We start from the raw sequence: 56467 nt of genomic DNA, 5'->3' as shown, positions 1-56467 counted from the left end.
CATCAGGGGCGCAACGGGCACAGCCCCGCGCGGCGTCCACGGACGACGTTGGAACCCTGCCCCGCCCGATTTGCGTTTCGGCCCGAACAGTTCATAACGCATTTCTTTGATCGCTTGGCCGTAGTGATGGCGCAGCGACGGGTCTTGGATCACTTTGATCTTTTCGCGCAGGATTTTATCCAGCGCAGCGCGGCGTTCGGGGCTGTCGAACACTTTGCCTTCGGTTTCGCGCTGCCACAGCAGTTTGACCATCGGCATCGCCTTGTCCAACACGTCCTGCACAGCCTGCGCACCTTTGGCGCGGATCAAATCGTCAGGGTCTTGGCCTTCGGGCATGATGGCAAAGCGGACGGATTTCGGCGCCTCTAGCAACGGCAGGGCCAGATCGATCACCCGCATGGCCGCGCGGATACCAGCGGTATCACCGTCCAGCGCAATGATCGGTTCGTCCGAAATACGCCACAACAGGTGCAGCTGATTGTCCGTGATCGCGGTGCCCAGCGGCGCAACGGTCGCGCCGAACCCCGCCTCGGACATGGCGATGACGTCCATGTAGCCTTCGGCCACGATCAGAGGCTGACCTTTACCTGCAGCTTCGCGGGCGGCTTTGTGGTTGTATAGATTGCGGCCCTTATCAAACAGCGCAGTTTCGGGGCTGTTCAGATATTTGGCGTTGTCATTGGGGTCCATCGCGCGGCCACCGAACGCTATCGCGCGGCCACGGGCATCGCGGATCGGGAACATGATCCGATGGCGGAACACATCATAGGGGCGTTTGCCTTTGTCCGACGGTTTGGCCAGACCCGCACCGATGATCAGTTTGTCATCAATGCCCTTCGCCTTCAGCGCGTCGTATAGGTTCTGCCATCCCGCAGGTGCGAACCCGATTTCCCAGCGATTTTGCGCATCTTCGGACAGGCCCCGTTTCGCCAGATAGGCGCGTGCATCCGCCGCCAGCCCCGTGCGCAATTGCAGGCGGTAGAATTTCACCGCCTCTTCCATGACTTCGGACAATTGGGCGCGGTGGTCGGTTTTTTCCTGCGCACGCGGATCGCGTTTGGGCATAGGCATACCAGCCTCGCCCGCTAGGATTTCGACCGCTTCCATGAAACTGACGTTTTCGGTTTCGCGCACGAATGAAATGGCATCCCCTTTGGCGTGACAGCCAAAGCAGTAGTAATACCCTTTGCGATCATCGACGTGGAATGATGCGCTTTTTTCCTGATGGAACGGGCACGGCGCCCACATGTCGCCTTTGCCCTGATTGGATTTGCGGGTGTCCCACATGACCTTGCGCCCGACAACCTGCGACAATGACAGGCGGGTACGTAGTTCATCTAAAAATCCAGGGGGCAGACTCATGGCGGTAATATCGGCTTTCGCAGGGTCCGAGTCTAGGCCGCCGCGAACGGCCTAGATGAAAAAGCTGTGGATTAACCTTTCGCGCCGCCGAACAATCCGGTCAAAGCGCGGCGCACAATGCCTGTGACGCTGGGTTTGGTTTGGGTTTTGAACGGCAATGGGCGGCACACCTCAAGCGCGGCAACGCCGACGCGGGCGGTTAGCGCGCCGTTGATCACGCCTTCGCCGAAACGTCGGGACACTTTAGACAATGCGCTGCCGCCCGCGACCGACCCGATCAGATCGTCGCCCACGGCCACGGCCCCCGTCGCCACCAAATGCGCCAGAACGCTGCGCACCAAACGCCAACTGCCCAGCGTGCCCGACCGACCGCCGTAGATTTCAGCGATGCGTCGGATCATCCGCAGGTTAGACGCAAGCGCCGTAAACAAATCAGCCAAGGCCAGCGGCACGATCGCCGTGACGGTGGCGACCTGACGGCTTGCCGCCTCGATTTCTTTTTGGGCGCGTACGTCCAGCGGGGCCAGCAGGGTCGTTTCGGCCAGCCCCAGTAGCCCATCAGCGTCAAACACGTCCTTTTCCTCTTCCTTCAGGCGGCTGCGCCCCCATTCCAGATCATCGCGGCGCGCGTATAGTGATTGCAGCTGATCCACGACCTTGCGCGCGGATTTAAGATCATTATTCGCGGTCGCCTCTTGCGCCATTTTGTGGATGTGATCGACCTTGCGCATCCGCCCGAACGCCGCCAATTCGCGCAGCGCAACGATGGCCAAAACAAACACCATCGCGGCAAACAGCGCCGTGATGATCCCGCCCAAAATCGGCGAACGATCGATCAACGCGTTCACGTAATCCCATGCGGCCAGCGACACGACAAAGCCGACCGTCGCCGTCAGGATCGACCAGAACCATTTCGCAATGCGCGATGGTTTGCGCTGTGACAATGCCGCCAGCTGCTGCATCGCAACGGGTTGGTCAATCGGTTGATCCTCGATCATCGGGGCATCAGACGGGTTCGGAGCGGGCTGATCCAGATCGATCAGAACGGGGCCTTTGGTCATAGGCGATCCCCCAATAAAAACTGCGCGGCGCGGTCAATGCGGATATGCGGCGGCCCATCCCCTGCCCTGCGGGTCAGCGGCGCGGGGGCGAAATTCATCACCGAATAATCCTGATCCAACCATTTTTCCGCGCCATCACGCGCGGGCGATAACAACACCGCAGGGTCATCAGGCAGCGCCCCAGGATAAAACGCCGCTTGCCGCCCATCGATCAACGTTCCGCGGACGACATCCAGCGATGCGCCGTCATGGGCAACTGTATCTTCGGTCGTGGTGCGCAAGGCGGCGATGGACATCGCATCCGTCTGCGCACCCGCAAAATCCGCGCGGTCAATCGCGTCGCGGACCAAAGCGCGGGTGATATTCGTCAGTTTCGGGTGCTGGTGGTGATGCAGGTGATCAGCCTTGGTCGCGGCGAACAGGATTTTGTCCACGCGCCGCCCGCCCAGCAGGCGGGTCAGCCACGCATTCCGCCCCGGACGAAACGCTGCCAGAATATCGGCCATAGCGGTGCGCAAATCTTCGACCGCTTTGGGGCCGTGATGGATCGCGCCCAGCACGTCGATCAAAACGATCTGGCGGTCGATTTTAGCAAAATGGTTCTGGAAAAACGGCTTTACGACCTGACGTTTGTAGGCTTCGAACCGGCGTTCGAATTCCCGCGCCAATGATCCGCGCGGTTTGTCACCCGCTGGCAAAGGCGCAAAGGTCAATACAGGCGATCCCTTTAGATCACCGGGCAGCAAAAATCGCCCCGGAGACAGGTCAGAATACCCCGCATCCCGCGCAGCGTTCAGATAGTCAGTAAAAACGCCCGCCAATTGCCCCGCGCTGGGTTCATCTAGCGCAGCAGCCCCATCGGCGCCATTCAACGCCGCCAATGCATCTACCGCTTGTTCGCGCCCTTGCATCCGCGCCAGCGTTTCATCCGCCCACTGACGATAGGATTTATCCAACAGCCCCAAATCCAGTAGCCATTCACCGGGATAGTCGACGATATCAATATGCACCGTGCGCGGCCCTGTAAGGCCCGCGATCATCCCTGTCGGCTGCACCCGCAACGACAGGCGCAGTTCGGACACGTTCCGCGTGCCTTCGGGCCAAACGGGCTTTGGGGATGTCAGTTTGGACAGGTGATCTTCGAACGGAAAACGGGGGATCGTGTCGTCAGGCTGCGGCTGCAAATACGCCGTGCGGATCGCGCCGTTTGCGGCTGGCAAAAACTGCGGCATGCGCCCGCGATCCATCAAATTGGCCACCAAAGACGTAATGAACACCGTCTTGCCCGCACGGCTTAGCCCCGTGACGCCCAACCGAATAACAGGGTCCGAAAACGGCGATGTGACAGTATCGGCCACGGTTTCGACACTGCGGACCAAACCATCCGCCAAATCAGAAAGACGCAAATCAATCTCCTAAATCTTCGTCCTTTAAATAGGTGTTAGGCGGGCGCATGTGTAGACCACGGATTGATTTTCGCCCCGCACCGTCATATCGGAACGCCATGCCACGCTATGCACTTCAGGTCGAATACCACGGAGCCCCCTTTGCCGGATGGCAAAGACAGGCCGATCAACCCTCCGTTCAGGGCGCGATTGAATCCGCTTTGGCGAAACTGGAACCGCGCGATCACACCATCGCAGCGGCTGGGCGCACGGATGCGGGCGTGCATGCAACGCATCAGGTGGCCCACTGCGACATGGAACGCGACTGGGACCCTTTCCGCCTGTCCGAGGCATTGAACTATCACCTGAAACCGCAACCCGTCGCGATTGTTCAGGCCGCAAAGGTTGCCGACGATTGGCATGCACGGTTTTCGGCACACGAACGGCGGTATCTGTTCCGTCTGGTGACCCGCCGCGCGCCGCTGGCGCATGATGCCGGGCTGGTGTGGCAGGTCAAACACCGTCTGGACGGCGCCGCGATGCAGGCAGGGGCTGACCGCCTGCTAGGCCTACACGATTTCACGACGTTCCGTTCGTCGATCTGTCAGGCCGAAAGCCCCGTGAAAACGCTGGACGAATTGCGCGTGGTGGAAATCGAACGCCCTAACGGGCAGGAATTCCATTTCCACGTTCGCGCGCGATCGTTCCTGCACAATCAGGTGCGGTCTTTTGTGGGCACGTTGGAACGGGTTGGCGCTGGCGCTTGGACGCCCGACGATGTGACAGCGGCGCTGGATGCCTGCGACCGATCGGCCTGCGGCCCCGTTTGCCCACCCGAAGGCCTCTATCTGGCTGGCGTCGGTTACAAAGACGCGCCGTTCGACTGACCCACGATCCCGTCGATCACCACATCGGCAATCGCGCCCGCCTCTTTGACCGACAGGTCACGGCCAGACAACAACCGCTGCAAAGCCAGTCCCGACAGGATGTCACATAAAACGTCGATATCCGCGCCACCGCTGATTTCGCCGCGCGAAACCGCCGCGTCGACCATCGCTGCCAGTGCCGCGCGGCGCTCTGCGATGTAATCACCAAACGCTGTTCGGGATTTTTGATCGACCTGCGCTTCGGCGATCACGGCGCGAAAAATATCGCCCGCGTCATCGCTGTGCCAATGATCGATCAAGTTCACCAGAAAACCGGCAATATCTTCGCGCAGGGACCCTGCGTTCGGGACCTCGACCTCGGGCGCGGTGGACTGGTGCAGATCCAGCAGTAACCCTGCCTTGCCTTTCCACCATTTATAGATGGTAGGTTTGCCCGCGCGGGCCTGCCGCGCGACGGCTTCGATGGAAAATTTAGCAATTCCGCCATTTGCCATGATATCGCGTGCGGCCTGCAGAACCGCGGTGCGGGTTTCAGGGTTGCGCTGCGATCCGATTGATTTGCGACGGGCTGTTTTCATCATCTGGATCAGATACCTTTTTGCGATCCCCAAAGGCAAGCTGTCCGATCACGAACCTGAAACAACCCGCGCAAAATATCGCCGAATAAACCATAGACGGACTTGAACCTTTGGATGTTCGGGCCACAGTCTGAAACAATCATTTTGAATACGGTATACATCATATACACCCCGAACAAAGCGTCCGACAAACGGGCTGCATCAAAGGCGGAAAAGACGTGAATTTTAAACTACCCTTGGCAACCGGCGCAGCTTTGATCGGCCTTGCCGTGCCAGCCATGGCGCAAAATTTGTCCATCAAAGTCGATGGCGCAGATATCAAAGACGTGCTGCGTAGCGCGTCACTGGTTGCAACAATCATCGACAACGAAGAAGACGCAAGCACCCAAGACATCATCGCCGCCGCGCGTGCCGATTACCGCCGTATCCTGACGGGACTTTATTCCGAAGGTTATTACGCTGGCACGGTTTCAATCCTGATCGACGGGCAAGAGGCGTCGAACGTCGCGCCTTTGGACGCCCCCGACACGATTGAAAAAGTCCGCTTTAACATCACGACAGGCCCCGCGTTTCGATTTGGAACCACTGAGATTGCGCCCACCACGGATGGAACCGAATTACCGACCACCTTTGCATCTGGTGAACGTGCCCGATCAGGCGCGATTGGTGATGCGGCATCTGCGGCCATTTCCGGCTGGCGTGATGCTGGCCACCCGGTTGCGGCCGTCAGCGCGCAACAGATTACCGCCCGCCATTCAGATCGGATCATCAATGCCACCATTGGCATCGATCCCGGACCCAACGCTGTCTTCGGACCTCTTACCGTCAGCGGGAACGATGCTGTGCGCGAACGGGCGATCCGCCGCATTATCGGCTACCCCGAAGGCGCTGAATATGCGCCGCAAACATTGGATCAGGTCGCCGAACGCCTGCGCCGAACGGGGGCTTTTTCTTCGGTCGCGATGGTCGAAGGGGACACCGTAATTGACGGGCAATTGCCTGTCGAAATCGAAGTCGCCGAAGCCGCGCCGCGCCGTGTCGGTTTTGGCCTAGACCTATCCACCGTGGACGGGCTGACCGTGTCGGGCTTTTGGATGCACCGCAATTTTCTGGGCGGCGCACAGCGTTTCCGCGTCGAAGGCGAAGTATCTGGCATCGCGGGCGAAACGGGCGGCATTGACTATTCAACTGGTGTGTCGCTGTCTGTGCCCCGTCCCTTTGCTATTGATACAGAATTGACCGCATCCTTGGCCCTAAGCCACGAAGACGAACCCAATTATCTGATCGACCAATTTTCAGGCGATGTGACCGTTACCCGTTTGTTGGAAAATGACACCGATTACAGCGTGGGCATCGGTTTCGTGACCGCCCGATCCGAAGACGCATCCGGCATCCGTCACTACAATATGCTGACCTTTCCAATGACAGGGACAATCGACCGCCGCGACGACACGCTGAACCCGAAATCGGGGCAATTTTCGACGCTGGAACTGACCCCATTTTTGGGGAACGGAGATGTCGGGTCAGGTGGACGCGCCTATTTTGACGGACGCATCTACCGATCGGTTGGCGAACAACAAAACGTCACCTTTGCCCTGCGCGGGCAATTGGGGTCCGTATTGGGCGTAAACGCAGACAATGCTCCACCCGATTATCTGTTTTATTCAGGGGGCGGCGATAGCGTCCGCGGCGAAGGATATAAATCGCTGGGCGTCACGCAAAACGGGGTAACCACCGGCGGGCTTAGCTTTGCGGCGGTGTCACTGGAAACCCGCGTCGATATTACGGACACAATTGGCGTTGTCGGTTTTTATGATGCTGGATTTGTTGGCGAAACCGAAATCCCGTTCGAAGACGGCGACTGGCAATCGGGCGCGGGCGTTGGCCTGCGGTATTACACAGGGATCGGCCCTATTCGTCTGGACCTTGCAACGGCTGCATCGGGCGATAATGCAGGCAAATCCGTTTCTGTTTATGTTGGTATTGGGCAGGCTTTCTAATGCGTTATGTTCCTATTATTCTGGTCTGCCTTTTGCCGACCATCGCCCCCGCCCAAGACGAAGAAACAGATCGCGGCCTGATCGCATCCTTTTTGCAGGACAACCTATCAGGCGCGGGTCGTCAGATTTCCATCTATGGGTTTTCCGGCGCTCTTAGCAGCAAGGCCGAGATTGAACGCCTGACCATTGCCGACGATCAGGGGATCTGGCTCACTGCCGAAGGGTTGGTTCTGGATTGGGACCGATCAGCCCTATTGACGGGACGCATTGAAATTGCGGACCTAACGGCGGATGCGATCACCGTGGATCGCGCCCCTGTATCAGAAACCGAACCGACCGATGTCTCTGCCACGGCCAGCGACGCGCCGTTCGCCCTGCCCGACCTGCCCGTATCCGTAAACGTCGACCGCCTGTTGATCGACACCCTAACCCTAGGCGCGCCAATTTTGGGCGAAGCGGTATCGCTGAACGTCGAAGGCAACGCAGCCCTAGCCAACGGCGAAGGATCAGCCGCGCTGACCGCGTCGCGCGTCGATGGAGCAGTTGGTGTTATGGTATTCGAAGGCGGGTTTTCCAACGAAACCCGCAACTTGGCCCTAAACCTGACCCTGTCCGAAGGCGCAGAAGGCATCGCCGCACGTCTGCTGGATTTGCCTGATCTGCCATCGGTCGATTTGTCGATCACGGGCGATGCGCCCATCACTGACTTTGCCGCCAATATCGCGTTGGACACCAACGGTGAACGCCGCCTGACCGGCGATGTCACCCTGATCACAACAACCGACGAAACCGCTGCATCCACGCGCAGCTTTGATGTTGATCTGAACGGCGACGTGACCGCGCTGTTCTTGCCAGAATACCGCGATTTCTTTGGTCCAGAGGTATCGTTGCGTGCCGCTGGACAGACTGACGATGGTGGGTTTGACCTATCGACATTGACGCTGAACACACAATCCATGCAACTGGTCGGCTCGGCTGAAATTGGTGCATCGGGATTGCCTGATCAGTTTGCGCTGGTGGGGCAATTGGGGCGTGACGACGATCTGCCCCTGCTACTGCCGATCAGCGGCGACAAAACCTATCTGTCGTCAGCATCGATCAACATTGGGTTCGATGCAGAACAGGGCGACGAATGGACCGCCGACATTATCGCATCGGATTTTGAACGCGATGGGATCACCATTCCAGAAATCATCCTGACGGGTGGCGGTACGATTGTTCAAACGGGTCAAATCACGGCAGACATAGACTATGCCGCGAACAGCATTTCATTCGATGACAGCGCCATGTCGCAGGCCGTTGGATCAACAGCATCCGGCGAATTGATCCTGAACTACGAACCCGAAGGCCCATTGACCATCGAACGCCTGACCCTGAACGGCGCAGGCATCGACGCCGACATTTCGGCGGTTGCAGCCTTTGGCGAAAACCCTGTTATCACCACGGACTCGCAAATCGCAGTATCAGGTTTGTCACGCTTTGCCACTTTGGCCGAAATGCCTGACCTTGGCGGGGATGCCTCTGTTTCGGTGACGGGCGATATACGGCCGCTGACGTCGGCAGCTGATCTGACGATTTCGGGCGAAACCAATGACCTGACGATTGGCCTTGAACAGCTGGATAATATGCTAACGGGTCAAGGCAACATCGCCGCTCGTTTCATCCGCGACACCCAAAGCACGCGGATCGAAAATCTGGCTGTCACAACGCCCGACACGGATCTGGCTGCCAATGCCGAATTGACGACCGAAGGCGTCACAGGCGACGCTACATTCAGCACAGCAGCAGCCAATTTGGTGCCTGGCGCGACCGGCACGATTACCGCCTTCGCAAATGGCGCACGCACAACCGAAGGCGCGATCACAGCAACTGCCGATGTCACGCTGAACGGCGATACTATCACCGCGCAGCTGGACCTGCCCGCAACGGGCACAGGGCCTTTTGCGATCACCGCCGACATGTCGGATTTATCCCAATTCGCGCAGATCACAGGGCTGGACCTAAACGGCGCGGCTGACGTGACTGCCGAAGGCACCGCATCGTCTGATTTCACCGCCCTATCGGCACAGATCACTGCGAACACGCGCAATGCATCAATCGGGACGGACGCGGTTGATACATTACTTAGCGGATCGGGGTCGGTATCGGCACAGGTCGCCCGCGACGGCAGCCAAATTGACCTTACAAATCTGAACGTGGCGTTTCCGAACGTGACCGCGACAGGCAGCTTGTCGACCAACGGCGAAACGGGCAGCGCAAACTACAATGCGCGGCTTGCCGATATCGGCCTATTCACACCAGATTTTTCAGGCGCGGCCACGGCATCAGGCACGGCAGAAATGGTATCGTCCAGCCGCTGGATCATCGACACCGCGCTCACGGGACCTGGTGGCACGAATGCGGATGTTTCGGGGCAAATCAACGGATCGGATTTGGCCCTAACCGCACGCGGGTCATTGCCTTTGGCGTTACTGAACGGAGCGCTGGAACCGCGTCGTTTGACAGGCACCGCAGGGTTCAATTTATCGATCAATGGCCCTGCAGAGCTGTCATCGCTGGCCGGCACAATCACCATTTCCGAAGGCGAACTATCCGCCCCAACATTGGGGCAATCGCTGACCAATGTCGCTGGCACTGCGAACCTGTCGGGCGAAGCTGTCCGCCTAGACCTGACCGGACGTTCATCAAACGGCGGCAGGCTAGAAGCGCGCGGCACCATCGGCATGACTGGCGCTTATCCTGCGGACCTAACCGTCGATCTGCGCAATCTGGTCCTGCGCGATCCGACCCTATACGAAACCAAAGCCACAGGGACGATCGCCGTCAATGGCCCATTGGCTGGCGGCGCAGCGATCACTGGCGCAATCAATCTAGACGAAACCGAAGTTCAGGTGCCGTCTTCGACCGTGGGATCATTGGGCGATTTGCCTGATGTCACGCATGTCGGCGCAACCGCTGCTGTCCGCCAAACTCTGGACCGCGCGGGCCTGACAGCGACAGGCCAAGAGGCATCGACAGGAGGCTCTGGTGGCGCGGCCTATCCATTGAACATCGTCATCAATGCCCCTAGCCAGATTTTCGTGCGCGGACGTGGTTTGGACGCGGAATTGGGCGGTCAGTTAACCCTGTCAGGCACCAGCGATCAGGTTATCCCCGCGGGCCAGTTCAGCCTGATCCGCGGCCGATTGGACATTTTGCAACAACGGTTCAACCTGACCGAAGGCAACGTGCGCATGCAGGGCGATTTTGTGCCCGTACTGCGGTTCGTTGCGACGACCCAGACGGCAACCGACACCACCGTCAGCGTCGTGATCGAAGGCCCAGCCAGCGCCCCCGAAGTCAGTTTCGAAAGCAGCCCCGAACTGCCCCAAGACGAAGTGCTATCGCAACTAATCTTTGGCCGCGACCTATCGTCGATCAGCGCATTTCAGGCGCTGCAATTGGCGAATGCCGTGAATACGTTGGCTGGCCGTGGCGGCGATGGTGTCGTTGGCGCGATCCGCGAAGGCGCAGGATTGGATGATTTGGATGTGACCACAGACGCCGATGGCAACGCGGCCGTCAGCGCCGGCAAATACATCAGCGACAATGTTTACACCGATGTCACCGTCAACGCCGCTGGCGAAACCGAGGTTAACCTGAACCTAGATATCACCAGCGACATCACCGCAAAGGGCGGGTTTGGATCGGACGGCGAAACATCGATCGGTGTCTTTTTCGAAAGGGATTATTGATGGACAAACTCGATCTGAAATCACGGGATGCCCTGCCCGATGCGTTGCGTGTTTTGTACCACGAATATCCGCGCGATATGTGGGCGACAGACCCGAGTTTTCACGGGTTGGTCAGTTTCTGGCTGGATCGGCACATCATGTTCCGCCGCCTGCTATCGGCCATGACCACAGCCACCGAAGACGTGTTGGACAAAGGTGACCCCAACCGTTTCGCCGCTGCGATTTCGCAATATGGATCGACATTCGTTCAGCAACTACACGGCCACCACCAAATCGAAGACATGCACTATTTTCCGATCCTCGTGCAAAAAGACGCGCGTTTGGTGCGGGGATTTGACATTCTGGACAAAGACCACCACGAAATCGATCCGATCCTTGCCAGCTTTGTCGACGCGGCGAACCTTGCGCTGAAAACGCTTGAGGGGCCAAAACTGATCGACGGCGCGGGTGCTTTGCACAAAGAATTGGCCGTTGTTACCCGCGATCTGGACCGACATTTGGTCGACGAAGAAGAATTGGTCGTCCCGGTTATCCTGAAATACGGCGCCGACGGGATAGAGTGATAATCAATTTGATCATTGTGCGGTTGTCGGGCAAGATTAGCCGACACCCAACAGGAGCCGCCCCGCGTGACACAAGATCAGGTCAAAGAACCCGCTCACCAGATCGTTTACCGCCGACTGCGTGATATGATCCTATGCGGGGAAATGGAACCAGGCCAAGCGGTTACGATCCAAGGTTTGGTTGCGGAACTGGACGCCGGCATGACCCCCGTCCGCGAAGCAATCCGCCGCCTGACATCCGAACACGCGCTGGAATTCAAAGGCAACCGCCGCGTTGGTCTGCCGATCCTGAGCCGCACAGAAATTGATCAAATCGCCTTTGCGCGGTTGGCCTTGGAACCGCAGCTGGCGCAATGGGCCGCTGAAAAAGCCACCGCCGATGATATCGCAGCGCTAGAGGCGATCGACAGCGATCTGAACCGCGCCATCGACCGTGGTGATATTCAGACCTATCTGATCCAGAACTACCATTTCCACCGCACTTTGTACGCCATTTCGCAGGCCGAAACGGTGATGGCTTTGGCGGACGCGCTGTGGCTGCGCATGGGCCCATCGCTGCGCGTGATGCGCGGACGGTTCGGCACGGCCACGTTGGACGACCGTCACGCAGATGCCATTGCCGCGCTAAAGGATGGCGATGCAGCAGGCGTCGCAACGGCGATCCGTCTGGATATCGAACAAGGGTTCAACCAGATCCGCCTATCGCTCAAGGATTAGGTTTTTTCACCTGCCGTTGTATCGCTACGCGGATCACAGTTTGTCCATCAGGCCGAACCACAGCATACCCAGCACCAGCAACGGTTTGCGCAAAGACGCCCCGCCTGGGAACTGAGGCGACGGCACCTTTGCCATAACGTCAAACTGTTCAGCCTGACCTGCGATGGCGGCCGCTGCGACTTTGCCCGACATGGTGGCCAGCGCCACGCCATGGCCGCTAAAGCCCGATAAAGACAGCACATTCCCCGACAACCGTTCGACATGCGGCAAACGGTTCATCGTAATACCCAACGTGCCGCCCCACGCGTAATCGATCCGCGCGTCCGCCAGTTGCGGGAATATCTGCGACATCGGTTTGCGCACGGTCGAGGCAATGTCAGAAGGGAATTTATACCCATAGCTTTCGCCGCCGCCGAACAGCATCCGGTTATCTTCCGACAGGCGGAAATAGTTGATGACGTATTTGCTGTCTGCGACGCAGTGATTGTTTTTCAGAACCGCGTCGGGATCGTCCAGCGGTTCGGTCGCGATGATGAAATTGTTGATCGGCATGACCCGGGCCGCAACGCGCGACTGCATTTTGCCCAGATAGCCATTGCAGCCCATCACCACATATTTCGCGTGGATTTTGGCGGAATCCGTGTGAACGATAGCTGGATCGCCTTCTTCGACGTAGGACACGCGGGATTGTTCATAGAACGTCACGCCCAGATCAACGCAGGCCCGCGCAAGGCCCAGTGCGAACCGCAGCGGGTGGATGTGCCCCCCACCCATGTCGATGGCGCCGCCGTGATAAGCAGGCGAACGGCATAGGTCATACAGTTCATCGCGGTCCAATTTCCGCAGTTTGTCGTACCCGTATTCGGTGTTGATTTTGTCAACATAGGCGTGGGTATCGGCGACGAAACGGGCGCGGTGGTCGGCTTCGATCACGCCATCAACCCAGCCTGCGCCGCAGTCATATTCGGCATCCAGATCCCGCAAAACGCGCACGGATTCCTGACTGATGTCCCACAGCTGACGGGCCATTTCGCGGCCCACCAGTTTTTCTAATTCGTCCTGATGGATACGCTGACCGCCCGAAACCTGACCGCCATTGCGGCCCGATGCGCCAAAGCCGATGCGCTGCGCCTCGACCACCGTCACCTGATACCCGCGTTTGGCCAGATGCAGCGCCGTGGACAGCCCCATGAACCCTGCCCCGATCACGCAAACATCCGCCGTCAGGTCGCCCTGAGCGGATGGAAACGGCGCCAGCTGTTCCGAGGTCGCGGCATAGTAACTGGCCGGGTATTCACCCGGCCGGTCATTGGCAGTCAGTACGTCCATTAAGCGGCCTCGAACAATCCGGCGGCTTTGATTTTTTCGTACGCTTGATCCAGCGATTTACGGGCGCGTTTGATCAGTTCGTCGACTTCGTCGCGGGTAATAACCAGCGGCGGCGATACGACCATACGGTCGCCCACGTGACGCATGATCAGGTCATTCCCGAAACAGCATTCGCGGGTCATGTAACCGATGGTGCCAGCAGGCGATTTGAACACTGCGCGAGTGTCTTTGTTCGGGGTCAGCGCCAGAGACGCCATCATGCCAACGATTTTCGTGTCGCCCACCATCGGGTGATCGCCCAGCGCGTGCCACTGTTCCGCCAGATATGGTGCGATGTCGTTTTTCACGTAATCGACCAGATTCATGTCTTCCATGATGCGCAGGTTTTCCAACGCCACAGCCGCCGCCACAGGGTGACCCGAATAGGTGTAGCCGTGGTTGAATTCGACGGTATCGATCACGCTTGCGACCTTGTCCGACACGATCGAAGCCGCGATCGGGATGTAGCCCGAAGACAGACCTTTGGCCGTGGTGATGATGTCAGGTTTGGTGCCGTAATGTTCGAAACCAAACCAGTTACCGGTACGGCCAAACCCGCAGATTACCTCGTCCGAGATGAACAGGATGCCATATTTGTCGATAATGCGCTGCACTTCGGGCCAATAGGTGTCTGGTGCAACGATCACGCCGCCTGCGCCCTGAACGGGTTCACCGATGAACGCGGCAACCTTTTCGGGGCCGATTTCCAGAATGGCGTCTTCCAATTCGCGGGCGCGGGCCAGACCAAATTCTTCTGGGGTCATATCGCCACCTTCCAACCAGTAGTTCGGCTGGTTGATGTGGTGAATGCCCTGAATGATACCGCCCTGCGAATGCATGCCAGCCATGCCGCCTAGGCTCATGCCTGCCATGGTCGATCCGTGATAGGCGTTTTTGCGGCTAATCACGACCTGACGATCTGGTTCGCCCTTGGCATGCCAATAGGCGCGGACCATGCGCAGGTTTGTGTCGTTCGCTTCGGACCCAGAGTTTGCAAAGAACACGTGGTTCAAATCACCCGGCGCGATTTCGGCCAGTTTGTTCGCCAGTTGGATGACCGGCACGTGGGTCGTTTGAAAGAACGTGTTATAGTAGGGCAGCTCTTTCATCTGCTGGGCTGCGACCTCGGCCAGACTGTCGTGACCATAGCCGATGTTCACACACCACAGACCCGCCATTGCGTCCAGAATACGGTGGCCTTCGCTGTCGGTCAGCCAGACGCCTTCGGCGCGGGTGATCACGCGCGCGCCTTTTTCCGCAAGGCCCGCGCCTTGGGTGAATGGGTGCATGTGGTGCGCGCTATCCAGCGCTTGCAATTCGGCTGTTGGGGTTTGAGTGCTGATTAGGGTCATGTCGGCCTCCGGACGTATGGTCGCCTGAAAAATGGAAATTCCGCCGTGTCAGGTGCGGTTCAATTCGGACCATATGAACCGCCCGAAACAGGGTCAAGGCATTTTGATCAAATTGCGGGATTTCCATAGTTTGATCCGGCGACAGATTCGGAACCTTGACGCTTTGATATTGTGCACCACCCTATCGGATAGGCCGAATATACGGCCGCCCGCCCCGATAAATCATTCTGAAATAAACATTCATAAAACAAAGCCATCGCTGGAAACCAAGGCAACTTTCGCACGTTTTTTCAGCCGACTATCGCGAATGTGCAAAACATTTCATCACCACTCCTTGTTTTTCCTTCAACAACGTGGCGGGATGAATTCGGGCCCTGCACGACAGAAAACTTGCAGGCTACGCTAATTTTGATCAAATTAGGAAAAAGCCCACAATAAGGGCGTCCAACCTGGGAGAATATCATGAAACATATCTGGCTACCTATGACGGCTGCTGCAGCGATCATCGCATCGACTGCATCCGCTGAAGAAGTCCGCGTCTATAACTGGTCGGACTACATCGACGAAGAACTGCTGACCAAATTCGAAGAAGAGACCGGTTACGAACTGATCTACGACGTGTTCGATTCGAACGAAGTTTTGGAAACCAAAATGCTGGCTGGCGGTTCGGGCTACGACGTTGTTGTGCCGACCGGCACGTTCCTGCAGCGTCAGATCACTGCGGGCGCATTCCAGCCGCTGGATAAATCGCAGCTGCCGAACATCGAAAACATGTGGGCCGACATCGAAGCGCGCACAGCGACCTACGACCCTGATAACGCCTATTCGGTCAACTACATGTGGGGCACCACAGGTATCGGCGTGAACACTGGCAAAGTGGCCGAAATTTTGGGCGAAGACGCACCGATCAATAGCATTGCACTGATCTTTGACCCTGCAAACGCGGAAAAGCTGGCGGATTGCGGCATCCAATTGCTGGACGCCCCGACCGAAGTGATCCCCGCCGCGCTGGCCTATGCTGGTCTGGACCCAGACGCCAAAGACCCAGAATCGCTGGCCAAAGCCGAAGAAGTTCTGATGGCTGTCCGCCCATACATCCAGAAATTCCATTCGTCCGAATACATCAACGCGCTGGCGAACGGCGAAATCTGTGTGGCCTTGGGTTGGTCGGGTGACATTCTGCAGGCTCGTGACCGCGCATGGGAAGCCGATAACGGCATCGAAATCGCATACAACGCCCCTGTTGAAGGTTCGTTGATGTGGTTCGACCAAATGGCGATCCCAGTTGACGCACCAAACCCAGCTGGCGCGCATGCGTTCCTGAACTTTATCATGGATGCTGAAAATATGGCTGCCGCGTCGAACTATGTTTACTACGCGAACGGCAACCTAGCGTCTCAGGAATTCCTGATCGAAGACGTGATTGGCGACACCGCGATCTACCCAGACGCGGCGACTTTGGAAGAACTGTACACAGTGACCCCATTCGGCCCAGCCGAACAGCGTTTGCTGACACGTCTGTGGACCAAGGTTAAATCCGGCGTCTAATTCGGCCTAACTATCAGCCCCGCGCGAACCAAAATCGCGCGGGGCACATTATTTTCTACAGGACATTTTCATGGCCCAACCGACCCGCCCCGCGTCAGCCCAAACCGTTTTTGCACCTTGGACCGACCCGACCGCTCAGCCGCTGATCCAGTTCAAAAATGTGACCAAACAATTCGGCGATTTTACCGCCGTCGATGATTTGACGATCAATATTTATGAACGCGAATTCTTTGCGCTGCTGGGGCCATCTGGATGTGGCAAAACCACGTTGATGCGCATGTTGGCAGGGTTCGAAAACCCGACCCGCGGGGAAATCCTGCTGGGCGGCCAGAATATCGTTCCTGTCCCGCCAAACCAGCGCCCTGTGAACATGATGTTCCAATCCTATGCGCTGTTCCCGCATTTGTCGGTTTGGGAAAACATCGCGTTTGGCCTGAAACGCAGCGACATGCCAAAAGACCAGATTGGCGACCGCGTGGCGGAAATGCTGCGCCTGACCCGCATGGAAAAATTTGCCAAACGCAAACCGCACCAAATTTCGGGCGGTCAACGTCAGCGCGTTGCGCTGGCCCGTTCATTGGCCAAAGCGCCGAAACTGCTGTTGCTGGACGAACCTTTGGGCGCGCTGGATAAAAAGCTGCGCAATGACACCCAATTTGAACTGATGGATATTCAGGAAAAAACGGGCACCACATTCGTCATCGTCACCCACGACCAAGAAGAGGCAATGACCGTCGCATCCCGCGTCGCCGTCATGGACGCGGGCAAAATGATTCAGGTCGACACCCCTGCTGGTATCTATGAGGCACCGAACAGCGTTTATGTTGCCGATTTCATCGGTGACGTGAACATCATCGAAGGCAACGCATCGGTCAGCGGCGAAAATGTTGATGTCCATTTTGCCGAAGGCGTCGATCCGATCCACGCGGTGACCGACAAACCGATCACCGATGGCCAACGCGTGTCCTATGCCGTGCGGCCTGAAAAAATATCCGTCGACCGCGAACCTTTGGCGGACCGCGCCAACCACGTCAAAGGCAAGGTCGAAGACATCGGCTATCTGGGCAACGTATCGACCTACCACGTGCGCCTGCCCTCTGGCCAATTGGTCAGCGCGCTGATGACCAATTCGCGCCGTTTGGCCCGCCGTGATTTCACATGGGAAGACGAAGTATGGCTATCATGGACCGACACCGCCGGCGTCGTCCTGACGGAGTAAGCCATGACCCTACGCCGTTTCATCCTGATCGCTGTGCCCTTTGCGTGGCTGCTGCTGTTTTTTCTGGTCCCGTTTATCGTCGTCCTGAAACTGTCGCTGTCTGATCCCGCGATTGCCATTCCGCCGTATACTCCGACGTTGGACCCATCTGGCGGCTGGGCTGGGATCAAATCATTCTTTGGCCAGCTGGATTTCGATAACTTTACGTTCCTGACGCTAGATCCGCTGTATTACACGGCCTATTTGTCGTCGCTAAAGATCGCGGTCATTTCAACGCTGCTTACGTTGCTGGTGGCGTTTCCAATGGCCTACGGCATGGCCCGCGCGCCGGAACAGTGGCGCCCTACCCTGATGATGCTGGTCATCCTGCCGTTCTGGACGTCGTTCCTGATCCGCGTTTACGCATGGGTCGGCATTCTAGGGAAAGAGGGTTTTCTAAACATGGTGCTGATGTGGATCGGCATCATTGATGAACCGCTGACGATCCTGAACACCAACATCGCGGTCTATATCGGCATCGTTTACACCTATCTGCCGTTCATGATTCTGCCGATCTATTCGACGCTGGAAAAACTGGACATGTCCCTGATCGAAGCGGCCGAGGATCTGGGATCAACCCGCGCCCAAGCGTTCTGGCTGATCACCGCGCCGCTGTCTTTGCCCGGTGTTGTTGCGGGCTGTTTCCTTGTCTTTATCCCCGCATTGGGTGAATTCGTGATCCCATCGCTGCTGGGCGGTTCGGATACATTGATGATTGGTAAAGTCCTGTGGGACGAATTCTTTGCCAACCGTGACTGGCCACTGGCGTCGGCGGTGGCGGTTGTTCTGCTGTTGATCCTGATCGTTCCGATCATCCTGTTCCAACGCAACCAGCAAAAACAGATGGAGGCGGACCAATGAAAAAGCCAAGTTGGTTCAATATCACGTCGCTTACTCTGGGGTTTGCGTTTCTATACATCCCCATGCTGGTGCTGATCGCCTATTCGTTCAACGGGGGCCGTTTGGTGACCGTATGGGCGGGGTTTTCGACGAAATGGTACGGCGAACTGTTATCGAACGAAGCGTTTCTGGATGCAGCGTGGGTGACCCTGCGCGTGGCCGTTGCGACTGCGACTCTGGCCACTGTGCTGGGCACACTGGCGGGGTATGTTCTGGTGCGCGGCGGGCGGTTTATGGGCCGCACGTTGTTCGCGGGCATGGCCTATGCGCCGCTGGTGATGCCGGACGTCATTTTGGGTCTGTCACTGCTGCTGCTGTTCAAAACCATGTTCAGCAGCATGGGCATGACGACCGTGATCCTAGCGCACACGACATTCGCCATGTGTTACGTGTCGGTCGTTGTGTCATCCCGCCTGATGTCGTTCGACCGTTCGATCGAAGAAGCCGCAGCCGATCTGGGCGCGACCCCATTCGACACGTTCAAATCCGTGACCCTGCCCATTATTTTCCCCGCCGTTCTGTCGGGGTGGTTGCTGGCGTTCACCCTATCGCTGGACGATCTGGTGATCGCATCGTTCGTCACGGGGCCTGGGGCTACGACCCTGCCGATCAAGATTTTTTCGGCGGTGCGTTTGGGTGTTTCGCCTGAAATCAACGCGCTATCGACCATCATGATCGGGATCGTGACCATTGGGGTCATCACGTTTTCCGTCATCAACAAACGCCAGATTGCCCAGCGTTTGCGCGACGAAAAAATGGCGGGTTAACCGCGAATAATGCGGCGGGCCCACGTCAGGACCGCCGCAGGATCGTTTGGTAACTCTTCGCCTATACCGCCCGTAAATTCGTGAAACGCAGGCAGTGTTTCATCGCGCACAGCCAGCAAAACGGGGATATCACGGGCCAAGGCTTCGGACACCACGGGGCGGAAACCGCGGCCATCGGCCTCTTGTTTGCCGAATTTATTGGCCAACAGAAATGCAGCGCCATCCAGTGAAGATTGGGCGATGCCTACGGCGCCTTCCAATGCGCTGGTATCCAGACGGCACCCAGAGGCAAGCGGGCCAAGGTCCTGACTGATGCGGATGATCTGCCCTGACGGGATCATGTGCAGATCCATATGATAGGGCGATCCGTCTTGGGGGTCGTCATTGATCTGGCAGGCCCCTGCAACACGCACGCCATCGCCTGTTAATTCTTGCGCGACATGAACAAGAGTTGGATTGGCAGTGACCGTTTTCGTTGCAATGACGTAGCCCAGCATATTGTCCCTTTCGCATCGTTGCGGCACGATGACAGCGCAAAACCGATTTGGAAAGCCAAAGATGACCCTACCTGCCATGATCCTTGCCGGCGGACGCGCAACCCGTATGGGCGGCGGGGATAAACCGCTAATGGAATGGCGCGGGCGGGCGTTGATCGAATGGGTACTGGACGATCTGCGCGACATCGCGGGACCAATCGCGATCAATGCGCAATTGGGTCCGCAATGGGATCGTTTCGGATTGCAGGTCGTGCCCGATATCATCCCCGACTGCGGGCCACTGTCGGGCATTCACACTGCGATGCACTGGGCATCGCAGGCGCGGCACGTTCTGGTGGTTGCGGGTGATACCGTCCGCCTGCCGCGCGATTTCACGTCGCGCTTGGGGACAGGGCCAGCATATGCAGCGTCGTATCAGGGGGGTGAATGGCGGGCGCATCCGACGATTGGCATCTGGCCCACCGATTTGGCCGCAAATTTGGCCGCACGGCTAACCGCAGAGGACCGCCGCGTCATGGGCTGGGTCCGCGACATCAACGCGACCGAAGTACGGTTCGACGGCGACTATTTCCGCAATTTCAACAGGCCCGAGGATTTAGCCGCGGCGGATTAGATAGACCTGCCCCTGATCCGTATCCGTGCAGGACAGAAATTCATGCCCCGCTTCGCGGCAAAAGGCAGGCATATCGATTTGGGCCATCGCATCAGTGGCCGTGATTTGCAGGATTTCCCCCGCCGCCATGTCATTCAGCACCTTGCGCGCACGCAAAACGGGCAAAGGGCACAGCAGGCCAATGGCGTCTACGATCCGGTCAGGTGTCATGTTTATTCACGCGCAAAGACGCCCAGAAAGACGCGCCAATCAGGACCGCGCCGATCAGACCTGTGAACACTTCGGGGACGTGGAATTCGACGTGGGCGAACATCACCAGCGCCAGAACAAGGATCGACCAGAACGCCCCGTTTTCAAGGTATTTGAATTCGTTCAGCGTACCCTTTTCGACCAGCATAATGGTCATCGACCGCACGTACATCGCCCCGATACCCAGACCAATCGCGATGATGAACAGGTTCTGCGTCAACGCAAAGGCGCCGATCACGCCATCGAAACTAAATGACGCGTCCAGAACCTCTAGGTACAAAAACGCGCCCAATCCGGCCTGACCGACGGCTTTTTTGCCTGCGTGATTGTCCAGATAATGGCCCAGAACATCGACCAACAGGAACGTCAGCAGGCCCCAGATTGCCGATTGCAGGAACACGATGCCTGTGCTGTCGTCGAATAGGTTGGACAGAATGGTAATCACGCCAATCACGATTGTGACGACCAGCAATTTCGACCCTGCGACTTTGACCATCAGGCGTTCAACACCAGGCAGCCAGTTCACGTCTTTGTCGGGGTCAAAGAAATAGGACAGCGCGACCATCATCAGGAACGTCCCGCCAAAGGCGCTAATGGGGATGCGGGCGCCCTCCATTATGTGGGCGTATTGTTCGGGGCGGGCCCATGCCAGTTCGATCGCGGCCCAAGGCCCGATTTTCGCGGCGATACAGACAACAGCCAGCGGAAACACGATCCGCATTCCGAACACGGCAATCAAAATGCCCCACGTCAAAAACCGCTGCTGCCATTTGTGGGACATGTCGCGCAGTTTGTTGGCGTTCACGATGGCGTTGTCGAACGAAAGCGATATTTCCAGCACGGACAAAACCGCCGTGATGAACAGCACGTTCAACATGCCGCTGATCGTGTGGTGAACGGACCAGCCCAAAAAGGCAGAAAGGATCAAACCGCCCGCCGTCACAGCAAAGGCAAGCGTAAAGTACCGCAAAGCGGGTTTAGTGGAATTCATCGACATGATGCGCCATGTAAAAACGCCGCCCAAATAGGACGGCGCGGAATATTATTTGTCGGCTTCTAACGCGTCCAAACGCGCCTTGAGCGCCTCATTCTCTTCGCGGGCTTTCTGAGCCATCGCGCGAACCGCGTCGAATTCTTCGCGGGTGACGAAATCGCGGTCGGCCAGCCAACGATCCAACATGGATTTCATCGCGTTTTGCGCCTCGTCTTTGGCACCTTGGGCGACGCCCATCGCGTTGGTCATCAATTGGGACATATCGTCCAGAAATTTATTGCGGGTCTGCATGTCAGCCTCCGATCAGTGTTGGTACTTATATGGAGTGTCCCCGCGAAAGGGACAACCCCATGACAGGTTGACTCTAACGATTTGGCGCAGCAGACATTGCCCATGTTTGCTGCACTCGCCTTTCCCAATATCTCTCCTGAATTGATTTCATTCCCGATATTCGGGTTTGAATTCGCGCTACGTTGGTATGCGCTGGCCTATATCGCCGGAATCGCGATCGGCTGGTGGTTGATCCTGCGCGCGCTGGCCCGCCCTGCGCTATGGGGGAAATATGACCCACCCATGACTGGCAAACAGTTAGAGGATCTGTCGACCTACATCATCATCGGTGTGATTTTGGGCGGCCGTTTCGGGTACGTCCTGTTTTACAGGTTCAGCTATTACATGGCCAACCCGTCCGAGATTTTGCAGGTCTGGCAGGGCGGCATGTCGTTCCACGGTGGGTTTCTGGGCGTTATCATCGCCACAGCGATCTATGCGCGGGTCAAAGGCCTGCGTTTAGGATCGGTCGCCGACTGTATGGCGATGGCCGCGCCGATTGGCCTGATGCTGGGCCGTTTGGCCAATTTCATCAACGCCGAACTATGGGGCCGCGTGTCCGATGTGCCTTGGGCCGTTGTGTTTCCGGGCGAAGCCGCGCAATCGTGCCTGCTGCCAGTTTGCGCGCGTCACCCGTCACAATTATACGAGGCCGCGCTAGAAGGTCTGGTTCTGGGTTCTGTGATTTTGTGGACCGTGTTCCGCAAAGGCGGTTTGGGCAAACCGTGGTTGGTCACGGGGATATTCTTTGCCGGTTATGGCATTTCGCGGTTTATCGTCGAATTTTTCCGCCAGCCCGATGCGCAGTTCCAATCGGTCGATAACCCGCTGGGATTGGCAGTGCACGTGGGGGGCTATGGCCTGACGATGGGGCAAATCCTGACGATCCCGATGATCGCGATAGGCGCAACCCTGATCCTGAGGGCACGCAAATGACCGCACTGACAGACATCCTGAAACGGCGGATCGGCACCACTGGCCCGATCAGCATCGCCGATTATATGACCGAGGCGCTGCTGCACCCCGAGTTCGGTTATTACACAACACGCGACCCATTCGGCGCTGCGGGTGATTTCGTGACCGCGCCTGAAATCAGCCAGATGTTCGGCGAAATGATTGGCCTGTGCCTGGCCCAAGCGTGGATCGATCAGGGCCGCCCCAAAGGCGTGCTGGCGGAATTAGGCCCAGGACGCGGTACGCTGATGCAGGACGTTCTGCGCGCGACCAAGGCCGTACCGGGATTTCACGATGCGTTGGACCTGCATTTGGTAGAGGCATCGCCCGTACTGGCCGCAGCGCAAGCGGCGCGTCTGCCCGTTGTTCAGTCCCACGCCCGCGCCGCTGATCTGCCCGATGCGCCCCTGTTCCTGATTGCCAACGAATTTTTCGACGCCTTGCCGATCCGCCAATTCGTACGTGACGGCACCAGCTGGCGTGAACGGATGGTTGGCCTAACTGGCGACGCGCTAACGTTCGGCCTGTCATCCCCTGCCCCATTGGCCATGCTAGAGCACCGCCTAGACGACACCCAAGACGGTGATTTGGTCGAAATCTGCCCACACGCGGCACCGATCACCCAAGAGGTTTCTGGACGCATCGCACAGCATGGCGGCGCTGCGATTATCATTGATTACGGCGACTGGCGGTCGTTGGGTGACACGTTCCAAGCGCTGAAAGATCACGAAACGGTCGATCCTTTGGATGCGCCCGGGTCCGCTGACCTGACCGCACATGTGGATTTTGAAACCATTGCGGCGGCTTGTTCGCCAGCACGTCACACGCGCGTTTCAACCCAAGGCGTTTTTCTGGAACGACTGGGCATCACGGCCCGTGCGCAGGCCCTTGCCCAAACCATGAGCGGCGATAAGCTACAATCGCATATCGCGGCGCATCGACGCTTGACCCACCCTGCAGAAATGGGTGACCTATTCAAAGTGATCGGCATTTTGCCAAACAACGCCCCTGCTATTGCTGGTTTAGAACTATGACACTGGAAATAATCACTCACGACAGATTGGCGCCGGTGACACACGGTTTTTTCACCCGCAAGGGCGGCGCGTCTTCCGGCGTTTTCGCGGGCCTGAATTGTGGTGGTGGCAGCAGTGACCAAATGGAATGCGTCACGATTAACCGTTCCCGCGTTGCCGATGCGATGGGTGTAGAGGCGCTGGTTGGCGTCCATCAGGTGCATTCTGCTGATGTCGCAGTAATCAATGAATTCACGACCGAAAAACCCGAAGCGGACGCAATCGTAACCGCAACACCAGGCATCGCAATTTCAATCCTAACCGCAGATTGCCAACCCGTATTATTCGCGGATACCGAAAACGGCGTGGTCGGCGCGGCACATGCGGGATGGAAAGGCGCGCTATCAGGCGTTTTGGACCGAACCGTCGAATCCATGGTGGGTCTGGGCGCAAAACGTGACTCTATCACCGCCATCATCGGGCCTAGCATCAGCCAGCGCGCCTATGAGGTCGGCCAAGAGTTTTTCGAAACATTCGCAGACGAAAACCCCGACTATACCCGTTTCTTTGTGAATGGCGCTAAAGCCGGAAAATATATGTTTGACCTGCCTGCCTTTGGGCTGATGCGCCTAAGGGGCGCAGGGGTGGGTCATGCAGAGTGGACGCGGCATTGTACCTATTCCGATGCCGAACGATTCTACAGTTTCCGCCGAACGACCCATAACCAAGAGGCCGATTATGGCCGTTTGATTTCGGTTATTCGGCTATAATTGGGGCAAAGCTGCCTTATTCATCAAAAACAATCCCCGAAAGTGCTGCGGTATTGTTTCCGTATTTTTAAAATATCATTTAAAAACAATGACCTAACAAAAACCCCGTGGGTTTTCTGATTTTTTATCGTTTTTGCATATTCCTGCCCTAGTGCTGCCGCGTGTTGGGGGCAAATTAAACCCAACGCCGCATACGGCACAGCAAACAAAGCAGAGGACAGAGCGATGAAAAACAAGCGTTGGTTGGAAAACATGATCAAAGCAACCGAAGACACCACCGTTCGCATGCCATGGGAACGCGGACAACGCCGCGAAGCTATGATCGCTCGTCGCAATGCCAAAGAGGCAGCACCCAAAGCGCGCGCTGCGTAATCAATTACTCTCCCCTCGTGAAACTTGGGCGGCCATTGGCCGCCTTTTTTCGTTTGTTGATTCGCAGATGGGCGCCTCCAATTGTGGCCAATTACCCCAGCATTGCAGAACAATACCCATCCACAGCCCCAGATTGATCCGCCAAACGTTTGCAATCACAGCCAGATTTGACAACACGGACTAATTTCTGCCACATTGTCAGCAAGTTAAGTGACCCGATGTTGTCGGTGGGGGCCGACAGCGGGTGAACCATTTAGGTGAGCCCATGTACACGCCCTCGAACAACAGCCTAATCGGCGACCAGCATACATCTCCGGTTCCTCAGGACCGGATCGCTCGGAAAGACGGGCGACTTCAGCGCAACCGGCCTCTTATGCGCACCTACGAAGTCGCCTATCTGACCTCCTCTGGTGATATTGAAACCTTTCAGCGACTTGCCCCTGCAATCCCGCTGTTTGAATCAGCATTCGCAGCCTTTGCGCGCGGTCTGGTTCTAAAGACACGTTTTGGCGCAATCGCTGTCGAAGACCTGCTGCCCGGTGACGAGGTGCGCGACATCAACGGCGATTTCCACGTTCTACGATGGAAAGGTGCGATCACGGTCGTTCCGCAGGAAAACCAAACAAAACATTTGGTCCGCATGACGGCGGATAGTTTTGGCCCGATGCGTCCGTCAAACGACGTTATGGTCGGCCCCGCCGCGCAATTGGCGGACGGGTTCGACAAAGCCGCAATCGATCTGGTTGATGATAGCACGGTGATCGAAATCACACCGATGCGCCCGACGCAGCTGTTTCATTTGGTGTTTGATCGACAGTGTTCGATCGACGCCCAAGGGATCGCGGTGAACAGCTACCACCCCGGCGCACGGCACAGCTTTGGCCTGCAAGGCCCGCGTTTATCGCTGTTTCTAGAATTATTCCCCCACATCACGCGTTGGTCCGATTTCGGACCTGCCCAAATCGGGGTGCGCAGAGCGGCTTAGGCGTCGCGCGCCAGCCGCTCTTCTAACACATCAAACGGCACGCCCGGTTCATCCTTTGCGCCGCGGATGACCAGCGAAGTCTTTACGTTCGCTACGTTGTCCGCAGTCAGCAATTCACCGGTTAGAAAACTTTGGAATGTGCGCAGATCTGGGGCCACGCATTTCAGGATGAAATCAACTTCGCCGTTCAGCATGTGGCATTCGCGAACCAGCGGCCAGTGGCGGCACTTTTCCTCGAACGCGGAAAGATCGGATTCTGCCTGTTTGTGCAGGCCAACCATTGCGAACACCTGAACTTCGAATCCCAATTCGCGGCTATCGACGTCTGCGTGGTATCCGCGAATGTAACCTTGTTCTTCCAATGTGCGCACACGGCGCAGGCACGGAGGCGCGGAAATCCCCACGCGTTTGGCCAATTCGACGTTCGTCATGCGACCGTCGGCCTGCAATTCAGCTAGGATCATACGGTCGATTTCGTCGAGTTTGCTACCTGGCATCGGTTACCCCAAAAGAAAGTTTCGCGAACACTACGACCAAAGCAGCATTTGCGCAACATTATTTCACACTTGCGCAATATCATTACGCATAGGTTTTTGGATCAAGAATCTAGTTGAGTTACCTTTGACCCCTTTCAGGACGCGGGCTGCATGGCTATATCGGGGCAAACAGATAATGAAAAGAGGGCTGCCATGTCTGAAACGCGCCACACCAAAGTATTGATCATCGGCTCTGGCCCTGCAGGTTACACCGCAGGCGTTTACGCCAGCCGCGCAATGTTGAACCCTATTCTGGTGCAGGGCATGGAACCTGGCGGCCAGCTGACCACCACAACCGATGTTGAAAACTGGCCTGGTGAAAAAGCGATCCAAGGCCCGCAGCTGATGGTCAACATGGAAGAGCACGCCCGCGAAATGGGCTGTGAAATCGTGATGGACATGATCAGCGAACTGGACCTGAACCAGCGCCCATTCGTGGCCAAAGGCGACACCGGCACTACCTACACTGCGGATGCTGTCATTCTGGCAACCGGCGCCCGTGCGAAATGGCTGGGTCTGGAATCCGAAGAAGCCTACAAAGGCTTCGGCGTTTCGGCCTGTGCGACCTGTGACGGTTTCTTTTACCGTGGACAGGAAATCGTGGTTGTCGGCGGCGGCAACACAGCCGTCGAAGAGGCGCTGTTCCTGACCAACTTTGCGACCAAAGTGACGTTGATCCACCGCCGCGACAGCCTGCGCGCTGAAAAAGTGTTGCAGGACCGCCTGTTCAACCACCACAAGGTGGAAATCATGTGGGATCACCAGTTGGAAGAAGTCGTTGGCGAAGGCGACCCCAAAGGCGTATCGGGCGTCAAAGCCAAGAACGTGAAAACTGGCGAAATCGTCGATGTTCCTGCAAAGGGCGTTTTCATCGCGATCGGCCACGCGCCTGCGTCCGAATTGGTCAAAGACCAGTTGGAAACCTACAACGGCGGCTATGTTAAGGTGAAACCGGGCACGACCGAAACATCGATCCCGGGCGTGTTTGCTGCAGGCGATTTGACCGACGATAAATACCGTCAGGCGGTTACCTCGGCCGGGATGGGCTGTATGGCTGCGCTGGACGCGGAACACTATCTGGCCGCTCTCGAATCCTAATTCGCAGCATTCCAGTGAAATTGAACGAAGCGCCGCATATTTTGCGGCGCTTTTTCGTTCCGAAATCGAAACAAAAATTCCGATTTTGCAGGTCTATTTCCCATCAGACGCGCCACCACGGAACAAATGTTCCCAAAGCGCCGAAAAACACGCTTTTACAGTCTGAATTGCGCCGTTTTGCCCACACAGCATCCCTTTTGGGTCGATATCAGGCAATTAGGCTTGAAACAGGGGGCATTGGGGGCGTAGGTCGGGCGCAAACCAGCCAAGTGTATATTTCAAAGCCGGAACACAATTATGACGATGGACCTAGCCCCGATCCCCGAGCTGTATGTATCGTACGACTCTGCCCAGAAACTGAAAGTCGAAGCTGCTGATCTGACCAGCCACGACCTGACGCCGCGCCAGATTTGCGATCTGGAGCTGTTGATGAACGGCGGCTTCAACCCGCTGAAAGGGTTCCTGTCGGAAGACGATTACAACGGCGTCGTGGAAAACATGCGCTTGGCAGACGGCCAGCTGTGGCCAATGCCGATCACGCTGGACGTGACCGAAGATTTCGCGAACGGCATCGAACTGGGTCAGGACATCGCCCTGCGTGACCAAGAAGGCGTCATTCTGGCGACCATGACCGTCACCGACAAATGGGAACCAAACAAATCGCGCGAAGCGGAAAAAGTATTCGGCGCGGACGATCTGGCCCACCCTGCGGTCAACTACCTGCACAACACGGCTGGCAAAATCTATTTGGGCGGCCCTGTCACCGGCATCCAGCAGCCTGTTCACTATGATTTCCGCGGTCGCCGCGACACGCCAAACGAACTGCGCGCCTATTTCCGCAAAATGGGCTGGCGCAAGGTCGTTGCGTTCCAAACCCGTAACCCTCTGCACCGCGCGCACCAGGAACTGACGTTCCGCGCCGCACGCGAAGCACAGGCCAACCTGCTGATCCACCCTGTTGTCGGCATGACCAAACCAGGCGACGTGGACCATTTCACCCGCGTGCGCTGCTACGAGGCGGTTCTGGACAAATACCCAGCGGCCACCACCACCATGTCGCTGCTGAACCTTGCTATGCGTATGGCTGGCCCGCGCGAAGCTGTCTGGCACGGCCTGATCCGTAAAAACCACGGCTGCACCCACTTTATCGTTGGTCGCGACCACGCTGGCCCCGGCAAAAACTCGGCTGGCGAAGATTTCTACGGCCCATATGACGCGCAGGATTTGTTCCGCGAACACCAGTCCGAAATCGGCATCGAAATGGTCGACTTCAAACACATGGTTTACGTGCAGGAACGAGCGCAATACGAACCAGCGGACGAAATCGCGGACAAAGACGACGTGACCATCCTGAACATCTCGGGCACCGAACTGCGTCGCCGTCTGGCCGAAGGTCTGGAAATCCCAGAATGGTTCAGCTTCCCCGAAGTTGTGACCGAACTGCGCAAAACCAAACCGCCACGTTCGAAACAGGGCTTCACCGTGTTCTTCACCGGTTTCTCGGGCTCGGGTAAATCGACCATTGCGAACGCGCTGATGGTGAAACTGATGGAAATGGGCGGCCGCCCTGTGACCCTGCTGGACGGTGACATCGTTCGTAAAAACCTGTCGTCTGAACTGGGCTTCTCGAAAGAGCACCGCGACCTGAACATCCGCCGCATCGGTTATGTTGCGTCCGAAATCACCAAAAACGGTGGTATCGCGATCTGTGCGCCAATCGCGCCCTACACCGCAACCCGCCGCGCTGTTCGCGAAGACATCGAACAATACGGCGCCTTCGTCGAAGTCCACGTTGCGACCACGATCGAAGAATGCGAACGCCGCGACCGCAAGGGCCTGTACAAACTGGCCCGCGAAGGCAAAATCAAAGAGTTCACCGGTATCTCTGACCCATACGAAACCCCAACGAACGCAGAACTGGTTGTCGAAACCGAAAACGTCGAAGTCGACAACTGCGCACATCAGGTTCTGCTGAAACTGGAAAGCATGGGTCTGATCTCGGGAAAATAAGCCCCAGACCGACATGAAAACAAAAGCCCCGGCCTTTCGGTCGGGGCTTTTGCGTTAGCGCATCCGCGCCAGCAAATTATCCTTGAGGATGAATTGGTGATACAGCGCCGCAGCGATATGCGCGACAATCAGGACCACGGTCACGTTTACGAAAATCTCATGCACGTCGCCCGCATCACGAACGCCGAAAAACCAACGCGCGATGCCTGATGCACACAATACCAACAGCGACGCATAGATCGCACCGTGGGTCAGTTTGGCCGCCCACGACATCCACGCGGGCATGTCCGGTTCGGCAGGCGCCCCGATGGTGAACCGCAAAACGATGCGCGCCAGAACGGCGACCAACAGAGCGACGCCGACCCAAGGATGCACGATTGCCGCGAAATATTGGCTGTAATCTTCGCCTCTTGCATACATCCCTGCCGCGCGGCCTAATCCGTCAGAGACAAAATAGTTGAACAAAAACAATACTGCGACGCCCCAATGCAGGATCATTTGGGGGCGTGAATAGCGGGCTGTTTGGGTCATAAAAACACCTTTGGCTAAAATTCCTTTGGGTTGTTACGAACCAGCCTAGGCTTTCTGTCGAAAAAAGCGCCCTGAATTTTCAGGACGCTTCCATAAATTCTGTCGATAACAGGTGCGATTAATGCACGGTCATCGGTTGATATTCATGTTCCCGCGCCAGCAAAAACGCCATCTGGCGGTCGGCCACCAGCGCCAGTTGTTCACCGTCGGATTTATGAACCGCGAATAGATGATCCAGACCTTCGGCTTGTTCCTGAACTTCGGCAGGTAGATCGGCAACCGCTACGGATTTCACGTATACGATGCGGTCTTGGTCCTTTTCAAAATCATACTTGGTGTTCATTCATTCACTCCTTTTGATTTTGATGGTCTGCACCACCGTTTCAGGCACTTTGCGGGTCAGATCGACATGCAATAGCCCATTTTCCATGCTTGCCTCGCCGACCTCGACGCCGTCAGCCAAAACGAATGACCGTTGGAATTGGCGGGCTGCAATACCGCGATGTAGAAAAATGCGGCCTTCGTTTTCGTCTTTTTGACGTCCACGGATTACCAGCGAACTATCCTCGACCGTGATCGACAGATCGGATTCCGAAAAACCAGCAACCGCCAGCGTGATCCGATACGACCGTTCCGAGGTCTGTTCGATGTTATAAGGGGGATACCCTTCGTTTCCTGATTTCGCTGTGCGTTCCACCAATCGTTCCAATTGTTCAAACCCCAGCAAAAACGGGTGCGTCCCCAGTGTTAATTTCGTCATCTGACACGTCCTATATTAGCGACAGTCTGTCGGGCCCCGCGTTCGGCGACCACAAATTTAATATGGGGGGCTATTCGCAGCTTCGCAAGGGCTAGGCGGAATCGATGAGAATTGCTAAGATGTTGGGTATCCGCGCAAGACGAGCCAGGAAATCCAATGAATAAATCCACACGGATGGACACAACCGACGTTCTTCGGGTCGAACTCGAAGTTCTGAAACGCGAACACCGCGACCTGGACGAAGCGATTGCCGCGCTCGAAGAAAAGAGTTCGGCTGACATGCTGACCATTCGGCGTCTGAAAAAACAGAAACTGGGCCTCAAAGACAAAATTGTCGCGCTAGAGGACCGTATTTTTCCCGATATCATCGCCTAAAGCGCGCGTCGGGCAATTGCGCCTGACCACTGCGCCGCTATAGTGCCGCTTCCATTTAACTGCGGGTATTTTGCCATGACCACACCTTCTGTCGGTATCATTATGGGCAGCCAATCGGATTGGCCCACCATGAAACTGGCCGCCGATATTCTGGACGAGCTGGGCATTTCTTATGAAAAGAAAATCGTCAGCGCACACCGCACGCCAGATCGTCTGTGGACCTACGGCAAAGAGGCAGCAGGCCGCGGCCTGCAAGTGATCATCGCGGGCGCTGGTGGCGCTGCCCACCTGCCCGGCATGATGGCGTCGAAAACCCGCGTGCCTGTGATTGGCGTGCCTGTGCAAACCCGCGCCCTGTCCGGCGTGGACAGCCTGTATTCCATCGTTCAGATGCCCAAAGGTTTCCCCGTTGCCACCATGGCAATCGGCGCGGCCGGCGCATCCAACGCTGGCCTGATGGCCGCTGGCATTCTGGCCCTGCAAGACGCCGATCTAGCGACACGTCTAGACGCGTGGCGCGAAGCCCTGTCCGCATCCATCGCTGATGAGCCTGTCGATGAGTGATATCCTAACAACTGGCGCAACAATCGGTATTCTGGGCGGCGGTCAATTGGGCCGTATGCTGTCGGTCGCGGCGTCCCGCCTGGGGTTCAAAACCTGCATCTTTGAACCTGCGGGCGACTGCCCTGCCAGCCACGTTGCGAACTACCATTTCCAAGCGTCCTACGACGATCACGATGCCCTGCGTAAATTCGCGGAATCGGTCGACGTTGTGACCTATGAATTCGAAAACATCCCGACCGAAGCGTTGGACGTGATCGAAGCCATCAAACCAATTCGTCCAAACCGCAAAACGCTGGCCGTGTCCCAAGACCGTCTGGTGGAAAAGGCATTCCTGAACGAACTAGGCCTGAAAACTGCGCCCTTTGCAGCCGTTGATGACGCCACCGATCTGGCCGAAGCGATTGCCGAAATCGGCACACCTGCGATCCTGAAAACCCGCCGTTTCGGGTATGATGGCAAAGGTCAGGCGCGGATCATGTCGCCTGATGACGCAGATGCCGCGTTGGCCGATATGGCAGGCGCCCCCGCCATTTTGGAGGGGTTCGTTGATTTCAGCCACGAAGTATCGGTGATCGCCGCGCGCGGTCTAACGGGCGAAGTGTGCTGTTTCGATCCAGGCGAAAACGTCCACAAAAACGGCATTCTGGACACGACCACCGTGCCTGCAAACCTGACCGGCATGCAAACCGCCGATGCGGTTCTGCTGGCGGGTAAGATCCTGAACAAACTGGATTATGTTGGCGTCATGGGGGTCGAACTATTCGTCACCCGTCAGGGCCTGATCGTGAATGAAATCGCACCGCGCGTGCACAATTCGGGTCACTGGACGCAGAACGGCTGTACCGTGGATCAGTTCGAACAGCACATCCGCGCCGTGGCAGGTTGGCCGCTGGGCGATGGCAAACGCCATTCGAACGTGGTTATGGAAAACCTGATCGGCGATGACGTGGACCGTATTCCTGACATCGCAAAATCGGGTGACGCCATCCACCTATATGGCAAAGCCGACGCCAAACCGGGCCGTAAAATGGGCCACGTGAACCGCGTCACAGGCCCTGCCAATTAATCGACGATAAAATCATCACCTAAGATGGGCGCCTCTCTGAAAAAGGCGCCCTCTTCTATAAAGGCGACAGTTTCTGCGATAACGACCGCGTTGTTCATCATGAACGTATGGGTCACGGGCAAAATGATGTGGTCGGTCATGCCGTCCAGTTTGGTGGAATCCACGGACACTTTGCCATCGTCTTCGCCATCGATCAGGGCAGAATAAACAGGGTTCAACGATTGGTTGCCCGCGATGATGCCGACCGGATAATCGGGCGTGCCCAATTCCAGCGGCACGCTGTCGGCCCCTGTGCCCAACTGTTCGCCCGCGGGCCCGTTCAGCCATTCAAACGGTGGCCAGTCGCCAAACACATCTACCAATTCAGACCCTTGGTTCGGCGGGGCCAGCATGACGACTCGGCCCATGTTTTCAACCATATGTTGCGCCAGCCACGCCCGCGCCAGAATGCCCCCCATCGAATGGGTCACGAAATGCACTGTATCATCCCCGCAAGCCGCGACATCGTCGGTCACATCGTTCAACAGGTCATCAATCGGTTTGCTGGTCGATGGGTAGCCTCGGTTGACTGTTTTGTACCCTTCGGCATCCAAAACGGTTTGCATGACGAACAATGACACTTCGGATCGGGCCAGCCCGTGCAGTAAAACCACACAGTCCGCCGAAGCAGGGGTCGCGAATAATAGGGCAATGGCCGAGGCAAAGTATTTCATGCCGATCACATAGGGCGGAGGTTGCATGCAATCAATTGCAACAGGGCTTGTGCGTTGGGCGCGATCCCGCCAGTCTGTAACAATGTCCATACGCATCGCGGCCCGCGCCATTATCCTACATGCCAACCGTTTGCTGCTGGTGAACGCATGGAAAAACCGCGATCACCTGTGGTGCGCACCGGGTGGCGGGGCTGAACCGCATTCCAGTCTACCCGCCAATCTATCGCGCGAAGTGTACGAAGAAACGGGCCTAATCGTTAAGGTCGGCAAAACCTGCCTAATCAACGAATTCCACGACCCAAACGGGCCGTTTCATCAGGTTGATATCTATTTTCGCTGCACGATCGCGACCGGTGATCCCTATGCCGAATGGACAGACCCCGAAGGCATCGTATCCCACCGCAAATGGGTCACCCGCGATGAGATGGCAAAGATGCGGGTGAAACCGGATAGTTTGGCCGCCGTTGCATGGGGCGATGATGACGCCCCGACCTATGACCCGTTAGAGCCGATTGTCCGTTAACGCCGCAGCGGCGTATCCGACAGACGAATGGGCGTGCGCACTGCTGGGATACCCTGTTCAGTGACCTGCATCCCGCGCGATTGAACCTGCGGATCGTTGAACACTTGTTCGATATCGTTGATCGGCCCTGCGGGCACGGTTGCCTGTTCCAAAGCCTCCAATAGGTCATCGCGTTTCCATCCCGCCAGCCGCGCGGTGATTAGCGATTTGAGTTCGGCCCGATGCGCGATGCGACCGCCATTCGTGGCAAACCGATCGTCCATCGGCAACCCGATCACAGCGCAAAACCGTTCAAACTGCGCGTCATTCCCCACCGCGATGATCAGCGATCCATCCGATACGCCGAACGCGTCATAGGGCGTAATATTGGGGTGCGCATTTCCCATACGGCGCGGCGATTGCCCCGACACTAGATAATTCATGGCCTGATTGCCCAACACGCCCACCGCGCAATCGAGCAGCGCCATATCCACAAACTGCCCCTGCCCCGTGGTTTCACGGGCATGCAATGCGGCCTGAATGCCAATCACCGCGTATAGCCCTGTGAAAATATCGGCAAAGGCGACGCCTGTTTTCTGCGGTGCCCCATCGGGGTCGCCCGTCAGGTGCATCCACCCAGCCATACCTTGGATCAGGAAATCATAGCCCGCGCGGGACGCATAGGGGCCATCCTGCCCGAACCCTGTGATGGAACAATAGACCAGCCGCGGGTTGATGCTGCGCAGGCTGTCATAATCCAACCCGTATTTAGCCAGACCGCCGACTTTGAAATTTTCGATCAGAACATCGGCGTCGCGGATCAGGTCCAGCACCGTTTGACGCCCCTTTTCGGTGCGAAAATCGGCGCGGACGACCTGTTTGCCCGCGTTGCAGCTGTGGTAATAGGCCGCCGTTCCATCCTCCACGAACGGCGGCCCCCAACGGCGGGTGTCGTCGCCGTCCGGGCTCTCGACCTTTGTGACGTCGGCGCCCAAATCAGCGAGAGTCTGCCCCGCCCATGGCCCAGCAAGGATGCGAGCCAATTCCACAACTTTGATGCCCTGCAGCGGATGCATCAGAAAAACGCCTGAAGACCCGTTTGCGCACGCCCCAAAATCAGCGCGTGGATGTCATGGGTGCCCTCATACGTGTTTACCGTTTCCAGATTGACCATATGGCGGATCACACCAAATTCAGCCGAAATCCCGTTGCCGCCGTGCATATCGCGGGCGTTACGGGCGACATCCAACGCTTTGCCACAGTTGTTGCGTTTGATCAGGCTGATCATTTCGGGCGCAGCTTGGGCCGAGTCCATCAGGCGGCCAACCTGCAATGCGGCCTGCAGCCCCAGCGTGATTTCGGTCTGCATATCGGCCAGTTTTTTCTGAAACAGCTGGGTCTGCGCCAATGGTTTGCCAAACTGTGTGCGGTCTAGCCCGTATTGGCGCGCAGCGTGCCAACAGAATTCAGCCGATCCCATGACGCCCCACGCGATCCCGTAACGGGCCCGGTTCAAACAGCCAAACGGCCCCTTGAGGCCTGACACGTTGGGCAGCAGGGCGTCTTCGCCCACCTCGACCCCATCCAATACGATTTCGCCGGTGATCGACGCGCGTAGGGACAATTTGTTTTCCACCTTGGGCGCGGACAGGCCTTTGGTGCCTTTGTCCAGAACAAAGCCTTTGATTTTGCCGTCATGGGCATCAGATTTGGCCCAAACAACGAACACATCCGCGATTGGCGCGTTGCTGATCCACATCTTGGACCCTGTCAGGCGATACCCACCGTCGATCTTTTCCGCGCGGGTTTTCATGCCAGCCGGGTCCGATCCTGCGTCCGGTTCTGTCAGACCAAAACAGCCAATCCATTCACCGCTGGCCAATTTGGGCAGGTATTTTTGGCGCTGTTCTTCGGTGCCATAGGCGTAGATCGGGTACATCACCAATGACGACTGCACAGACATCATCGACCGATAGCCGCTATCGACCCGTTCGATTTCCCGCGCGACCAGACCATAGGCCACATAGGACCCGCCCAGCCCGCCGTACTGTTCAGGGATCGTCACGCCCAATAGCCCCATTTCCCCCATTTCGCGGAAAATCGCAGGGTCTGTGGTTTCCGTCAGATAGGCATCCGTGACGCGCGTTTGCAATTTGGCCTGCGCATAGCTGCGGGCAGATTCGGCCATCATGCGTTCGTCTTCGGTCAGCTGCGCATCCATGCGCAAAGGGTCCGCCCAGTTAAAGCTGGATAGATCTGGCGCATCTTTTGGTTTCAACGTCATTCGAACCTACCTATCGTCATATTCAGCCCAATCGTACCGCCCGAACGACGGACCAATCAAACGATTTAAAAGCACAACTTAATGAGTTAAACTCATCACATGCGCCAGTCTTACACGCCATCCGTTCCCGAATTACGTGCCTTTATCGCCTGCGCGCAGCACGGCACAACGACCATGGCCGCGTCGAATTTGAACCTGACCCAAAGCGCAATTTCCCGCAGCGTCGCATCGCTGGAACAGCGACTGGGCGTGATATTGTTTGAACGTGCGCGCAAACGGCTGACCCTTTCGCCAGCGGGGCATGCGTTTCTGCCCAAAGCCCAATCCATATTGGCAGCATTAAACGACGCAGCGGTCGGCATCATGGCCTTTGGCGGTGGCGAAACTGTGCTGCGGATTGCGGCGTTACCCAGTTTTGGCCGCGCGTGGTTGTTGCCAAAACTTGCGCCCTTTCTAAAACAGAACAGCGGTATTCGTATCGACCTGAATGCGCGTTTGTCGCCTGTGGATTTTTCGACCGATGCGTTCGATATGGCGATTATGCGTACTTCGCATATACCGCCATTTGCGGAATCGGTATCTATCATGCCTGAAAAAATGGTTGTGGTCGCATCGCCGTTTGTGGTGGGGAACCATGCGGATTTGGACGATCAATCGCTTTTGAACCTACCCCTATTACAGCAATCGACCCGCCCGACGCTGTGGCTCGATTGGTTCAAAAGCCATGACACAGACCCGCGCCATGCCCTGCGCGGGGCGCGTATGGACCATTTCGATATGGTCGTGGATGCCGCTGTGGCAGGAATGGGATTGGCCATCGTTCCCGATATCATCGCGCAACCCGCGCTGGATCGCGGCGATTTGGTTCTGGCAACACAGCGGCGTTTCGAAACCGGAGACGACTACGCCATGATCACCCCCGTCGGCGGCATGTCGCAGACAGCGCGATTATTTGTCGATTGGGTTCAAACGGGTATTGCGGGTTGCCCAAACACAGACGGGGCGCAATAGTCAGACCATGATCCGCGCCATTTCCATTGCATTCGCGTTTTTGGCAACGCCAGCCTGTGCCGAAAACATCGTTGTTTTTGCTGCGGCGAGTTTGAAGTCGGCGCTGGATGATATCGCGGCAGAATGGAATGCGTCACATAATGATACTGTTCTTGTGTCCTATGCGGGGTCGGGCGCCTTGGCACAACAAATCCGCCAAGGCGCTCCAGCGGATGTTTTCATCTCAGCCAACGTGCAATGGATGGACGCCACAACGGACTATTCGATCACGCAGATTGACCTGCTATCAAACGAATTGGTGATCGTTGGCAGCGGTAACCACCCCGCTATTGAAATCGCAGATTTGCCACCCCTATTGGCCGACGAAAAACTGGCAATGGCGTTAATCAATGCTGTTCCTGCTGGCCAATATGGCAAAGCGGCCTTTGAACATTTCGGGCTGTGGGACGACATCGCCCCGCAGGTCGCACAAACGGATAATGTGCGGGCCGCGCTCGCGCTGGTTGCCTTGGGCGAAGCCCCTTTCGGCGTTGTATACGCAACAGACGCGGCGGCCGAACCTGACGTGTCGGTGGTGGCGACATTTCCCGAAAACAGCCACCCGCCGATTATCTACCCCGCCGCGTTACTGACCGAAAATGGCCGCGCGTTTTTCGATACGTTGACCAGCCCCACAGCTGCACGCATATTTACCGAAAACGGATTTAAGGTACTGAACTAAGTGGCAGAGTGGTTATCCCCCGCCGAATGGCAAGCGGTCGCGCTATCGTTGCGCGTCGCGATTTGGGCTGTTCTGCTTAGTTTGCCATTCGCCATTTTCGTCGCCTATGCCTTGGCCCGTTGGGAATTCGTCGGCAAACAGGTTCTGAATGGAATAGTCCATCTGCCGTTGGTCCTGCCCCCTGTGGTGACGGGGTATTTGCTGCTGATGACCTTTGGTCGGCGCGCGCCTATTGGAATGTTTTTGGAACAAACCTTCGGGTTTACTTTCGCCTTTCAATGGACCGGCGCGGCGTTGGCGGCGGCGATCATGGCCTTTCCGCTGATGGTGCGCGCCATTCGGTTATCGATCGAAGCCGTCGATCCCAAACTGGAACACGCCGCCCGCACTTTGGGCGCGGGAAACGCCCGCGTGTTTATGACAATCACCTTGCCTTTGGCTTTGCCGGGGATCATCGCCGGTGCCGTTTTGGGATACGCCAAAGCGATGGGTGAATTCGGCGCGACGATCACATTCGTTTCAAACATTCCGGGCCAGACGCAAACCCTGCCTTCGGCGATTTATTCATTCCTACAAGTTCCGGGCGGCGAAGCTTCGGCGATACGGCTGGTTGCGATTGCGATTGTGATTTCCATGACGGCCCTGATCTTGTCCGAATATTTGTCAAAAATCATCGCCCGAAAGGTGCGGGGCCAATGACCGTCCAAATCGATATACGCCACGCATTCAACGAGTTTGATCTGGCGGCCCGTTTTGATGCCCCAAAAGGTGTGACAGCCCTGTTTGGCGCATCTGGATCGGGCAAAACCACCATTATCAACGCCGTTGCTGGGTTGCTAACACCGCAGGACGGCAGAATTGTCGTGGATGGGCGCGTTTTGTTTGATAGCAAAACAGGCGCCAATACGCCGCCGAACAAACGAAAAATCGGGTATATTTTTCAAGACGCGCGCCTATTCCCCCATATGACTGTCCGTCAAAACCTGACCTATGGCCGCCCGACGGGTCCGATAGATGCCGTGGTAGATATGTTAGGACTGGATGGGCTGCTGGGCCGTCGTCCTGCGAAATTATCAGGCGGAGAAGCCCAGCGCGTCGCGATTGGTCGCGCATTGCTATCGAACCCCGATCTGATCCTAGCTGACGAACCTCTTGCTGCGCTGGACGAGGCCCGCAAATCTGAAATCCTGCCCTATTTCGAAAAACTGCGCGACCACGCGAAAGTGCCGATTTTATACGTCAGCCATTCCGCAAACGAAGTCGCACGGCTCGCTACAACCGTCGTTGTCCTGAACAAAGGCCGCGTGACCCACGCAGGTTCGGCAGAAACCGTTCTATCCGATCCAACCGTCACCCCAACTGGCGTGCGGTCAGCTGGCGCAGTGATGCAGGCCCGCGTTCTGCGGCATGATGACGACGGTCTGACCGTGCTGTCGATTGGGGCATCCAATCTGATTGTCCCCAATTGCGATGCGCCCGTCGGGACCGATCTGCGCCTACGCATCGCGGCGCAGGACGTTATGATAGCCACCGCGCCTTTGTCGGGGATTTCCGCGTTAAACACCCTGCCCGCAACCATCACCGCTATTCGCAAAGGTGATGGACCGGGCGCATTGGTCCAGATGGAAACAGGTGGTGCATCATTCCTTGCGCGGATCACGCGGCGGTCTTTGACCACATTGGACCTGAATGTAGGCCAAACCGTTCATGCTGTGATCAAAGCGGTCAGTATCGACCGTTAAATCGCGCAAACCATGATGACAGTGCCGCGATCGATTCCGGTTCGTCCAAAAACGGCACATGCCCACGCCCTGCGGCCACCGCCGTCACCAGATCGGGGCAGCGTTCGGTCATCTTTTCAACGGTTTCAGCCGACAAAAGATCCGAATTTTCGCCCCGAACAACACCCAATGGACGCCCCAAACAGGCATCGAACATCGGCCACAGATCCGGCTGCGGTTGGTCCCGCCCCATTTCAAAGGCAACCCGCAAATCGGGATCATAGCTTAGTTTTAGCCCAGTATCTGTTTGTGTGAACTGCCGCGCGGCCTGATCACGCCAACGATCCAGCGGCACATCTTTGAAACCGACAGAGTTCGACAAAATGACCGCCATGTCCTTTAGGGTTTTGACCTTTGGCTGCACCCCCAGATAACTATCGATGCGGCCCAGACCGACAGGGTCCAATTCAGGCCCAATGTCATTGAAAAACACGCCCGCCAACCTGTCAGGCACCATCATCGCCATGACCATCGCAATCAGCCCACCCCGAGAGGTCCCGATAACCGCCGCCTTTTCAATCCCCAAATGATCCATCAGCGCGATGACGTCCTGCGTTTCTTGCAAAATCGTATAGGTCGTCGGGTCCGCCCAATCAGATGCCCCGCGCCCACGGCTATGGGGGCGGATCAATTGGCAATCGAACGGCAAGGCCTGCGCCATAAAATCGAAATCTCGCCCGTCACGCGTCAGACCCGCCAATGCCAAAACAGGCAAACCTTCGCCCGATATTTTAAATGCAATCCGAACTTTATCGGCGGTTATAAAACTTTGGTAACTTTGCGCGTCGTACAAACCGGTCATGGAAATTCCCTAGCTACTATGCCGTAGGTAAGCGTGCCCTCATCTATTAAACAACCCTCAGCTCCCTTTTATTCAAAAATAAACCGTTTAGTTTAGTTTTTTATTGACAGTTTTGTCAGAAACTTTGCAGATGCGATCAATTGCAAATTAGGAATCGAAATGCTTCGCCTTGTCGCCGCCATTTGTGCGTTATCAACATTGCCAATCGCTGCATTTGCAGACCAGCCGATCCAGGTGGAACGGGTCGCTGTCCAAAGATCAGCCCACACGATTGAACGCAGTCTGGTCGGCACGGTTCAAGCCCAAGAAAACTATCCCGTGTCATTTCGCACAGGCGGCATGATCACCGAAGTTGCGGCAGAAATTGGCGACCATCTGCAACAGGGCGACCTGATTGCACGTTTGGAAAATATAACCGCGCTGGCCCAACGCGACGCCGCAGCTGCCAGCCTAGAGGCGGCCCGCGCTCAATTGACCCAAGCGGAAACAACGCGCGACCGAACCCAAGGGTCGTTGGATCGCGGGACGGCCACGCAATCGGATTTGGATCGGGCGTATCAGGCATTCATCGCGGCGCAATCCGCGTTTCGTCAGGCGGAAACCCAACTATCAAAGGCGCAACAGGCCGTCGATGACACCGAACTGCGCGCAGACGAAGCCGTCATCGTGGTAGACCGTTTTGCCCATACCGGCGAAATCGTTGGCGCGGGCACGGCTGTTGCCGAATTGGCGTCGGACACGCGATTAGAAATTCAGATCGACGTGCCCGATACGGCCGGATTAGACGATCTATCGTACCTGCCCGTCACGGTCATTCCTATCGATGGGGGGGCGGAAATTGCGGCTCAGGTCAGCGAAATTTCCCCTGTTGTCAGCAGCGCAGGCACCGTGTCTGTCACCGCATTGCTGCCCGATAATACTGACATCGCAATTGGAACGCTTGTTCGCATTCAGGTCACTTTACCCGGTTCGGGCGATTTCATTGTCCCCGCCGAAGCATTGACCCTATCCGCAGGCACGCCCGCCGTTTGGGTGGTGGACCCTGTCACCAATGCGGTTTCGGCCCGTCAGGTGACCATTTCACGCTATGACGAAACATCTGTCTACATCAGCGGCGGCCTGACCGAAGGCGACCTGATCGTGGGACGCGGTGCGCATTCTTTGTTCGATGGCCGCATCATCGCAACCGGAGCCGCCAAATGATCCGCCCGTTTCTACTCTCTGCTATGCTTATCGCCTCGCCTGTTTTTGCGGACCCTGATGCAGCGGTGCCTCGGCCTGTTATTTCTGAAATCGTGCGCGCAGACTCCGTCATTATGCGCAGCTTTGACGGGTTGATCGAACCGCGCGATCAAATCGATCTGGCGTTTCGCACAGGGGGCCGATTGGCGCGATTGTCCGTGGAAACGGGCGACCGCGTGACCCAAGGCGCCGCGTTGGCCAGCCTAGATCAAATCACCCTGCAGCAAGATTTGGACGCCGCCAGCGCCGCCGTTGTATCCGCCCGCGCGGCGGCCGATCTGGCCTCGGCGCAATTGGAACGGGGGAACGCGTTGCTAGATCGCGGCGTCTATTCGCAGGCCCAATTGGAACAATTACAGACCAGCCATGATGCTGCGCTGGCCCAGCTGAACAACACCATCGCAACCGAAGTTCAGGCCCGCGAGGCCGCCCACTATGGCAATCTGACCGCCCCTGTTGATGGCGTTGTTCTGTCCACTCGGGCCGAAGTGGGCACCTACATCGCAGCAGGCTCCCCCGTTTTGTCAGTGTCTGGCGGGGCTGAGATCGAAGCCGTTATCGACGTTCCAGAACCGCTGTTTGAAACGCTGGCCGCTACGGTTCAATTTGAAATCACCCATCAGGTCCCTGGCATAGATCCCATCCGTGCGACATTGCGCAGCGTTGATCCTGTGACCGAAGGAAAATTGGACACGCGCCGCATGCGTTTGACGCTGATTGATCCGCCCGCCGATTACCGTATTGGTGCGCTGGTCCTAGCCCGCCCACTGGCCCAGCAAACACCGACCATCACCCTACCCCAGTCGGCATTAACGACGCTGGACGGCCAAATCGGGGTCTGGCGGGTCACCCCAGATCGCATCGCCGAATTTGCACCCGTGACGATTTCGACCGAAATCGGCGATCGGATCACGATCACAGCAGGCATCGCTATCGACGACGAAATTATCACGCGCGGCGTATCATCCGTCACCATTGGCCAACACATCGGAGACCGCATCCAATGAAAGGTTTTAACCTGTCCGACTGGGCGCTGAACCACAAATCCTTTGTCTGGTTTCTGATGATCCTATCGACCGTCGCGGGGCTGTTTGCCTATACGTCGATGGGCCGCGAAGAAGACCCCGATTTCACCATCCGCACCATGGTGGTCACAGGCATTATGCCCGGTGCGACCGCATCCGAAACGCTGACCCAAGTCACCGACCGCATCGAAAAAAAGCTGGAACAACTGGACACGCTAGATGCGACCCGTTCCGTGACATACGCGGGTCATGCGGTTGTTTATGTTGATCTGCTGGAAACCGTTCGCGGCACTGAGATTGAACAATCATGGACCAAAGTGCGCGCCATGATGTCCGATATCCGTGCAGAATTTCCGTCCGAATTCAAAGGCTTTGTTTTCAACGACAATTTTGGGGACGTGTTCGGAAATATCTATGCGTTTACGTGGGACGGTTACACATCGGACGAGGTCAAAACCTACGTCGAACATATCGCCGATAACGTACAGTTGCTGGATGCCGCGGGCCGCGTCGAATTGGTCGGGCTGCAAGAACGCAAAGTCTTTGTTGAATTCTCTGACAGCCGCCTTGCTGCGCTGGGGCTGGATGCACAAACCGTTTTGAACACTTTGGCCGCGCAAAACCAAATTGTGCCATCGGGTACGATTGATACATCGCGCGAACGCATCGCGATCCGTATCAACGGCCAATTCGACAACGCTGCACAACTGGCCTCGGCGCCGCTGCGATCTGGTGACACGTTTTTCACGCTATCAGATGTGGCTAATGTGACAGAAGGCTACGAAAACCCGCCCAGTTCGCTGTTTCGGTATAACGGGCAGCAGGCAATCGCCCTGACGATCGGCATGCGCGGCGGCGAAAACATTCTGGACTTTGGCCAAGATTTGAACGCCTTGATGGAGCAAGAAATCGCAGCCTTGCCCATTGGGATCGACGTGCACCACGTCGCAGATCAACCCCATGTTGTCGAAGAATCCATCGGGCATTTCATCAAAGCGCTGATCGAAGCGGTCGCGATTGTTTTGGCTGTTAGTTTCGTGTCTTTGGGGATGCGGGCGGGGTTTGTGGTTACCCTGACCATTCCATTGGTATTGGCCGTCACCTTTGTCGTTCTGGACGCAATGGGCATCACGCTTCAGCGGATTTCGCTGGGGGCATTGATCATCGCGCTGGGGCTGCTGGTGGATGACGCAATGATTGCGATTGAAACCATGATTTCACGGCTAGAGGTCGGCGACACACTGACCAAAGCCGCATCCTATGCGTGGACGTCGATTGCATTCCCGATGTTGACCGGAACGCTGGTAACGGTGGCAGGTTTCATTCCCATCGGCCTGAACGACAGCCAAGCAGGCGAATACACCAATTCGCTGTTCTGGGTGATCGCTGTTTCATTGGTAATTTCGTGGTTTGTCGCGGTTCTGTTCGCACCGATTTTGGGCGTGACGTTCCTGCCTTCGCAGATGAAACATCATAACGCGGAACCCGGTCGGCTGCGCCGCATGTTCCGCCGCACATTGAACTGGGCCATGCGTGCCAAATGGCTGACGATTGCAATCACGGCCGCCGCCTTTGGCCTGTCGCTATTTGGCATGAAATACGTCGAGCAACAGTTTTTCCCAACGGGCGACAGACCCGAGGTGTTGGTAGACGTCACGCTGCGCCAGAACGCCAGCATCAATGCCACCGATACTGCCATGCGTGATTTTGAAACATGGCTGTCGGACCGACCAGAGCCGGTGTTCTGGACGACCTATGTTGGTGAACCCGCGCCGCGCTTTGTCTTGACCCTGCAGGGACCAACCGCATCGCCGTCGACAGGACAAATCGTGATCCAGACAGGCAGCATCGCAGATCGCGACATGCTAGCCGATGCGATTGGTGATTATTCTGACGCAAACCCATCGGCTGAATTTTTCCCCACTTTTATTTCGCTTGGGCCGCCATCTGGCAAACCCGTCCAATACCGTGTTGCAGGGCCTGATTATGACCAGCTACGCGATCATGCACGCCGATTGGCCGCGATTATGGAACAAGATGACCGTTTGACGGGCGTTGGGCTGGATTGGAATGAACCAACGCGGACCATCAAAATCGACCTGAATCAGGCGCGGCTACGGCAATTGGGATTGACCAAAGCAGACGTCGGGTCGCTGCTCCTGTCCCTATACGAAGGCACAACAGTCACACAGCTGCGGGATGGCACGGCATTGGTTGATGTGGTCGTTCGCGGCGCCGAAGAGACGCGCCAAACCCTCAGCGCATTGGAAAACCTACAGGTTGCTGGCGCTGACGGGACGCTGGTTCCGCTTGCGTCGTTTGCTACGCTGGAATGGACGACCGAACCACCCATGATCAAACAAGAAGGCCGCGTGCCAACGATCACCGTATCCGCAGCGATTAACACAGATGACCAGCCCGCAACCATTGTGACCGCGCTGGCTGATCAATTGGCTGACTACGCGGGCAGCCTGCCAAACGGCTATTCGGTCGAAGTCGGCGGCCCCGTTGAATCCAGCGCCGATAGCCAGGCTCCAATCGTCGCCGTGGTGCCAATCATGCTGGTGGTCCTGCTGATCTTGGTCATGGCCCAGGTTCAAAGCTTTCGCCTGTTGTTCATCGTTTTGGCGGTCGCGCCGCTGGGTCTGATTGGTGTCGTGGCTGCGCTATTGTTATCGGGCGCACCGCTTGGGTTTGTCGCGATTTTGGGTGTTTTGGCATTGGTCGGCATCTTGATCCGCAATTCCATCATCCTTGTCCAAGCGATCGAAGATTTACGTGCATTGGGCAAATCACGATGGGACGCCGTGACAGAGGCATCCGAACACCGCGCGCGCCCCATTTTGCTGACTGCCGCGGCGGCGTCTTTGGCGCTGATCCCGATCAGCCATCAGATTTTCTGGGGTCCAATGGCCTATGCCATGATGGGCGGGATCATCGCGGGCACGTTGATTACCCTTTTGTTCGTGCCTGCCCTATATTGCGCGGTGTATGGTCTAACATCGCCCAAAGGTAATACCCAATGATCAATAACCGTAGCGGCATTGATTCACGGCTTATTGCGACGAAAAAACGCCGCGAAAAAATGCGCGATTGCCTGATCGAAGCAGCCACGTTGGTTTTTGCCGAACGCGGGCCTGAAAATACTGTGATTGATCACATTGTGCTGCAGGCTGGGGTGTCTAGGGGCAGTTTCTATAACTATTTTCGATCTATCGAAGAATTGTTGGAAACGGCCAAACGTGAACTTGCCCAACAGATGATCCAGATCGTCACGCAGATCGCACTGACCAAATCCGATCCGGCAGAACAGTTGGCAATTGGCATGGGTGGGTTCGTGAAAATCGCGTTGGAATACCCGATCTTTTTGCAATTTTCGACCAAACTGGGCACGCGCGGATTAGGCGAAGGCAGCTATATCCGCACCACAGCGCCGCAGGTCATCCGCACAGGCATAGAAACGGGCCGTTTTCATGACATGCCCGAACAGGTCGCGATCGATATCCTAGAGGCGATTGGCCTATCAATCATGCGCCGTCAGATCGAAACCGATCACGTCGACGCCGCCCCCTATATTGCTGCGCTTTTGCGTATGTTGGGCCTACCCGAAACCGAAGCGGACGATATTGCCAACCGCCCCATTCCAACCATTCCAATTCCCCCAGATAGCCTAATTGCCCGTAGCGCCGCCCATTTGACACCGTCCCCCTGACCAACCGCGAAATTCTGTGCTATTGCCGTTTGCAGTAATGATAAAGGCAACAGCATGACGATGTTCTGCGGTGGAATTGATCTGGGCGGCTCAAAGATCGAAGCGCGCCTGTTTTCTGGACCGCAGGTCGAAAGCCACATCTTTCACCGCGTTGACACGCCGACCGACAGCTTTGACGCAATGATCGCGGCGCTGATCGGGCAGATCGATTGGCTCACAACACGAGCAGGTGGTGATATTCCTGTCGGCATTTGCATGCCCGGCGTCATTGATCCGCGCAGCGGCGCCTGTCACGCGGCCAACATTCCCTGCAACGGACAGTCCATTCGTGACGCCTTGCATTCCAAAATGGGCAAAATGTTCCCAGTTTTGAATGATGCGATGGCCTTTGCCATGTCAGAATCCTACCACGGGGCCGGCCACGGTGCGCAATCTGTGTTTGGGCTGATTATGGGCACAGGTATTGGCGGCGGGTATGTTGTGGCGGGTGAGCCCGCATATCGGCAAAACGGACTGTCTGTTGAAATCGGCCACATCGGCGTGCCCGCACGAACGCTGGATCGCCATGATTTGCCCAGCTTTGCATGTGGGTGCGGGAAATCAGGTTGTTTTGAAACGTATATTTCAGGCCGAGGGCTGGAAAACCTGTCGCAACATCTAACCGGATCCAAAATCGCGGCCCCAGATATTGCAGCGCATCCATCATCGGAACGGATTTTCGAAATTTGGGCCGATATCGCGGCGGAATGCATTTACACCGCACAGTTCATGCTGGACCCAGGCGCGATTATCTTGGGCGGCGGCGTGTCGCGAATGCCCGGCGTGGCGGATAGGATTAGTGCCCAATTCGAACGTCTGCGGTTTGCAGACACCCCTGCCCCGTTAATTTCACTGGCCCAACACGGCGACAGTTCCGGCGCGCGCGGGGCTGCCATTGCGGCACAAAAAACAGGTGCCGCATGACCGTGATTACCCCTCAATATTTCTATCACGCGGGTCGCCTGCTGACTGGCAAAGCAATCACCGTCACTGATGGGATCATACGCGATGTAACAGCGGCAACCAGTATCGGCGATCAATCCCCTTTTATCCTGATGCCAGGGTGTCATGACATTCAGGTCAATGGAGGCGGCGGCGTTATGGTCAATTCTGACCCGTCGCCCGAAGGACTGCGGAAAATCGCGGCTGCCCATGAAACATTGGGAACAACGGCGATTATGCCAACTGTCATCACTGACACCCCCGATGTGATCGACGCCGCTGCAAACGCGGCAATCGCTGTGCGCGATGATCGCAACCAGTTGGGCCTACATATCGAAGGCCCGCACATCGCCGTTGAAAAACGTGGCACCCATAATGCCGACTATATTCGCCCCTTGGATGATCGGACATTGGCCACTCTGATCCGCCTGCGACAGGCGGGCGTGACGGTGATGCTGACGCTTGCGCCTGAACGCGCCAGCCCAGACCAATTGGCCGCCCTGACAAAACTGGGCGTTATTCTATCGGCTGGCCATTCCAACGCGTCAGCGGAACAAACACGGGACGCAATCGACAACGGAGTGACCGTGTTCACCCATCTGTTCAACGCGATGCCGCAGATGAAATCACGGACCCCGGGGATTGTTGGCGCGGCGATCCTATCAAACGCCTATTGCGGGCTGATCGCCGATGGCATCCACGTCAGCTGGGACATGCTGCAAATTGCAATCGCCGCCCGCCCCATCGCGAATAAAATGTTTTTGGTGTCGGACGCGATGGCAACCGTAGGCGGACCCGATCATTTCGACCTGTATGGCAAACGGATCACCGTTCAAAATGGGCGCCTGATAAACGACGAAGGCGCGCTGGCTGGCGCGCATTTGGATATGGTGACAGCGCTGCGCAATCTGCACCAATGCGCAGATGTCCCTTTGGCTGAATGCATTGCCATGGCCACGGACAATCCCCGCATGGCCATCGGACGACTGCCTATTGATCCGGTCCACATGCCGATCGACCAATTCATTGCGCTGGATAGCGACCTAACTCTGACCGATTTGCATGGCGGCCATGCATTTTAACGCATCGCTTTGCAATTGCTGCATGACGGCATTTCGAAATGCTGCGTAGCGGCATAACTCTGAACGGCCTATATTCAGATCAACGGCGGGCAACAGCCTGCACAGATTGATACAGATGATACGTCAGGATACGACAATGGCTACTTTCGCAAACGCCGCTGAGTTCACAAACAAATCGTCGGTTTTCACCGCAGTCGCAAACGGCTTTGCAGCATTCAGCAAAGCGCTGCAGCGTTCGGCAATGCGTCGCGCGTTAAATGAACTGACCGACAGCGAACTGGAAACACTGGGCCTGACCCGCAACCAGATCGAAGCACGCGCAGCTGCGCTGATCTAAACCAGATCACATAGAATGAAACGGGCGGCCAATTTGGCCGCCTTTTCTTTTTCTAATCGACAAATTTTTCAGCCGCATCGGCAATGCCTTTTGTCCAATAGCCCGACGCCTTGATCCGTTTTTTAGGCCAATCATTGTCCAACAGATATGACCGCAAAGTTCGCGTCACTGACGATTCCGCCGCTATCCACACAAAACAATCTGCCGGCAAATTGACCGCTTTTACCGCATCCAGCATAGGCGCCGCATCCGCAGCCTGATCAACGGGACGAATAATATATTCAACGGTTTGGGTTGCCTGCGTTTCGAACACCTGCTGGTCAGCGGTATCAGGAACGGCAATAATTGCATGCACAGTGTCGCCGTCGGCCATTTCTTCGATCCGCCGCCCAATAGCAGGCAATGCCGTTTCATCCCCGATCAACAGCCAATTGCGCACGTTGCGAATAACCTGCGATCCACGTGGGCCACCAATGTTCAGCGTATCGCCAACCTGCGCCTTTAGCGCCCAATCGGTTGCAGGCCCTGCGTCGTGGACAGCAAAATCCAGAATCAATTCCCGTTTTTCAGTGTCATAGGCCCGCGGCGTATAATCCCGCATTTCGCGTTCGCCGCCTGCTGTTTCAAAGAACAATTTGACATGATCATCAGGCGAAGCGCTGACGAAATTACCCAAATCATCACTGGTCAACGTGAACCGCAACATATGCGGCGTCAGTTCAACACGGTCCACAACGGTCAAAGTCCGGCGGTGCAATTCATGGCGCTGCCGATCAATGTAAGGTTCATCAATTTCGATAGATGACATTGGAATTTCCTAACTGAACAACCGGCGGGTTTCGCGGTTGAACAACAATAACTTTCAGATGATTTAATATCTGAGTTATTCTGTCGGAAATTCAAGTACCAAAATCCAATATCCCCCCGCGCGCGCGTCGTTCATCCACGGCTTCAGAGGACAAAAGCTCACTCAACCCAATGAAGAGCAAAAAATGGAGCGGAAATCCGCCCCATTTCTATTTCGAATCAAACACTTGCAGGCATAGAAGCTAGAGAAGCAGGCATTTCCAAGCAGTTGCGCACGCTCTTAATTTTTCTTTGCACACGCTTCTCCTTTTTCTGGCTGCTCCTCTATGATTTGGCTAGATCAGCCGCATTTGCTGTAGCCGCACGATGGGCAGGAATTACAGCCTGATTCCATCTTCATGCCGTATTCACCGCAGGATGGGCATGGTTTGCCTTTGGGGCGTTCGCCGACTGCGATGGCTTCTGCTTGTGGGTCAGCCTTTAGGCCCATGCCTTCGCCTTCGATGAACCCGATGGCGACCATGTGCTGTTCCAGAACCCCGCCGATCGCAGCCAGAATGGATGGGACGTATTTGCCTTTCATCCATGCGCCGCCGCGTGGATCAAACACGGCTTTCAGTTCTTCGACAACGAACGACACGTCACCGCCGCGACGGAACACAGCCGAAATCATGCGGGTCAGCGCAACGGTCCAGGCGAAATGCTCCATGTTTTTGGAGTTGATGAACACCTCGAACGGACGGCGATGGCCTGCGATCACCACGTCATTGACGGTGATATACAGGGCGTGTTCGCTGTCTGGCCATTTCACCTTGTAGGTGTTGCCCTCTAGCGCCGCTGGGCGATCCAGAGGTTCGGACATGTAGATGACTTCGGCGTCGGTCGCGGTTTCTGGCGCTTCGGACGGTGTTTTTTCCGACGATTCCGAAACCGACAGAACCGAACCCGTCACATCATTCGGACGGTAGGTGGTGCAGCCCTTACAGCCGGTGTCGTATGCCTCCATGTACACCTCTTTGAAGGATTCAAAGTCGATGTCTTCGGGGCAGTTGATGGTTTTCGAAATCGAACTGTCGATCCATTTCTGCGCCGCTGCCTGCATGCGAACGTGGGCCAGTGGTTCCAGCGTTTGGGCGTTGACGAAATAGTCAGGCAATTCCGCATCCGCGCCGAATTTGTCGCGGTACATTTTTACAGCGTAATCAACGACTTCTTCTTCGGTGCGCGATCCGTCTTTTTGCAGAACCTTACGGGTGTAGGCATAGGCGAACACAGGTTCGATGCCCGACGATACGTTACCCGCATACAGCGAAATGGTGCCCGTTGGCGCGATCGACGTCAGCAGAGCGTTACGGATACCGTGTTCCGCAATCGCCGCGCGGACATCGTCGTCCATCTGCATCATGTTGCCTGCAGCCAGATATTTGTCTTTGTCGAACAGAGGGAACGCGCCTTTTTCTTTGGCCAGTTCCACCGACGCCAGATAGGACGCGCGGGCGATCTGTTTCATCCATGCTTCGGTCTGTGCGGCGGCTTCGGGTGTGCCGTATTTCAGGCCAACCATCAGCAGCGCGTCAGCCAAACCAGTGACACCCAGACCAATGCGGCGTTTTGCTTGCGCCTCTTGGGCTTGTGCTTCTAGCGGGAAACGGGACGCGTCGACAACGTTGTCCATCATGCGCACGGCGGTGGCGACCAGATCGTCCAGCGCTTCGACGTTCATGCGTGCGCCTTTGTCGAATGCGTTTTCGACCAGACGGGCAAGGTTGATCGACCCCAGCAAACACGCGCCATACGGCGGCAAAGGCTGTTCCCCACATGGGTTGGTCGCCGCGATGGTTTCGCAGTAGTTCAGGTTGTTCATGCCGTTGATACGGTCGATGAAAATCACGCCTGGTTCGGCGAAATCATAGGTCGACTGCATGATCTGGTTCCACAGATCGCGGGCCTGAACGGTTTTGTAAACTTTGTCGCCGAACACCAATTCCCATGGGCCGTCAGCTTTGACCGCTTCCATGAACGGATCGGTGACCAGAACGGACATATTGAACATGCGCAGGCGGGCAGGATCGGATTTCGCGGTGATGAACTGTTCGATATCTGGGTGGTCACAGCGCATGGTCGCCATCATCGCACCGCGGCGTGAACCTGCGGACATGATGGTGCGGCACATCGCGTCCCAAACATCCATGAACGACAGCGGGCCAGATGCGTCAGCAGCCACGCCTTTGACCAATGCGCCCTTTGGACGGATGGTCGAAAAATCATAGCCAATGCCGCCGCCCTGCTGCATGGTCAGGGCTGCCTCTTTCAGCATGTCGAAAATGCCGCCCATCGAATCCGGCACGGTGCCCATGACGAAACAGTTGAACAGGGTCACCGAACGCGCGGTCCCTGCCCCTGCGGTGATGCGGCCCGCTGGCAGATATTTGAAATCTTCCAAAGCGGAATAGAATTTATCTTCCCACTTTTTCGGATCTTTTTCGACAGCAGCCAGCGCGCGGGCAATACGGCGCCAAGAATCTTCGACGGTCCCGTCGATTGGTTTGCCGTCCGCATCTTTGAATCGGTACTTCATGTCCCAAATCTGTTCTGCGATAGGCACGGCGAAACGCGTCATGGATCGAATCCTCTGGCTGTATAGAGTATAGTTGGATGCGCATCTGGATATTGTGCCAGAAGCAAATCAGCAAGCTAAATGTAGTAGAAAATTCGCTTGCCCGTCCGAAAAAGCACACTACATAAGGACGCTGAAGAGAGGCCCACTATGACCAAATTCACCCACCTGATCAAGCTGTCGGTCGGCACCGAAGGGCTAAGTGACTTAGCTCGTTGGCAAAAATCTTTTTCGGCGCGGATGCCGGATGGGTTGCCCCGTCACGTGACCCGCATGTGGCCCAAAAAAGAGGCCGAGATTCTGAACGGCGGATCGATCTTTTGGGTGATCAAAGGCGTCATTACCGCTCGCCAAAAAATTATGCGACTGGACGAAGTCATAGGCGATGACGGCATTCGCCGCTGTGCCATCGTGTTGGACCCTGAACTGATCCGTGTGGAACCCACGCAGAAACGCGCATTTCAGGGATGGCGTTACCTAAAACCCGAAGATGCCCCCGCCGATCTGGGCGTCGCGAAAGAGGACGAAGACGAATTGCCCCCGTCCCTATCCGCGGCTTTGGCAGAAATCGGTGTTCGCTAGGCCCGTCACAGGCCCAGCATTTTTTCCAATTCCATTAGCGTATTGCGATTGTCGCCCGACCAGTCGGCCGCGCGCGATTTGAACAACGTCGCCTGCGACGAATGCACCAATGCGTCCGACAGGATTTTCAGGTTGTTCGCACGCAGCGTTTCGCCAGTGGATGTGATGTCGGCCACGGCCTCGGCGGTTTCGTTGCGCACGGTGCCTTCGGTCGCGCCTTGGCTATCGACCAATTGGTAATCAGCAACGCCGTGTTCGCGCAGGTAATCGCGCACCAGACGGTGGTATTTCGTGGCGATGCGCAAACGTAACCCGTGGTTTTTACGGAACTGCGCCGCGACCGCGTCCAAATCATCCAGCGTGTCGACATCGACCCAAGCGGTCGGCACCGCAATAATCAGGTCTGCACCGCCGAATCCCATCTGGGCCAATTCCATCACGCGGTTTTCCCAGCTAGGCACCTTTTCACGGACCAGATCGGACCCGGTGACGCCCAGATGAATGCGGCCAGCCGCCAATTCGCGTGGAATTTCACCCGCAGACAGCAGGACCAATTCGACGCCATCGATACCTTCAACGGCGCCCGAATATTCGCGTTCGCTGCCTGTCTTTTTCAGGGTCAGACCGCGTTCTTCGAACCAGTCAAAGGTTTTGTCCATCAACCGCCCTTTGGACGGGATACCCAATTTTACGGTCATGCCTGATCCTTTAGCGCGATGGTGATTTCGGGGCGGATCACGCCGCCAACTGCGGGAACAGCGCGGCCACCACCCAAGACGGACGTCAGCGCGTCATAGCGCCCGCCGGTCGCCACGGGGGGCAAATCGGGGCGTTTTGTTGAATAGAACCCGAACACGAAACCATCGTAATATTCCAACGTGGTACGGCCAAAGTTGCCTTCGTATTCCAGCGCATCCACATCAACACCCGCCGCCGACAGCGCGTCCAATCGTTCCGCAAAACGGGAAACAGCATCGGAAATCGACGGCATATCAACTGCGATGTCGCGTAGGTTCGACAACACATTCGGGCATGTTTCGCGCAGCGACAGCAGTTCGTCCAGCAAACGGATCTGTTCGGACGCAATCGGCGCCGCAGCGGCATCCGAACGCAATGCGGTGATGCGGGCTTCGACCTCGTCCAACGACCGCAGGCCGTGGGGTTCAACACCTGCCAGCGGATCAGCCTGCGCCAACAGCGCGGTGCGCGATGCGGGCGCAGGGGTTTTGCCGCCGAAACGGTCCAGCAGATTGCGGAAACGGCGCGGACGCCAAACGTGACGCAGCAATGCCGCCTTGCGGGCATCGGTCGTATCCAGACCGCGCACAGCGGCCATCAGAATACCCAGATCACCAGTCGCCGCGCGCACGGGCAGACCCGACAACGCATCTGCGATTGTGGTGAATACCTCTGCATCGGCGGTAGACGGCGATTTGCCATCGAACACTTCGTACCCGACTTGCAGGTATTCGTTGGGGCGACGATCGTCGTCTTCTTGCATGCGGAATACCTTGCCCGAATAGGTGTATCGGGCAGGTTCTGCGTTGGTTTCCATGTGCCATTGCACAACAGGCACGGTGAAATCAGGCCGCAGCATCATTTCGCCGCGCAGACCATCGTGGGTCACATAGGCGCGGCCACGGATGTCTTCGCCGTATAGATCCAACAGGGTTTCCGCAGGCTGAAGGATATCGGTTTCCACCAGTTGCGCGCCCTTTGCCTCGAACAGCGCACGAATGCGCAAGGCTTCGGCGTTGGTTTGCACTAGACCTGTCATTGTTTCTGGCTTTCCAGAATTTCACGCACCTTTGCGACCAGTTCACCGCGCGGCACTTCGTACTGGCTGGGGCGTTCTTTCCATTCGTCCAGCGTCGCGTTCTGCGCGATCTGAGCGCCAAGGATCAGGTCCTTGATCTGGATAACGCCATTTTCCTTTTCGCTGCCACCTTCGATGATTGCGATCGGGCTGTTGCGTTTGTCTGCGTATTTCAGCTGGTTACCAAAGTTTTTCGGGTTGCCAAGATACACCTCCGAACGGATGCCCGCGTTGCGCAGTTCCGCCACCATCGCCTGATAATCAGCCATACGGTCGCGGTCCATCACGGTCACAACAACAGGGCCAGTTTCGACCGATGACATACGACCCTTGGCGCGCAGTGCCGCCAATAGTCGGTCAACGCCAATAGATACGCCCGTTGCGGGGACCTCTTGGCCGGTGAAACGTTTCACCAGATCGTCGTAACGACCACCGCCCGAAACCGAACCAAATTGGCGCGGACGGCCCTTTTCATCCAGAATTTCGAACGTCAGCTCTGCTTCGAACACGGGGCCGGTATAATAGCCCAGACCGCGCACGACCGATGGGTCGATCAGAATGCGGTCGCCGCCATAGCCTTGAGCGTCCAGCAGTTCGGCGATGGTTTCCAATTCGTTCACGCCGTCCTGACCGGTTTTGCTGGCGCCAACCAATTCGCGCAAACGCGCAGCCGTTGCCGCACCAGATTCGCGGCGGGCGTTCATGAACCCCATGACGATATCAGCCTGTTCGTCCGACAGGCCCGCGCCTTTGGTAAAGTCGCCGCTTTCGTCCATACGGCCCGCGCCGATCAGCAAGCGCACGCCCTCTTCGCCGAATTTGTCGAACTTATCGATGGCGCGTAGAACGATGCCGCGTTCGGATGCCATTGCGTCTGGATCGTTCGGATCCAACACGCCCGCGACCTCCATCACGCCATTCAGAACCTTGCGGTTGTTGACGCGCACAATGTAATCGCCGCGCGGAATGCCGACGGTTTCCAATGTGTCCGACAGCATCGCGCAGATTTCCGCATCCGCCGCAACGGTGGGCGATCCAACGGTATCCGCATCGCATTGATAAAATTGACGGAAACGGCCCGGGCCAGGTTTTTCGTTACGCCAAACCGGTCCCATCGCATAGCGGCGATACGGCGACGGCAGGTCGTTGCGGTACTGCGCCGCGACGCGCGCCAGCGGTGCGGTCAGGTCGTAACGCAGGGCGACCCAGTCTTTTTCATCCTCTTGCCATGCGAACACACCTTCGTTCGGGCGAT

At 56.7% G+C, this 56467-nt stretch carries 56 protein-coding genes (2 of these 56 cut by a window edge); 33 read left to right on the top strand and 23 right to left on the bottom strand.

All coding sequences use genetic code 11. From position 1 onward, the window contains the following. The 3 genes from dnaG to ACXAGA_RS09580 all read right to left on the bottom strand — a co-directional run. Window positions 1-1362 carry the 5' portion of a DNA primase gene (gene dnaG, locus ACXAGA_RS09590; RefSeq protein ID WP_475117255.1) on the bottom strand. The gene continues 603 nt to the left of window position 1, outside the view, so only the first 1362 of its 1965 coding nucleotides appear in the window; the start codon lies at window positions 1360-1362; its stop codon lies beyond the left edge, outside the window. A 71-nt stretch (window positions 1363-1433) separates the two neighbouring features. Then, the gene (locus ACXAGA_RS09585) at window positions 1434-2423 is read right to left on the bottom strand and encodes a YcjF family protein (RefSeq protein WP_475117254.1); all 990 of its coding nucleotides are present in this window, start codon (window positions 2421-2423) and stop codon (window positions 1434-1436) included. Continuing rightward, window positions 2420-3829 (bottom strand): YcjX family GTP-binding protein, encoded by a 1410-nt coding sequence (locus tag ACXAGA_RS09580; RefSeq protein WP_475117253.1) that lies wholly within the window; start codon window positions 3827-3829, stop codon window positions 2420-2422. The genes ACXAGA_RS09585 and ACXAGA_RS09580 overlap by 4 nt, the downstream gene beginning before the upstream one ends. Before the next feature lie 98 nt (window positions 3830-3927). On the opposite strand from ACXAGA_RS09580, the gene truA reads away from it, so the two are divergent. Next, window positions 3928-4695, top strand: a complete 768-nt coding sequence (truA, locus tag ACXAGA_RS09575) for a tRNA pseudouridine(38-40) synthase TruA (protein WP_475117252.1) — start codon at window positions 3928-3930, stop codon at window positions 4693-4695. Here the strand turns inward: truA and ACXAGA_RS09570 are convergent. After that, window positions 4671-5276, bottom strand: coding sequence for a TetR/AcrR family transcriptional regulator (locus tag ACXAGA_RS09570; protein ID WP_475117251.1), 606 nt, complete (start codon window positions 5274-5276; stop codon window positions 4671-4673). The two genes, truA and ACXAGA_RS09570, sit on opposite strands and share 25 nt — an antisense overlap. Window positions 5277-5491: 215 nt before the next feature. On the opposite strand from ACXAGA_RS09570, the gene ACXAGA_RS09565 reads away from it, so the two are divergent. The 4 genes from ACXAGA_RS09565 to ACXAGA_RS09550 all read left to right on the top strand — a co-directional run bounded on the left by ACXAGA_RS09565 (window position 5492) and on the right by ACXAGA_RS09550 (window position 12287). Next, window positions 5492-7273, top strand: a complete 1782-nt coding sequence (locus tag ACXAGA_RS09565; RefSeq protein WP_475117250.1) for an autotransporter assembly complex protein TamA — start codon at window positions 5492-5494, stop codon at window positions 7271-7273. Beyond that, window positions 7273-11007, top strand: coding sequence for a translocation/assembly module TamB domain-containing protein (locus ACXAGA_RS09560; RefSeq protein ID WP_475117249.1), 3735 nt, complete (start codon window positions 7273-7275; stop codon window positions 11005-11007). The genes ACXAGA_RS09565 and ACXAGA_RS09560 overlap by 1 nt, the downstream gene beginning before the upstream one ends. Beyond that, window positions 11007-11570 carry a hemerythrin domain-containing protein gene (locus ACXAGA_RS09555; RefSeq protein WP_475117248.1) on the top strand — a complete coding sequence of 188 codons (564 nt, stop codon included), beginning with the start codon at window positions 11007-11009 and terminating at the stop codon, window positions 11568-11570. The genes ACXAGA_RS09560 and ACXAGA_RS09555 overlap by 1 nt, the downstream gene beginning before the upstream one ends. 66 nt (window positions 11571-11636) lie before the next feature. Next, the gene (locus tag ACXAGA_RS09550) at window positions 11637-12287 is read left to right on the top strand and encodes a GntR family transcriptional regulator (RefSeq protein WP_475117247.1); all 651 of its coding nucleotides are present in this window, start codon (window positions 11637-11639) and stop codon (window positions 12285-12287) included. Between the two features lie 33 nt (window positions 12288-12320). On the opposite strand, the gene ACXAGA_RS09545 is transcribed toward ACXAGA_RS09550, so the two are convergent. Beyond that, on the bottom strand, window positions 12321-13616 hold the full coding sequence (locus tag ACXAGA_RS09545; RefSeq protein ID WP_475117246.1) for an NAD(P)/FAD-dependent oxidoreductase: 1296 nt from the start codon (window positions 13614-13616) through the stop codon (window positions 12321-12323). Beyond that, window positions 13616-15007, bottom strand: coding sequence for an aspartate aminotransferase family protein (locus ACXAGA_RS09540; RefSeq protein ID WP_475117245.1), 1392 nt, complete (start codon window positions 15005-15007; stop codon window positions 13616-13618). Before ACXAGA_RS09540 ends, ACXAGA_RS09545 begins: the two co-directional genes overlap by 1 nt. 462 nt (window positions 15008-15469) lie before the next feature. Between ACXAGA_RS09540 and ACXAGA_RS09535 the strand changes: the two genes are divergently transcribed. The 4 genes from ACXAGA_RS09535 (at window position 15470) to ACXAGA_RS09520 (ending at window position 19480) form a co-directional block, all read left to right on the top strand. After that, window positions 15470-16555, top strand: a complete 1086-nt coding sequence (locus ACXAGA_RS09535; protein WP_475117244.1) for a polyamine ABC transporter substrate-binding protein — start codon at window positions 15470-15472, stop codon at window positions 16553-16555. Window positions 16556-16625: 70 nt separating this feature from the next. After that, window positions 16626-17774 carry an ABC transporter ATP-binding protein gene (locus ACXAGA_RS09530; protein ID WP_475117243.1) on the top strand — a complete coding sequence of 383 codons (1149 nt, stop codon included), beginning with the start codon at window positions 16626-16628 and terminating at the stop codon, window positions 17772-17774. Between the two features lie 3 nt (window positions 17775-17777). After that, a complete protein-coding gene (locus ACXAGA_RS09525) occupies window positions 17778-18674 on the top strand; it encodes an ABC transporter permease subunit (protein WP_475117242.1) in 897 nt (298 codons plus the stop codon). Continuing rightward, complete coding sequence (locus tag ACXAGA_RS09520; RefSeq protein ID WP_475117241.1) at window positions 18671-19480, top strand: ABC transporter permease; 810 nt, start codon at window positions 18671-18673, stop codon at window positions 19478-19480. The genes ACXAGA_RS09525 and ACXAGA_RS09520 overlap by 4 nt, the downstream gene beginning before the upstream one ends. On the opposite strand, the gene ACXAGA_RS09515 is transcribed toward ACXAGA_RS09520, so the two are convergent. After that, on the bottom strand, window positions 19477-19977 hold the full coding sequence (locus ACXAGA_RS09515) for a DUF2478 domain-containing protein (protein ID WP_475117240.1): 501 nt from the start codon (window positions 19975-19977) through the stop codon (window positions 19477-19479). The genes ACXAGA_RS09520 and ACXAGA_RS09515 overlap by 4 nt on opposite strands. A 61-nt stretch (window positions 19978-20038) precedes the next feature. Here ACXAGA_RS09515 and mobA point away from each other — a divergent pair, with 61 nt between their 5' ends. Further along, window positions 20039-20590, top strand: a complete 552-nt coding sequence (gene mobA, locus ACXAGA_RS09510; protein WP_475117239.1) for a molybdenum cofactor guanylyltransferase — start codon at window positions 20039-20041, stop codon at window positions 20588-20590. Here the strand turns inward: mobA and ACXAGA_RS09505 are convergent. Genes ACXAGA_RS09505 through ACXAGA_RS09495 form a run of 3 tightly spaced genes read right to left on the bottom strand, consistent with a single transcriptional unit; the run spans window position 20573 to window position 22124 of the window. Next, window positions 20573-20800: a sulfurtransferase TusA family protein gene (locus ACXAGA_RS09505; protein WP_475117238.1), complete on the bottom strand. Its 228-nt coding sequence runs from the start codon at window positions 20798-20800 to the stop codon at window positions 20573-20575. The genes mobA and ACXAGA_RS09505 overlap by 18 nt on opposite strands. Then, window positions 20790-21836 (bottom strand): DUF475 domain-containing protein, encoded by a 1047-nt coding sequence (locus tag ACXAGA_RS09500; protein ID WP_475117237.1) that lies wholly within the window; start codon window positions 21834-21836, stop codon window positions 20790-20792. Before ACXAGA_RS09500 ends, ACXAGA_RS09505 begins: the two co-directional genes overlap by 11 nt. Before the next feature lie 45 nt (window positions 21837-21881). Continuing rightward, window positions 21882-22124 (bottom strand): accessory factor UbiK family protein, encoded by a 243-nt coding sequence (locus ACXAGA_RS09495; protein WP_086449993.1) that lies wholly within the window; start codon window positions 22122-22124, stop codon window positions 21882-21884. Window positions 22125-22226: 102 nt separating this feature from the next. Here ACXAGA_RS09495 and lgt point away from each other — a divergent pair, with 102 nt between their 5' ends. The 5 genes from lgt to ACXAGA_RS09470 all read left to right on the top strand — a co-directional run bounded on the left by lgt (window position 22227) and on the right by ACXAGA_RS09470 (window position 26257). Continuing rightward, window positions 22227-23099: a prolipoprotein diacylglyceryl transferase gene (gene lgt, locus ACXAGA_RS09490; RefSeq protein ID WP_475117236.1), complete on the top strand. Its 873-nt coding sequence runs from the start codon at window positions 22227-22229 to the stop codon at window positions 23097-23099. Beyond that, window positions 23096-24151, top strand: coding sequence for a class I SAM-dependent methyltransferase (locus tag ACXAGA_RS09485; protein WP_475117235.1), 1056 nt, complete (start codon window positions 23096-23098; stop codon window positions 24149-24151). The genes lgt and ACXAGA_RS09485 overlap by 4 nt, the downstream gene beginning before the upstream one ends. Further along, on the top strand, window positions 24148-24900 hold the full coding sequence (gene pgeF, locus ACXAGA_RS09480) for a peptidoglycan editing factor PgeF (RefSeq protein WP_475117234.1): 753 nt from the start codon (window positions 24148-24150) through the stop codon (window positions 24898-24900). Before ACXAGA_RS09485 ends, pgeF begins: the two co-directional genes overlap by 4 nt. A gap of 225 nt (window positions 24901-25125) precedes the next feature. Further along, the gene (locus ACXAGA_RS09475) at window positions 25126-25272 is read left to right on the top strand and encodes a hypothetical protein (protein WP_475117233.1); all 147 of its coding nucleotides are present in this window, start codon (window positions 25126-25128) and stop codon (window positions 25270-25272) included. Between the two features lie 265 nt (window positions 25273-25537). Continuing rightward, the gene (locus ACXAGA_RS09470; RefSeq protein ID WP_475117232.1) at window positions 25538-26257 is read left to right on the top strand and encodes a Hint domain-containing protein; all 720 of its coding nucleotides are present in this window, start codon (window positions 25538-25540) and stop codon (window positions 26255-26257) included. Here ACXAGA_RS09470 and ACXAGA_RS09465 read toward each other — a convergent pair. Further along, a complete protein-coding gene (locus ACXAGA_RS09465) occupies window positions 26254-26754 on the bottom strand; it encodes an Lrp/AsnC family transcriptional regulator (protein ID WP_086449988.1) in 501 nt (166 codons plus the stop codon). The two genes, ACXAGA_RS09470 and ACXAGA_RS09465, sit on opposite strands and share 4 nt — an antisense overlap. Window positions 26755-26946: 192 nt before the next feature. Between ACXAGA_RS09465 and trxB the strand changes: the two genes are divergently transcribed. After that, window positions 26947-27891 carry a thioredoxin-disulfide reductase gene (gene trxB, locus ACXAGA_RS09460; protein ID WP_475117231.1) on the top strand — a complete coding sequence of 315 codons (945 nt, stop codon included), beginning with the start codon at window positions 26947-26949 and terminating at the stop codon, window positions 27889-27891. Window positions 27892-28188: 297 nt separating this feature from the next. Further along, a complete protein-coding gene (locus tag ACXAGA_RS09455) occupies window positions 28189-29901 on the top strand; it encodes a bifunctional sulfate adenylyltransferase/adenylylsulfate kinase (protein ID WP_475117230.1) in 1713 nt (570 codons plus the stop codon). A gap of 54 nt (window positions 29902-29955) precedes the next feature. On the opposite strand, the gene ACXAGA_RS09450 is transcribed toward ACXAGA_RS09455, so the two are convergent. From ACXAGA_RS09450 to ACXAGA_RS09440, 3 genes are all read right to left on the bottom strand, one after another. Then, complete coding sequence (locus ACXAGA_RS09450) at window positions 29956-30432, bottom strand: cytochrome b (protein WP_475117229.1); 477 nt, start codon at window positions 30430-30432, stop codon at window positions 29956-29958. A 118-nt stretch (window positions 30433-30550) separates the two neighbouring features. Further along, on the bottom strand, window positions 30551-30775 hold the full coding sequence (locus tag ACXAGA_RS09445) for a DUF1150 family protein (protein ID WP_475117228.1): 225 nt from the start codon (window positions 30773-30775) through the stop codon (window positions 30551-30553). Beyond that, the gene (locus tag ACXAGA_RS09440) at window positions 30776-31192 is read right to left on the bottom strand and encodes an Hsp20 family protein (RefSeq protein ID WP_086449982.1); all 417 of its coding nucleotides are present in this window, start codon (window positions 31190-31192) and stop codon (window positions 30776-30778) included. It abuts the gene before it with no gap. 156 nt (window positions 31193-31348) lie between these two features. On the opposite strand from ACXAGA_RS09440, the gene ACXAGA_RS09435 reads away from it, so the two are divergent. From ACXAGA_RS09435 to ACXAGA_RS09425, 3 genes are all read left to right on the top strand, one after another. Beyond that, window positions 31349-31567, top strand: coding sequence for a YdcH family protein (locus ACXAGA_RS09435; RefSeq protein ID WP_475117227.1), 219 nt, complete (start codon window positions 31349-31351; stop codon window positions 31565-31567). 75 nt (window positions 31568-31642) lie between these two features. Beyond that, window positions 31643-32131 (top strand): 5-(carboxyamino)imidazole ribonucleotide mutase, encoded by a 489-nt coding sequence (purE, locus tag ACXAGA_RS09430; protein ID WP_475117226.1) that lies wholly within the window; start codon window positions 31643-31645, stop codon window positions 32129-32131. Continuing rightward, window positions 32124-33197 (top strand): 5-(carboxyamino)imidazole ribonucleotide synthase, encoded by a 1074-nt coding sequence (locus ACXAGA_RS09425; RefSeq protein ID WP_475117225.1) that lies wholly within the window; start codon window positions 32124-32126, stop codon window positions 33195-33197. Before purE ends, ACXAGA_RS09425 begins: the two co-directional genes overlap by 8 nt. Here the strand turns inward: ACXAGA_RS09425 and ACXAGA_RS09420 are convergent. Beyond that, window positions 33194-33910, bottom strand: coding sequence for an esterase/lipase family protein (locus ACXAGA_RS09420; RefSeq protein WP_475117224.1), 717 nt, complete (start codon window positions 33908-33910; stop codon window positions 33194-33196). The two genes, ACXAGA_RS09425 and ACXAGA_RS09420, sit on opposite strands and share 4 nt — an antisense overlap. Window positions 33911-33992: 82 nt before the next feature. On the opposite strand from ACXAGA_RS09420, the gene ACXAGA_RS09415 reads away from it, so the two are divergent. Further along, window positions 33993-34433, top strand: coding sequence for an NUDIX domain-containing protein (locus ACXAGA_RS09415; protein ID WP_475117223.1), 441 nt, complete (start codon window positions 33993-33995; stop codon window positions 34431-34433). On the opposite strand, the gene ACXAGA_RS09410 is transcribed toward ACXAGA_RS09415, so the two are convergent. Beyond that, window positions 34430-35488, bottom strand: coding sequence for a CaiB/BaiF CoA transferase family protein (locus ACXAGA_RS09410; RefSeq protein WP_475117222.1), 1059 nt, complete (start codon window positions 35486-35488; stop codon window positions 34430-34432). The two genes, ACXAGA_RS09415 and ACXAGA_RS09410, sit on opposite strands and share 4 nt — an antisense overlap. Next, window positions 35488-36696 (bottom strand): acyl-CoA dehydrogenase, encoded by a 1209-nt coding sequence (locus ACXAGA_RS09405; RefSeq protein WP_475117221.1) that lies wholly within the window; start codon window positions 36694-36696, stop codon window positions 35488-35490. The genes ACXAGA_RS09410 and ACXAGA_RS09405 overlap by 1 nt, the downstream gene beginning before the upstream one ends. Window positions 36697-36795: 99 nt before the next feature. Between ACXAGA_RS09405 and ACXAGA_RS09400 the strand changes: the two genes are divergently transcribed. The 4 genes from ACXAGA_RS09400 to modC are packed head-to-tail and all read left to right on the top strand — an operon-like array spanning window position 36796 to window position 40170. Beyond that, entirely contained in the window at window positions 36796-37707 is a 912-nt protein-coding gene (locus ACXAGA_RS09400; protein WP_475117220.1) for a LysR substrate-binding domain-containing protein, read from the top strand. Between the two features lie 7 nt (window positions 37708-37714). Beyond that, window positions 37715-38428: a molybdate ABC transporter substrate-binding protein gene (gene modA, locus ACXAGA_RS09395; protein ID WP_475117219.1), complete on the top strand. Its 714-nt coding sequence runs from the start codon at window positions 37715-37717 to the stop codon at window positions 38426-38428. Further along, on the top strand, window positions 38429-39127 hold the full coding sequence (modB, locus tag ACXAGA_RS09390) for a molybdate ABC transporter permease subunit (RefSeq protein WP_475117218.1): 699 nt from the start codon (window positions 38429-38431) through the stop codon (window positions 39125-39127). Further along, window positions 39124-40170, top strand: a complete 1047-nt coding sequence (gene modC, locus ACXAGA_RS09385) for a molybdenum ABC transporter ATP-binding protein (protein WP_475117217.1) — start codon at window positions 39124-39126, stop codon at window positions 40168-40170. Before modB ends, modC begins: the two co-directional genes overlap by 4 nt. Here modC and ACXAGA_RS09380 read toward each other — a convergent pair. After that, window positions 40154-41011 (bottom strand): alpha/beta fold hydrolase, encoded by an 858-nt coding sequence (locus ACXAGA_RS09380; RefSeq protein ID WP_475117216.1) that lies wholly within the window; start codon window positions 41009-41011, stop codon window positions 40154-40156. The genes modC and ACXAGA_RS09380 overlap by 17 nt on opposite strands. A gap of 159 nt (window positions 41012-41170) precedes the next feature. Between ACXAGA_RS09380 and ACXAGA_RS09375 the strand changes: the two genes are divergently transcribed. From ACXAGA_RS09375 to ACXAGA_RS09345, 7 genes are all read left to right on the top strand, one after another. Continuing rightward, a complete protein-coding gene (locus ACXAGA_RS09375; protein ID WP_475117215.1) occupies window positions 41171-42214 on the top strand; it encodes an efflux RND transporter periplasmic adaptor subunit in 1044 nt (347 codons plus the stop codon). Then, entirely contained in the window at window positions 42211-43260 is a 1050-nt protein-coding gene (locus ACXAGA_RS09370) for an efflux RND transporter periplasmic adaptor subunit (RefSeq protein ID WP_475117214.1), read from the top strand. Before ACXAGA_RS09375 ends, ACXAGA_RS09370 begins: the two co-directional genes overlap by 4 nt. After that, window positions 43257-46304, top strand: coding sequence for an efflux RND transporter permease subunit (locus ACXAGA_RS09365; RefSeq protein WP_475117213.1), 3048 nt, complete (start codon window positions 43257-43259; stop codon window positions 46302-46304). Before ACXAGA_RS09370 ends, ACXAGA_RS09365 begins: the two co-directional genes overlap by 4 nt. Continuing rightward, complete coding sequence (locus ACXAGA_RS09360) at window positions 46301-46990, top strand: TetR/AcrR family transcriptional regulator (RefSeq protein ID WP_475117212.1); 690 nt, start codon at window positions 46301-46303, stop codon at window positions 46988-46990. The genes ACXAGA_RS09365 and ACXAGA_RS09360 overlap by 4 nt, the downstream gene beginning before the upstream one ends. 54 nt (window positions 46991-47044) lie before the next feature. Then, window positions 47045-47953 carry an ROK family protein gene (locus ACXAGA_RS09355; protein WP_475117211.1) on the top strand — a complete coding sequence of 303 codons (909 nt, stop codon included), beginning with the start codon at window positions 47045-47047 and terminating at the stop codon, window positions 47951-47953. Next, window positions 47950-49053 (top strand): N-acetylglucosamine-6-phosphate deacetylase, encoded by a 1104-nt coding sequence (gene nagA / locus ACXAGA_RS09350; protein WP_475117210.1) that lies wholly within the window; start codon window positions 47950-47952, stop codon window positions 49051-49053. The genes ACXAGA_RS09355 and nagA overlap by 4 nt, the downstream gene beginning before the upstream one ends. A 136-nt stretch (window positions 49054-49189) precedes the next feature. Next, on the top strand, window positions 49190-49390 hold the full coding sequence (locus ACXAGA_RS09345; RefSeq protein ID WP_475117209.1) for a DUF1127 domain-containing protein: 201 nt from the start codon (window positions 49190-49192) through the stop codon (window positions 49388-49390). Window positions 49391-49442: 52 nt separating this feature from the next. Here ACXAGA_RS09345 and ACXAGA_RS09340 read toward each other — a convergent pair whose 3' ends face one another. Both ACXAGA_RS09340 and ACXAGA_RS09335 read right to left on the bottom strand, forming a co-directional pair. Next, on the bottom strand, window positions 49443-50198 hold the full coding sequence (locus ACXAGA_RS09340) for a siderophore-interacting protein (protein WP_475117208.1): 756 nt from the start codon (window positions 50196-50198) through the stop codon (window positions 49443-49445). Window positions 50199-50537: 339 nt separating this feature from the next. Beyond that, window positions 50538-52817, bottom strand: coding sequence for an adenosylcobalamin-dependent ribonucleoside-diphosphate reductase (locus ACXAGA_RS09335; protein ID WP_475117207.1), 2280 nt, complete (start codon window positions 52815-52817; stop codon window positions 50538-50540). A 147-nt stretch (window positions 52818-52964) separates the two neighbouring features. On the opposite strand from ACXAGA_RS09335, the gene ACXAGA_RS09330 reads away from it, so the two are divergent. Next, entirely contained in the window at window positions 52965-53396 is a 432-nt protein-coding gene (locus ACXAGA_RS09330) for a DUF1489 family protein (RefSeq protein ID WP_475117206.1), read from the top strand. A gap of 5 nt (window positions 53397-53401) precedes the next feature. On the opposite strand, the gene hisG is transcribed toward ACXAGA_RS09330, so the two are convergent. The 3 genes in view from hisG to hisS are tightly spaced (each overlapping or abutting the next) and all read right to left on the bottom strand, a layout consistent with a single transcriptional unit that may run on beyond the window. Then, on the bottom strand, window positions 53402-54094 hold the full coding sequence (hisG, locus tag ACXAGA_RS09325; RefSeq protein ID WP_475117205.1) for an ATP phosphoribosyltransferase: 693 nt from the start codon (window positions 54092-54094) through the stop codon (window positions 53402-53404). Continuing rightward, window positions 54091-55173: an ATP phosphoribosyltransferase regulatory subunit gene (locus ACXAGA_RS09320; RefSeq protein ID WP_475117204.1), complete on the bottom strand. Its 1083-nt coding sequence runs from the start codon at window positions 55171-55173 to the stop codon at window positions 54091-54093. Before ACXAGA_RS09320 ends, hisG begins: the two co-directional genes overlap by 4 nt. After that, window positions 55170-56467, bottom strand: partial view of a histidine--tRNA ligase gene (gene hisS / locus ACXAGA_RS09315; RefSeq protein ID WP_475117203.1) — the 3' portion only. It continues 199 nt past the right edge of the window; only the last 1298 of its 1497 coding nucleotides appear in the window; its start codon lies off the right edge, out of view; the stop codon is at window positions 55170-55172. Before hisS ends, ACXAGA_RS09320 begins: the two co-directional genes overlap by 4 nt.

Source organism: Marivivens sp. ABH4_498, assembly GCF_056160585.1.
Note: the sequence above shows the minus strand (reverse complement) of the source record. Positions and strands in the feature narration are given on the sequence as shown.

Bases quoted from the DNA above. Each gene is read 5' to 3' on its own strand.
- modC (WP_475117217.1), top strand. From the start codon at position 39,124: ATGACCGTCCAAATCGATATACGCCACGCATTCAACGAGTTTGATCTG.
- ACXAGA_RS09495 (WP_086449993.1), bottom strand. From the start codon at position 22,124: ATGCAGACCCGCAATAAATTTCTGGACGATATGTCCCAATTGATGACC.
- ACXAGA_RS09560 (WP_475117249.1), top strand. From the start codon at position 7,273: ATGCGTTATGTTCCTATTATTCTGGTCTGCCTTTTGCCGACCATCGCC.
- ACXAGA_RS09330 (WP_475117206.1), top strand. From the start codon at position 52,965: ATGACCAAATTCACCCACCTGATCAAGCTGTCGGTCGGCACCGAAGGG.
- ACXAGA_RS09505 (WP_475117238.1), bottom strand. From the start codon at position 20,800: ATGACACCTGACCGGATCGTAGACGCCATTGGCCTGCTGTGCCCTTTG.
- ACXAGA_RS09375 (WP_475117215.1), top strand. From the start codon at position 41,171: ATGCTTCGCCTTGTCGCCGCCATTTGTGCGTTATCAACATTGCCAATC.
- ACXAGA_RS09435 (WP_475117227.1), top strand. From the start codon at position 31,349: ATGAATAAATCCACACGGATGGACACAACCGACGTTCTTCGGGTCGAA.
- ACXAGA_RS09365 (WP_475117213.1), top strand. From the start codon at position 43,257: ATGAAAGGTTTTAACCTGTCCGACTGGGCGCTGAACCACAAATCCTTT.
- ACXAGA_RS09360 (WP_475117212.1), top strand. From the start codon at position 46,301: ATGATCAATAACCGTAGCGGCATTGATTCACGGCTTATTGCGACGAAA.
- ACXAGA_RS09570 (WP_475117251.1), bottom strand. From the start codon at position 5,276: ATGATGAAAACAGCCCGTCGCAAATCAATCGGATCGCAGCGCAACCCT.
- ACXAGA_RS09425 (WP_475117225.1), top strand. From the start codon at position 32,124: ATGAGTGATATCCTAACAACTGGCGCAACAATCGGTATTCTGGGCGGC.
- ACXAGA_RS09455 (WP_475117230.1), top strand. From the start codon at position 28,189: ATGACGATGGACCTAGCCCCGATCCCCGAGCTGTATGTATCGTACGAC.
- ACXAGA_RS09525 (WP_475117242.1), top strand. From the start codon at position 17,778: ATGACCCTACGCCGTTTCATCCTGATCGCTGTGCCCTTTGCGTGGCTG.
- ACXAGA_RS09470 (WP_475117232.1), top strand. From the start codon at position 25,538: ATGTACACGCCCTCGAACAACAGCCTAATCGGCGACCAGCATACATCT.
- trxB (WP_475117231.1), top strand. From the start codon at position 26,947: ATGTCTGAAACGCGCCACACCAAAGTATTGATCATCGGCTCTGGCCCT.
- ACXAGA_RS09520 (WP_475117241.1), top strand. From the start codon at position 18,671: ATGAAAAAGCCAAGTTGGTTCAATATCACGTCGCTTACTCTGGGGTTT.
- ACXAGA_RS09485 (WP_475117235.1), top strand. From the start codon at position 23,096: ATGACCGCACTGACAGACATCCTGAAACGGCGGATCGGCACCACTGGC.
- ACXAGA_RS09445 (WP_475117228.1), bottom strand. From the start codon at position 30,775: ATGAACACCAAGTATGATTTTGAAAAGGACCAAGACCGCATCGTATAC.
- ACXAGA_RS09410 (WP_475117222.1), bottom strand. From the start codon at position 35,488: ATGCATCCGCTGCAGGGCATCAAAGTTGTGGAATTGGCTCGCATCCTT.
- ACXAGA_RS09585 (WP_475117254.1), bottom strand. From the start codon at position 2,423: ATGACCAAAGGCCCCGTTCTGATCGATCTGGATCAGCCCGCTCCGAAC.
- ACXAGA_RS09545 (WP_475117246.1), bottom strand. From the start codon at position 13,616: ATGGACGTACTGACTGCCAATGACCGGCCGGGTGAATACCCGGCCAGT.
- mobA (WP_475117239.1), top strand. From the start codon at position 20,039: ATGACCCTACCTGCCATGATCCTTGCCGGCGGACGCGCAACCCGTATG.
- purE (WP_475117226.1), top strand. From the start codon at position 31,643: ATGACCACACCTTCTGTCGGTATCATTATGGGCAGCCAATCGGATTGG.
- ACXAGA_RS09380 (WP_475117216.1), bottom strand. From the start codon at position 41,011: ATGACCGGTTTGTACGACGCGCAAAGTTACCAAAGTTTTATAACCGCC.
- ACXAGA_RS09370 (WP_475117214.1), top strand. From the start codon at position 42,211: ATGATCCGCCCGTTTCTACTCTCTGCTATGCTTATCGCCTCGCCTGTT.
- ACXAGA_RS09500 (WP_475117237.1), bottom strand. From the start codon at position 21,836: ATGTCGATGAATTCCACTAAACCCGCTTTGCGGTACTTTACGCTTGCC.
- ACXAGA_RS09475 (WP_475117233.1), top strand. From the start codon at position 25,126: ATGAAAAACAAGCGTTGGTTGGAAAACATGATCAAAGCAACCGAAGAC.
- ACXAGA_RS09540 (WP_475117245.1), bottom strand. From the start codon at position 15,007: ATGACCCTAATCAGCACTCAAACCCCAACAGCCGAATTGCAAGCGCTG.
- ACXAGA_RS09355 (WP_475117211.1), top strand. From the start codon at position 47,045: ATGACGATGTTCTGCGGTGGAATTGATCTGGGCGGCTCAAAGATCGAA.
- truA (WP_475117252.1), top strand. From the start codon at position 3,928: ATGCCACGCTATGCACTTCAGGTCGAATACCACGGAGCCCCCTTTGCC.
- hisG (WP_475117205.1), bottom strand. From the start codon at position 54,094: ATGACCGTAAAATTGGGTATCCCGTCCAAAGGGCGGTTGATGGACAAA.
- ACXAGA_RS09415 (WP_475117223.1), top strand. From the start codon at position 33,993: ATGTCCATACGCATCGCGGCCCGCGCCATTATCCTACATGCCAACCGT.
- ACXAGA_RS09515 (WP_475117240.1), bottom strand. From the start codon at position 19,977: ATGCTGGGCTACGTCATTGCAACGAAAACGGTCACTGCCAATCCAACT.
- ACXAGA_RS09440 (WP_086449982.1), bottom strand. From the start codon at position 31,192: ATGACGAAATTAACACTGGGGACGCACCCGTTTTTGCTGGGGTTTGAA.
- lgt (WP_475117236.1), top strand. From the start codon at position 22,227: ATGTTTGCTGCACTCGCCTTTCCCAATATCTCTCCTGAATTGATTTCA.
- ACXAGA_RS09320 (WP_475117204.1), bottom strand. From the start codon at position 55,173: ATGACAGGTCTAGTGCAAACCAACGCCGAAGCCTTGCGCATTCGTGCG.
- ACXAGA_RS09340 (WP_475117208.1), bottom strand. From the start codon at position 50,198: ATGTCATCTATCGAAATTGATGAACCTTACATTGATCGGCAGCGCCAT.
- nagA (WP_475117210.1), top strand. From the start codon at position 47,950: ATGACCGTGATTACCCCTCAATATTTCTATCACGCGGGTCGCCTGCTG.
- ACXAGA_RS09400 (WP_475117220.1), top strand. From the start codon at position 36,796: ATGCGCCAGTCTTACACGCCATCCGTTCCCGAATTACGTGCCTTTATC.
- pgeF (WP_475117234.1), top strand. From the start codon at position 24,148: ATGACACTGGAAATAATCACTCACGACAGATTGGCGCCGGTGACACAC.
- ACXAGA_RS09450 (WP_475117229.1), bottom strand. From the start codon at position 30,432: ATGACCCAAACAGCCCGCTATTCACGCCCCCAAATGATCCTGCATTGG.
- modA (WP_475117219.1), top strand. From the start codon at position 37,715: ATGATCCGCGCCATTTCCATTGCATTCGCGTTTTTGGCAACGCCAGCC.
- ACXAGA_RS09345 (WP_475117209.1), top strand. From the start codon at position 49,190: ATGGCTACTTTCGCAAACGCCGCTGAGTTCACAAACAAATCGTCGGTT.
- ACXAGA_RS09530 (WP_475117243.1), top strand. From the start codon at position 16,626: ATGGCCCAACCGACCCGCCCCGCGTCAGCCCAAACCGTTTTTGCACCT.
- ACXAGA_RS09335 (WP_475117207.1), bottom strand. From the start codon at position 52,817: ATGACGCGTTTCGCCGTGCCTATCGCAGAACAGATTTGGGACATGAAG.
- ACXAGA_RS09555 (WP_475117248.1), top strand. From the start codon at position 11,007: ATGGACAAACTCGATCTGAAATCACGGGATGCCCTGCCCGATGCGTTG.
- ACXAGA_RS09420 (WP_475117224.1), bottom strand. From the start codon at position 33,910: ATGAAATACTTTGCCTCGGCCATTGCCCTATTATTCGCGACCCCTGCT.
- ACXAGA_RS09465 (WP_086449988.1), bottom strand. From the start codon at position 26,754: ATGCCAGGTAGCAAACTCGACGAAATCGACCGTATGATCCTAGCTGAA.
- ACXAGA_RS09405 (WP_475117221.1), bottom strand. From the start codon at position 36,696: ATGACGTTGAAACCAAAAGATGCGCCAGATCTATCCAGCTTTAACTGG.
- ACXAGA_RS09535 (WP_475117244.1), top strand. From the start codon at position 15,470: ATGAAACATATCTGGCTACCTATGACGGCTGCTGCAGCGATCATCGCA.